Raw genomic sequence first — 57,671 nt, 5'->3', positions numbered from 1 at the left:
TGACACTGCAAAAGTAGATTCAGTCTAAAAGCCAGTCCGTGATAATTGTTACATAGAAGAAAGGTTTATAAAAAAGCCTCAATGTTTTGATTGAGAAGGCTAGTTGCCGTCAAAATTTGGAAGGTCTACCTGAGAAATGTATCTTTACGGAATATACCAATATTCACATAATGTATTCTTGTTCTTCTATTTATGCTTCGTATTAATTAGTGCAAAAAAAGTATGAAATAGGTACGCTTTAGATATAAAACTCATCATTTCGCATGATTCTAATAGTTGATGACAGACCCGAAAATATACTACCATTAAAAAAAATACTTGAATTACATAGTTTTGAAACCGATACGGCTGAGTCGGGAGAGGAAGCTTTGAAAAAAGTCTTGAATCACAATTATTCAGTCATTATTTTGGATGTACAAATGCCTGATATGGATGGTTTTGAAGTGGCCAATGCCATCGCGGGTTTTAGCAAAGCAAAAGATACTTCTATTATATTTTTGTCGGCAGTTAATACCGATAAAAAATTTATCACCAAGGGATATACTTCGGGTGGGGTCGATTATCTAACCAAGCCCGTAGACCCTGATATTTTGTTGTTGAAAGTCAAAAACTTTAATAAGCTTTACGAACAACAGCAAGAACTGCGGGCCATCCAAAAATCACTTCAAAAAGAAGTCGAAGTACGAAAACAAGCGCAAGAGGAATTGGTAAAAAGCATGGAAGAGTTGCGTTTAGTGCTCTCATCGCTTCCTCAAATGGCATTTACGGTGACTACGGATGGAGGTTTGGAGTATGTAAATGAACATTGGTTTTTGTATTCACGAGATCCCAATACTTTTCCAGAATTACACCCTGATGACCGAACTTGTGACGATTGGGCCAAACATTTTGAGAAAGGAATTGCTTTCTCTTGCGAAACACGCCTACGGCTACTTGATACAGGAGAGTACCGTTATCACTTATTGAGGATTCTACCTATCAAACAGCAAGAGACGATTGTGAGATGGGTAGGAACGTTTACGGATATTCATCCCCAAAAAATCGCGGCTGAGTTACTGGAAGAAGAAGTGTTTTTGAGGACTAAAGAGTTGAGAGATAAGAATTTAGAGTTGGAGCGAACCAACCATGAGCTGCAACAGTTTGCATGGGTAGTATCGCATGACTTGAAAGAGCCTTTAAGAAAAATTCAAATTTTCAATGGCATCATCAAAGAGCGTTTCTTGAAAGACAACGCCGAGGCGGCCTCTTATCTGGAGCGTTCGATAAAAGCCTCTGACCGTATGTCGAGGCTTATCAATGATGTATTGGAATATTCTCAATTATCGGCGGAGGCTCTCTTCCAACCTACTAATCTCAACGCTTTGTTAGAGGAGCTTTTGCTGGATTTTGATGACCTTATTCATAAGAAAAAAGCGGTGGTAGAAATCGGGGATTTGCCAATGATTGAAGGAATTCCGGCCCGTTTACGACAGGTTTTTCAAAACCTTATCAGCAATGCCCTCAAATTTGCCAAAGAAGGAGTGCCACCCGTGGTTGAAATTACGGGGGAGCTAGTGGCTCATAAAGACATTGAAAGTAAACTTACTCCTAATGGCGCGTATTGCCGTATAGTGGTCAAAGACAATGGAATCGGCTTTAATGAGAAATTCCTAGATCGAATTTTTGTTATTTTTCAACGTCTCAACGACCATAATAGTTATGAAGGTACGGGGATTGGGCTTGCCATCGCCAAGAAAAATATTGAAAAACACAACGGTATTATTTCGGCTCAGAGCCGAGAAAATGAAGGCGCAAGTTTTATTATCGTTTTGCCAGTAACTCAAAATGAGTTGGTGAATTAGTAAAATAATCTTTACAAACAAACATTTATGCCGCTCCGCACTGTTTCAAATACGGTCATTCGACAGCTTCAGATTGTCTTTTCGGCCTCTATACTTTTATTGTTGGTTAGTCTTTTTGCTTCATTTTATAGTACACAGCAGCTGATTGATAACTCCAAGCTCGTCAATCACACCAATGAGGTGCTGATGGAAGCCGAAAATATCATTTCTTATCTCAAAGATGCCGAAACAGGGCAGCGGGGGTATTTGCTTACACTCAATCCTGCTTTTTTGGCACCCTACAACGGAGCCTATGAAAAAGCAACCGAAAGCTATGAGCGTGCTAAAAAACTGACAGTTGATGATTCGTTTCAACAAAACAACCTAGAAGAAACCCGCCGACTGTACGAGGCCAAATTTGAGCAGATGCAAAAGATCATTGATATGGCGCGTAGAGGAAACGTTTCTAGGGGAGATACTACCCAACGTTTAGCCGAAATGGTCAAGGGTAGAAAAATTATGGATGATTTGAGACGAGTAGTGAATCGTATCAAAGCCCAAGAAACCAAGCGCTTGCAAGAACGTACGGAGCAGCTTCAAGTTTATATCCGATATACGCCGCTGTTGTTGGCGATTGCTGCTATTATCTCTATTTTGATTACGGTCTTTACTTACATTCGTATCAAGCGTGACTTGGATGAGAGAATAGCCCAACAAAAGCTGGCCGAAGAAAAATACATCGAGACTTCGCAGCGAATCAGTCGCATGGAGCAGATTACGGCTCATATCGCTGAGGGAGATTATGCAGCGCGTAGTACGGATGCCGGCAACGACGAGCTGGGCCGTATCTCAAAAGCGCTTAACAAAATGGCCGAATCTTTGGAAACTACTTTCACTGATTTGAACAATAAAGGATGGCTGCAAGCAGGTACTGTAAAGCTGAGTACGGCTATGAGAGGACAGCGAGAACTCAAAAAACTGTCCGCCAATATCATGTCAACCATAGTTTCGTACCTCCAAACACCCACTGGAACGCTCTACATCCATGAAGAAGCAGGGAGTTTTAGATTGGCGGGAAGTCATGCGGCTCTCAATGCTCCTCCGCAAATCACTAGCGGTGAAGGGGTGATAGGGCAAGCTATTGAGAGTAAACAAACGACTATTTTGAGAGATTTGCCGTCAAATTACTTTGAAATTGGTTCGTCTCTTGGCAATACTTCCCCTTGTTCGGTGCTGATTGTACCGCTTATGTATGCGCACGAGTGCATTGGAATTATTGAATTGGGCTTTTTGCGGCACCCTACCGAGCTAGAAATCACTTTTCTGGAAACCAACCAAGAAGCGATGGCTATTGCTATCAATTCGGCTTTAGATTATTTGAAGTTACAAAATCTCTTGGAAGAAACGCAGGCTCAATCGGAGGAATTGCAGGCCCAACACAACGAACTCGAAAATCTCAATACCGAATTAGAAGCGCAAGCTCAAAAACTCCAAGCCTCGGAAGAAGAACTAAGAGTGCAGCAAGAAGAACTCCAACAAACCAACACTGAGCTAGAAGAAAGAAGTATTTTGTTGGAAGAAAAAAATGAAGAAATTCAGAAAAAAGCCGAAGAACTTGAGCTTACAACTCGTTATAAATCAGAGTTCTTGGCCAATATGTCGCATGAACTTCGTACCCCGCTCAATTCTATTTTGTTGTTGAGCCGCTTGCTATCCGAAAACACCGAACACAACCTTTCGGAAGAGCAAATTGAGTATGCCAAAGTCATTCAATCTTCAGGAAATGGATTACTTGGCCTGATTGATGAAATATTGGATTTGTCTAAAATTGAAGCAGGGCAGATGACCCTAGAGGTCTCGGATGTGGCACTAGAAGATATCAGATATGAGCTACAATCACTCTTTGAGCCTATTGCGAAAGATAAAAAACTAGATTTTGAAATTAGTGTAGCGGCCGATGTCCCGTCAACGATTGAAACGGACAAAATGAGATTGGGACAAATTCTCAAAAACCTCATTTCTAATGCGCTTAAATTTACCGAAACGGGTTCGGTCAAAGTCAATATCTATCGGCAAGCTGAAAACAATGCGTTGTGTTTTGGTGTGAAAGATACGGGCATTGGGATTCCTCCCGAAAAGCAACCCCTTATTTTTGAGGCATTTCAGCAGGCCGACGGCTCCACCAAACGAAAATACGGAGGTACCGGCTTGGGGCTTTCGATTAGTAGAGAATTGGCTAAATTGCTGGGGGGCGAAATCTCGCTTTCGAGCCGCGTCAATCAAGGAAGCACCTTTACTTTGTGTGTTCCGCTGACATCTGGCGGTAGTGTGGCTAGCGGGTCTTCTAAGCCTATCACGCTTACCACCGAACCCAAACTGCCGACCCCCGTCAGCAAAGAAACTCCCACCGATAGGTATATCAGTGCGTCTATTCCTGAAAATATCCCCGATGATAGAAATGCTATTCATTCAGATGACAAAAGCATACTTATCATTGAAGATGATACCAATTTTGCCCGTTCGCTTCTCAATTATGCCCGTAGCAAAGGATATAAGGGAATCGTGGCGGTGCGAGGCGATGAAGGTGTCCAATTGGCTACTATTTACAAACCTATAGGCATACTATTGGATATCCAACTCCCCGTGATGAGCGGATGGGAAGTGATGGATGCACTCAAAAACAATCCCCAAACGCGTCATATTCCAGTGCATATGATGTCGTCTTTGCATTTGGAAAAAGAAAGCATCCTGAAAGGCGCGATTGATTTTGTAGACAAGCCTGTGGCTTTTGAGCAAATGCAAGAGGTATTTGAAAAAATAGAATACGTGCTCAATCGAGATTCCAAAAAAGTGTTGATTGTAGAAGATAATCCCAAACATGCCAAGGCATTGGCCTACTTCTTAGAGACTTTCGATATTAGTTCGGAGCTTCGAAGCAATATTTCGGAAGGGGTCGAAGCCCTCAAACGCAAAGAAGTGGAGTGTGTTATTTTGGATATGGGTATCCCTGATAGTACTGCCTACGATACCCTCGAAGAAGTCAAGAAAAACCCTGGCTTGGAGAGAGTCCCTATTATTATTTTTACGGGAAAGAGTTTGTCGATGGCCGAAGAACTCAAAATCAAACGCTATGCCGATTCTATTGTGGTCAAGACCGCACATTCTTATCAGCGTATGCTCGACGAGGTGTCGATTTTCTTACATCTCGTAGGAGAACAGAAATCCTCTACGGCCGCCGCCGCCGAAGAACCGAAAAAGTTAGGGGTTTTGACCGACATCCTGAAAGACAAAACGGTGTTGGTGGCCGACGACGACGTCAGGAATATCTTCTCTTTGTCAAAGGCACTCGAAAACTATAAGATGAACGTAGTCACGGCCTTGGATGGAAAAGAGGCCTTGCAAAAATTGAATGAAAATCCGCGCATAGATGTAGTGCTACTGGATATGATGATGCCCCAAATTGATGGGTATGAAACTGCCAAAAAAATCAGAGAAAACTATAAATGGAAGAATTTGCCGGTGATTGCGGTCACGGCTAAGGCCATGACAGGCGACCGCGAAAAGTGTATTCAGGCAGGGGCGTCGGATTATATCACCAAGCCCGTCGATATTGACCAACTCATATCTCTGCTGCGAGTGTGGTTGTATGAAAAAAGGTAAATTGTTTTTTTTATAACTTATTGAATGTCAATCTGTAAACAATGAAAACAAACTGGTATTTAGCATCCATATTACTTAATTTTAGACCTCATGCGTAAAAAGAGAGTTTTGATCATCGACGACGATTCTCGAAATATCTTTGCTCTAAAAGCGACATTACGAGCACGGGCATTTGAGTGTCTTTCGTGCCTTAGTGCCCAAGAAGCATTGGATATTTTGAAGACCGACGAAATAGTCGATGTCATTTTGATGGATATGATGATGCCCGAAATGGATGGCTATGAGGCGATTCCTCGCATCAAATCACTAGCGCACCGAGCCAATACGCCTATTTTTTCGGTGACGGCTCAAGCAATGGTGGGGGATAAGGAAAAATGTTTAGCAGCGGGGGCTACCGATTATATCTCAAAGCCAATTGATGTAGATAAATTAATGGAAATGTTAGACCGTGTATAAAGAACTGATACAGATTGAGGATGCCGAAGTGGAGCATTTGCTCAACGACCTTTTTGAATGGCATGGGTATGATTTTACGCATTACTCGAGGGCTTCGCTCAAACGCCGCATTACACGACTGTGTTCGTTAGACAAATTTCCGAGTCTTGCCGAATTCAAATATCGAATCAAAGAGGACAAAGCTTATTTGAAGCGGTTTGTGGAGGAGGTGACTGTCAATGTCACAGAGATGTTTCGCGACCCTTCTTTTTATAAAACACTACGCACCGAAGTACTCCAAACCATCAGTGCCAAACCTTTTATTAGGATTTGGCATGCAGGATGCTCCACGGGCGAAGAAGTGTATTCGATGGCGATTTTGTTGAAAGAAATGAATTTGCTGCAAAAGTCTCTTTTATACGCAACTGATTTGAATCCTAGCGTATTGGAGAGAGCGAGAACGGGCCTTTTTCCGCTTCAGTCGATGAAGCAGTATTCCGAAAATTATATTTTGTCGGGAGGGCGAAAAGATTTTTCGAGTTATTATACGGCTCATTATGGACAAGTGAAGTTTGATGAAGCTCTTGGTGAAAGGATGATTTTTTCAACTCATAATTTAGTATCGGATCGTTCGTTCAATGAATTTGATCTGATACTTTGTCGTAATGTTTTGATTTATTTTGATAAAGACTTACAAGATAGAGTATTACAGTTGTTTGATGAAAGTTTGGGAGCATTGGGCTATTTGGCATTGGGTTCAAAAGAGACTCTTAAGTTTTCGGTGGTACAGTCAAAATACAAGCAACTCAATAGCGAAAAAATATGGCGGAAAATCGTCTCATAAAGGACTGCAAAGTAGTAGTAATAGGAGGTTCTTCGGGGAGTTTGGAAGTACTGCTAGAATTGCTGCCTGATTTGCCTTCTCCTATGCCTTTTGTGCTGATAGTGGTAGTTCATCGAAAAAACTCCAACGACTCGTCTTTAGCGGATTTATTTTCTTACAAAACTTCCCTTCCTATTCAGGAGGTAGAGGATAAAGATGTAATAGAGAAAGGGCATATCTATCTTGCCCCGGCAGATTATCATTTACTACTCGAAAAAGACGGATTTTTCTCTTTGGATGATTCCGAAAAAGTGAATTATAGTCGTCCCGCATTGGATGTTACTTTTGAGTCGGTAGCAGATGTGTGCGGACGTTCATCGGTCGCTATTTTGCTCTCAGGAGCCAATGCAGACGGTACCCAAGGTTTGAAAGCCATCAAAAAAGCGGGTGGAGTGACAGTGGCTCAAAAACCTGATACCGCCAAAGTGCCTTTTATGCCTCAGCAGGCTATTAACCAAGGTGTTGCAGACTGGATTTTGGATATTCAGCAAATCGCCGCTTTGATTCAGTCTTTATGAGGGCGAGGGGAGAGGGGCTTTCCCCTAAAATCCCTTCTTTCGTCGATCGTGGGAATATCTTCCCAGCGGGTGGTATAGCAAGGAGAGCGATGGGCTTGGGAAGGCTGCCAGCCATATCCTTGGATGGCGATTCGGATTTTATCTCTGCCTAATTTCCGATTGAGCGCATCTACCGCTTTCAATACTCGTTTTTGATTGAGGTGCTGAGGGTCGGGTTTGTCAAAAAGACTGGTTTGTACATGAGATTCAGGTGTAATACCTGTCACCATGATTCCTACTTTTTTATAACGATATTCTTCTTTAAAAATCAAATCTAGTGCCGTAAGCGCCATTTTTACCAATTCGAAGCTGTTGTGGGTTGCTACGGGAAGGTATATTACTTTTGAATACATCTGAGGAGGGGAAGCATCTTGATAAGCATTGGTAAACAAAAAAAGATAAAGCAGATTGGCACAGCTTTTTTGTTTTCGGAGCTTTTCGCCACAGCGGGCTGCAAAGGTAGAAACTACCTCTTGGATGGTCCCAAAATGAGAGGTTGCTTGCCGAAACGACCGAGAGACACAAATGCCTTTTTTGGGGTGTGGCTCTAGGGTAAGACCATAACAAACCTCCCCGCGCAACTCACGCAACATACGCAATCCCACTACTTTAAGGTGTTTTTGAATCCAGCTTTCGGGTGCTTGAACGAGCTGAAAAGCATTAAAAATCTGGTGCGAATGCAAAAGCCGTTTGTAGCGACGCCCTATACCCCACACATCCTCAATGGGCGTAGCTGCCAGGGCGATTTCGGCAGTGGGGTCGTCTTCAATGATAAAAATGCCTTCTGATGGCAGAAAGGCTTTGGCGTAGCGGTTGGCGATTTTGGCCAGTGTTTTGGTAGGGGCAATGCCAATCGAAATCGGAATACCCGTCCATTGTTGGATGTTTTGTTTGAGGGTTTGGGCCCACTTTTCTAAATCATAAAAAGGAATTTTTCGCAAATCTAGAAAAGCTTCGTCGATAGAATACACTTCCATTGCCGGAGCAAAGGCTTGTAAAGATTGCATCACCCGGTGCGACAAATCGCCGTAAAGGGCATAGTTAGAAGAAAAAACCTTAACTTGGTATTGTCGGAGTAAAGCCTCCACCTGAAACACCGGAATTCCCATCGGAATGCCAAGTACTTTGGCTTCGTTAGAACGAGCAATGATGCAGCCGTCATTGTTGGAAAGTACCACGATAGGCCGCTTTTCGAGTTGAGGTTGGAATACTCGCTCACAAGAGGCATAAAAATTGTTACAATCTATCAGGGCGTACATATTAGGCTTTGTGAATAACGTAGGTCACTACACCCCATACTTTAAAATCATTTTCATGGTTGATTTTGATGGGGTCATAAGCAGGATGCTCTGGGAGCAGATACATTTGGCCTTGGTCGATACGTAGCCGTTTGACCGTAAATTCGCCGTCTAAGACGCCAATAACAATGTGGCCGTTTTGGGGAGAAATAGAGCGGTCAACCAGCAACATATCGCCATCATACACCCTGGCGCCTTCCATCGAATTGCCCCTTACTCGGATGCAAAAAGTAGTATAAGGGCGGTCGATGAGGTGGCTATTGAGATCAAGCGATAGCTCGGTGTAGTCTTCGGCGGGAGAAGGAAAACCCGCCGCTACTGTAGCACCAGAAAAAGGAATAAAAACCGTAGGAAAGTAGAAGTTCATGAGTTTTAACGTTTTAAAAAAATATTGTTTTAGTATATAAATGTTTAAATGGCTGTTTCTTGGTAGTTGACTAAATAATTTGTATTTTAGTTGCAAAAATTAGCCATGTTTTTAATTTTATGCAAGAAAAAGTGAATAATTTTGCTCAAAATCTTTCTTACCTACGCGGAAAGCTAGCCGGAAAGGTATCTCAACAGCGGTTAGCTGATGAATTGGGGATGAAAAAATCTACCCTAGCCGCCTACGAATTAGGCCGAGCCGAGCCTAGTTTTGAGGATTTGATTCGCTTGGCGGCTTTCTTTGGCGTAACCATTGACGGGCTTCTGCGTAAAGACTTAAGTCGTGAGTTTCAGCCTTTTGCTTCAAACGACATCCGTGTGTTGGTGACGACAGTCGATAGCCAAAATCACGAAAACATTGAGTTTGTGCCGGTGAGGGCGATGGGCGGCTATGCCGAAGGCTACGGAGACATAGATTATATCAATCGACTGCCTACTTTTCAATTGCCTTTTTTATCCAGAGAGCGCAAATACCGTGCTTTTCCTTATGAAGGCGATTCTATGCCGCCTTTGAGAGAAGGGGCGGTAGTTTTTGGAGAATACATCGACCGCTGGGACGCCGTCAAAAGTGGCACGATTTGTTTGGTAGTTACCAAAGATGAAGGAGTTGTCTTGAAAAAAGTTTTTAATTATTTGGAAGAAAAAGGAGTGCTTGTACTTAAGTCACTCAATGAGCGCTATGCGCCTTATCCCGTGCGGAGGGATGAAATTCAAGAATTGTGGCGTTTTGCTGGCTATTTTGATTCAGAGTTTCCTTTGGCCTAAAATGTCACTTAAACTACCTGAATGCCTTCCGGTGGAGGGCATTCAGAACAAATATCTATTTATCAGTGTAAGCATTAATAACGGCACTAAGTGCTCTCTAAGAAATTTAACAGATTTATAAACTAGATTGACCACTGCCTGATACGTCAGCTTCATCATCTCCGCAACTTCTTCGTAGGTAAGCTGCACATAAAATCTCAGATAAATTGCTTCTTGTTGTCGTTTGGTAAGTTGGCTCATGAGGTGCGTCAATCGCTCTTTTTGGTCGGCATCGGTTTGTTGTTCGATAAGCCAATTTTCATGACTGATTTCAAACCACTCGTTGGGTTCTTCTTCTATGCTATCAAAACGGTTTTCTTTTCTTAACGCCCTTGTCAATTTGAACTTGAGCGCTTTGAAGAGATAGCCTTTTACCGACGTGACTTCGCTCAAATGCTCTTTGCTCGTCCATAGCTCAAAAAAAAGATCCTGAATACAATCGTCCACAAGCTGCCTATTACGGACCATTTTGTAGCCGTACAGATACAGAGGCTTGTAGTAGTTCTTAAAAAGGTCTTCGAAAGCTTTTGGATCGGCATTCAGAAAACCCTTCCACAATTGAGCTTCATCCATCTAACCAAAAGTTGTGTTTAACCTTATTACAAAAGCAAAGCAAAGTTAGACTATTCAAAGGGCGTGCAATTTTAAATTTTAATTAATAAAAAAAAAATAAGAAAAAAAATGATTATCCCGTGACGATTGATTGCACTGGTATAAGAAAGGAACAAACATTTGATATGAAGCCCGAACAATTGCTTACCGACGAAACCTTTTTAGGCTGGTATTTTAGGACTGATGATGATGCAATAAAAAAATGGGAACGCTTAATGCACGAAGATCCTCATTTGAAAGCGAATGTGGACGAAGCGGTGTCTTTACTGAAACTGATGCACACCGAAGATGAGACAACAGTAGATGAGCAGCAAATAGCGCAAGCAAGTACAAAATTGATGGCAAGAGTACAGGATTGGGAAAACACAAAACCTCTGAAACGCTCGCTAAAAAGTATCATTGTACGATGGACGATGCCCGTAGCCGCTAGTCTTTTGATGGCACTAGGAGTGGTTTGGTATGTGAATAAAGACTCAACTTCTAAGGTGTATGTGGCCTCAGAGAAAATGCTGGAATTAAAACTAGCCGACGGCTCTCTCGTCAAATTAAACAAAGGCTCAGAACTCAAAGTGACGGGTATGGAGCAAGAAGCCACCGGAAGTCGAGAAGTATGGCTCAAAGGGGAAGCCTTTTTTGACGTGAGTCATTTGCCCAATCATCGCGGATTTGTGGTGCATTCGGGAGAGGTGGATGTGGCGGTATTAGGGACACGCTTCAATGTCCGAAGTTTCTCCAATTCGACTTCGGTAGCCCTCGAATCGGGAAAAGTAGAATTGTCGATCAACAAAGTCAATTCCCAAAAACTATTGATGCAGCCAGGGGATTTGGTAGAATACTCAAATTCTTCGGGCAATTTAGTGAAAAGAGAGGTGAATGTTCAGAATTATGCGGCTTGGCAATCGGGCAAAGTGATTTTTGAAAACGCTACACTGTTAGAAATACAAAAAGTACTAGAAGAACGCTTTGGCCTGAAAGTGCAGGTAGAACAAGGAAGCGAACTGGGAGAATTTAATGGGGTATTTCCTGCCGACGACCCTGCCGTTCTTATCAATGCCCTCACCAAAGCATATCCTCATCAGGTAGTGCGCGTAGAGGGAGGGGTGCAGTTTAAAAAATCTGTTAATGATTGATTTACCATTTTTTAGAATACCAAACCACTGTCTATATGAAAAATTTCTGCAATCGAAAATCACGACATCGGGCTTTGAGCTTGCTGTTTTTTGGTCTTGCCTTTCAGGCATCTGCCCAATTACTAGCTTCGCGCGAAGTGACCGGAATTCAGCGTCATTATCAAAAATCAAGCAATGTTAAATCGCTAAAAAGTGCTCTAAAAGACCTTCAATCAAGATATAAAGTATCTTTTTCGTACGATCGCCGAACCATCGAAAACAAAAGCATCGATTATGGCTTACAGCAATTTGGGTCGTTGGAAAAAGAGCTAGAATTTATATCCTCTACCCTTAATCTACGTTATGAAAAACTTGATAAAAACCTGTACTTGCTCACGCCTCTGACAAAATGGGCAGGGTTGGGGCAGGAGCCACTGCCCGTTACTACGCCTAGTGCTATCACTCAAAGTACAGAGATACAAGCCCTTGCCTCGGTAAAAAAACTGGTAAAAGTGATTTCGGGAAAAGTGACTGCAAAAGCCGACGGAAGCCCCTTACCCGGGGTCAATGTGGTGGTAAAAGGTACCCAAACGGGCACGATTTCGGGTAGTGATGGCTCGTTTCGTATTGAAGTCTCTACTTCTGCTTCGATCTTGGTGTTTTCGTTTATTGGTTATCAAACCAAAGAAATTGTACTAGGAGACAAAACCACATTACAAGTGGAATTGGAAGAGAGTGCGATTATACTGGATGAAGCCGTGGTGACGGCCTTGGGTATCAAGCGCGAAAAACGCTCGCTGGGGTATTCAGTTGGCAATGTGGAAGGAACGGCCCTTACCCAAACTCCCCAGAACAATGTGCTCAATACGCTGGCGGGCAAAGTAGCAGGGGTGCAAATTTCGCAAATGGGCGGCGCTGTTGGTTCGTCGGTGAGTATGGTGATTCGGGGTGCCAACTCACTCAATAGCGACAATCAACCCTTGTTTGTGATTGATGGTGTGCCCGTTGCCAACCGCATGACCAACTCTTTTGCGGGAGCCGACATGGGAAATCCAATTTCGGATATCAACCCCAACGACATTGCCAATATCTCTATTTTGAAAGGCCCTAGCGCAGCGGCTTTGTATGGCTCTCGGGCAGGAAGTGGCGTAGTATTGATTACTACTAAGTCAGGTGCAGGAGGTAAAAAAGGAATCGGGGTATCGTTGAATACTTCGGTGGTAATGGACAAACCACTTGAATACGTGCAAGTACAAAACAAATTTGGCTCTGGCAAAACAGGCGCGCACGTACTAGAAGAAGCCGAAAATGAAAGCTGGGGACCCGCGCTAGATGCAGGCGAAAACTGGGTTTTGTGGAATAGTAACGGTCAAAAAGCCCCGCTGGTGTCGTATCCCAATCGCTTCAAAGATTTCTTTCAAACGGGGGTTACAAATACCAACAACGTGTCGGTCAATGGCAATTATGAAAAAGGTAATTTTCGCTTGTCGGCAGGAAACATGACCAACTCGGGCATTATTCCCAATACCGATTTGTCGCGTTTGACGATTGCCCTGAACTCTGCCTACAACATCACCGATAAGTTCCGTACTTCTGTGAGCTTGAATGTGACGCAATCGGGTTCTGACAATCGCCCTTTGATAGATGCCAGCCGTAACGACCCCGTTAGGAGTGTGTACGAAATAGGTTCGCAGGTCAATATCAATGATTTACGCGATTATTGGTTGCCAGGGCAAGAAGGCATAGCCCAGCGCAAGTACAAAGACAAGCAAAATAATCCTTTCTTTTTGGTATATGAAAACCTAACGGGTTTTAAACGCGACCGCACTGTTGCCAAGATTCAATTGGATTATGATTTAACCAACGAGTTGTCGTTGACGGGAAAATATGCCAGAGATTCTTACAGCGAGATGTTTGAATCGAAAAAAGCATACAGTAATTATGAAGCGTTGAAAGGGGGATACACGATTTCGAACGACTATCGAAAAGAGCAAAACTTCGATTTGATGCTCAATTATAAAAAGAATTTCGATAACAGTTGGAGCCTCAATGCCATGGCAGGTGCAAACCGTCTGGAGCAATATTACCAATCGCTTTATAATGCCACTACCGAACTGGTGATTCCGGGGCTATATACCATTGCCAACGGCGCTCCGGGAACGTTTAATCCTTTGAGTTCTTTTTCCCGAAAATTACTGTATGGAGTATATGCCTCGGCCTCTATCGGGTTCAAAGACTTGGTTTACTTAGATTTGACTGCACGTAACGATTGGACCAGTACGCTCAAAAAAGGCAACAATTCATACTTCTATCCGTCAGCTTCGTTGAGTTTATTGGTGTCGGAAGTTGTGAAAATGCCATCTTGGGTTGATTTTGCAAAAGTACGGGCAGGCTTTGCCCAAGTCGGAAACGACGTAGACCCTTACAGCCGTTCGCAGACCTTCAGTACTGCCTTAGACTGGGGTTCCGCCAAACGTATGTACATGGGCGGAATACTCCGAAACCCCGATTTGAAGCCTGAAATTTCGACTTCGCACGAGATTGGAGTGGATTTCAAATTCTTTAAAAATCGCCTTGGGTTGGAAGCTACCTACTACAAACGTGGCAACCGAAACCAAGTATTGTCTATTGTCACTCCTGTGGAGTCAGGGGCAAGCAACAAGCAGATTAATGCAGGTTTGGTGGAAAGTCAGGGCTTTGAGATTGGGATAGTGACGACTCCCGTCAAAACAAAAGATTTCTCGTGGGACATGAACTTTACTTTGACCCGCAACCGTACCTACATTCGTAAGTTAGCGGAAGGCATTAAGTATTTCTCGTTTACATCATACAGTGGGGCAGAGGTACGTACCTACGAAGGTGGCCAAATCGGGGATATTTATATGGCACCCATGCTGAGAGTCAAAGACAAGGCATCGCCTTATTATAACTACCCAATTGTGACGAGTGGGGGGCTTTATCAAACCGACAACGACCCGAACAATCTGGTAAAAATTGGTAATTTTAACCATGCTTTCTTGATGGGGATTCAGCCCACTATCCGCTATAAAAACCTTAGTTTATTTGCCAATATTGACTGGCGTCAAGGTGGACAGTTTTATTCCAATACCATGATGTTTCTTGGAAACAATGGGATGCTGGAAGAAACATTGTCGGGCGTAGCCTATGACCCTAACCGAAGCCTTCCTGAGCAAATCAAAGCCAATCCAGATATGTATCTCGGCAATTGGATTGGGGGTAGAAATGCCGCCTATGGTGGTCATGCTTGGCCAGAAGGAAGTACAGAAGCATCTAAACGCCTACAAGATGCCAGCCTCAACCCGGGCGTATTTGCTACAAAAGATGCGGCGGGCAATACGGTTTACGTCGAAAACTTAGGGGGTGCAGGCAGCAAATGGATTGACCCATTCAGTGCCTATCGCTATGCCAATCGCCCTTTCCCTGACCGTAATCTCTATAGTGCTACTTATGTCAAGTTGAGAGAGGTGTCGGTGACTTACTTTTTGCCCAAAAGCTTTGTCAGTCGTTTCAAAGTTCAAAATGCTTCCTTGTCGATTGTTGGAAACAATTTGTACATGTGGACTCGTCACGGAATCAAGGGGTTAGATCCCGAAAGAGCTTTCCGTCCGACGGGTACAAGCTGGTCGCAGGGGGTTGAATATTACAACGTGATGCCAATGACTGGCTCAATAGGTTTCAAATTGAATGTTGATTTTTAAAATTTGGGTAGATATGAAATTCATAAAAATAAAAAATGGAGTAGCTGCACTTACCTTAGGATGTTTGCTATTTTCTTGTCAAGATTTGACCGAAATCGACAAAAACCCCAATAGTCCCGAAGATGTTTCTTCTAATTATATCATGACCTACGTGCTTTCCAATACGGGCAAAACCATCTTTAGTTTGGGAAGAGACGGGTCGAAAATTGGGGCAGCAATGCAGTACATGCAAGCCGGTACCAACGAAGGGGCCGCTGTCATCAACCAATACGCTTGGACCCAAGAGTCGTGGAATGGCTACTATGAAATCCTGCGAAACAATCAGCTGATTTATGAAAAAGGTGTCAAAGAAAACAACCGTTTTTTTCAGGCCATTGCCCTCACGATGCGGTCGGTGGTATTTGGGCTATTGACAGATTTGTACGGAGATATTCCGTATACCGAATCACTGAAAGCCTCTTCTGGTTTGTTTTTTCCAAAATACGATGAGCAAGCGGCAGTGTATAAAGGCATCATGATCGACTTGAAGCAAGCCGTGACATTGCTAAATAGCCTTGAAAGTAAAGATGCCGTAAACCCAACTTCGGATATTTTATACAAAGGTGACGGTACAAAATGGCGCAAATTGGCAAACTCCCTTCGGTTGCGTTATGCCTTGCGTTTGGCTGACAAACGTTCAGAAATGAGTGCGATAGGAGTGAATATCCAAACGGAATTTACGGAAGCCGCCGCCGATGCTTTTGCAAGCAATAGCGATGATGCTTCTATGGCGTTTGTGGGTGCGAGTGCTGACAATTCCGCGCCGGGTGGCCCGCTCAACTCACCTAACCCTAATTACCTGCTCAAGCCTGGGCAACCCTTTGTCAGTAAATTGATTGCTTTGAATGACCCGCGCCTTCAGCGTTGGGTACAACCCGTACAGCGTAAATGGGATACCAAAGTAACCAAAGAAACGACCGTAACGGTGAAGAATATTTACGGGGAAAGTTATTCGGTAGTGTATGTGCCTGCTACGGCCGCTAATGTAGATACGTCACTGTACGTAGGCTTGCCAGTAGGTTTGCCTATTACGCAGGCCGTGGCCTACAACAAAGGCAACGACGCAACAGCCTACCACAACGAACGTAATCCGTACATTTCTTTCTTGCACGAACGCTACCGCAAAAACACGGATACCTACGTGACGATGAATCTGATGACCTACAGCGAAGTAGAGTTTATCTTGGCCGAAGCCGCTTTGGCGGGCAATTTTGGCGCTACAGATGCCGAAGGTCATTACAAAAAAGCCATTCGAGCTTCGATGGATAAAGCAGGGGTATTTACGGCTGCTTATGATTTTGACAAATACTATGCACAAACGACGGTGAGTTATGCCGCCGCTACCAACAAACTTGAGCGTATTATGGAGCAAAAATGGCTTTCATCTTGGTTTGGTATTGAATCATGGTTTGACTGGAGACGGACGGGCTTCCCTGCTTTGAAGGCGGGCGAAGTGGCACAGTATGGCAAAGTTTTACCCATCCGATATATGTACCCTGTTCCTAATCAAGACCCTTCCTATCTCACCAACTACAACTCGGCCGTTGAGCGTTTGGGAACTACTAATTACATCCCTGCCGGCCAAAGTAAAGATCACCCTTACGCCAAAATGTGGCTCATTCAGGGCACAAGTAAGCCTTGGAATTAAGGAATGCTAACCTTAGAAAGGTTCAAAACCTTTCTAAGGTTGTTTATCGGGCGTCGCGTGAGCTAGGCACGAGTAAGCCTTGGAATTAGGTAGTTTTGATTGTTAACTCGCTTTTATATTGACTTTGCTGACCTTTCCAAGGTTGTAGGCTCTCATACCACCCCGAATGACAGTTCGGGGTGATTTTTAATTTAATGTATTCACCAATGAAACGTATTTTAACAGGAATCCTCTTTTTTATTTTTTCTCAAATCGGCTATGCCCAATCGTGGATAGACCTAACCCAAGCTAGTATCAATCGGAGGCAAGCAGATGCCAACGAATTCAAAGAAATCGTAACGGTTTTGCAAGAAGAAATAGCGAATCGTTCGGGCGTTTTACCGAAAGTTTCTTCCAACTTTGAGGGAAATTCAGGAGCCAATATTTATTTGATGCTGGAAAAAAATATAACCGAACTACCGTCGACGTTGAGAGCTGAAGTACTTCGTTTGCCATTGCCCACGCGAGAAGGTTTTCGCTTGGTGGCAATGGCCGAAAAAAATGCCGTGGTGATTGTGGGTAAAGACGTAAGAGGAGTAATGTATGGCGTAGGGCGTTTGTTACGCAAGGCCGAAATTACCACAGGACGGGTACGCTTTCCTGCCGATTTCCGCATTTCTACCAGTCCAAAATACTTGGTAAGAGGACATCAGTTGGGGTATCGCCCCAAGACCAACTCTTACGATGCCTTTACTGTAGCCCAGTACGACCAATACATTCGTGAACTAGCACTTTTTGGCGCCAATAGCATCGAAATTCTCCCACCAGGCACCGACGACGAACCCACGAGTCGGCACATGAAACTCGCTACCTTAGACATGGTCAAAGAGCAAGCGCGGATTTGCCAACGCTACGGGCTGGACGTCTGGATGTGGTATCCCAACATTGGTAAAGACTTTACAACACCCGAAAAAGTAAAAAATGAGTTACTGGCCCGCGAAACGGTCTTTAAAGCAGTTTCTAAAATAGATGCGATTTTTGTGCCTGGCGGTGACCCTGGCGAGCTCGAACCTGATGAACTTTTTGAGTGGATGGACAAAGTGGCGGTGTTATTAAACAAATACCATCCAAAAGCGAAAATCTGGATTTCTCCGCAATCTTTCAAACCTACCAAAGCGTGGTTTGATTCCTTTTTTCGGCATGTCAACAAAGGATATCCTTGGCTTGGGGGAGTGGTGTATGGCCCTTGGGTAAAAGTGCCCATTGACCAAATTCGTAAAATCGTTAAGCCTTCGATTCCTATTCGCAACTATCCAGATATTACGCACTCCATTGCTTCCCAATATCCCGAACCTGATTGGGATCCTGCTTGGGCGGTAACGCTTGGGCGCGAAGCAGTAAATCCTCGCCCTAAAGACCAGAAGTTTTTCCATAATATCGTCGCTCCGTATTGTATTGGAAGCATAAGCTACTCAGAAGGAACCAACGACGACGTCAACAAATTTATTTGGAGTGACCAAGATTGGGATCCCAAAACGGACGTTAGAGAGACTTTGAAAGATTACAGCCGCTTGTTTTTTGGCGCAGACTTGGCGATGGATGGCGCGTTGGGCTTATCTGAACTAGAAACCAATATCAAGGGGCCGGTATTGGCCGCCAACCAAATCGAACGAACCCTGATGAGGTGGCAAAAAATGGAACAGTCGGCCTCAAAAACGCTTTTAGCTAATCCTCGTTTTCAGATGGGATTGATTCGGGCGTATTTTGATGCTTATGTTCGGGAAAGAAGTATTTACGAAACGCAGTTGGAACACCAAGCCTACGAAATTCTGAAGTCGGGCGAAGGTAGCTCGCAAGCCAAAGCGCAGAAAGCGATGGAAGTGTTGAGTAAAGCTTGGAATGTACCCGTCGCTGTTTCGTTAAGAGAAAGATGTTTGGCTTTGGCTGATTCGCTGCATCGGAGCATTGGGGCGCAGCTCACCGTCGCCAAACACGGAGCGATGCCAGGCCGAGGAAATTTTATTGACAACCTAGATTATCCCCTCAACGACGCGCCGTGGCTGATGCGTGAATTAAAAAAAGTGGAGAAAATGGACCCAGCGCAGGGGCAACAAGCATTAGCACGTTTACTTAGCCGAACTTATCCTGGCAAAGGCGGAATCTATGACCATTTTATGAATCCCACTAGCCGTGCAAGGGTATTGCCTACCAAATACAACTGGAACAACGACCCCGAAAGCCTCCAATCATCGCGAATAGGCTATGGAATGAATTTGCCCAAAGACTATTTTGATAGCTTTCCGCGAATGAGTACACCAGTACCAGCTGTACCCAGAGCGTGGACGAGCCAAATCGAAGTGTTGTACGATAATGTCTTGAAAATCAAGTATGATCAATTAGAAAAAGGGGCTAAATACAAAGTGAAAGTGGTGTACAGTGGAAGGTTTAAGTCGAACCTACGCATGATGACCTCCGACGGCCTCCTTATTCATGATTATATCAAATTAGGCGAACAACCTGAATACGAATTTGAAGTACCTCATCAAGCCATTAAAAACGGTGAGGTGATATTTCAGTGGAATTGTAAAGAGGCTGAGCGAGGCTTGCAAGTAGCCGAAGTATCATTGATTCGGGCAGACTAACTTGCTTTGCGTCAGAGACGCAAAACCTTCTTGCTCCCAAATGACAGTTTGGGGGCAGGTTTGGTGAGTAGGAACAAGAAAGTTATTGCCCATCGTTGATAGTTAGATGAACAGATACAGGCTTATGGTCGCTGGTTTTTTGATTTGAATTAAGACGAGAATTTACAAAGTCATGAACTTCATGTTCTACTAATCCTGCGTTAGGCAGAACCGTGATTTTGAGATGATGGTTGACCAATGCTTGCGTAAACAAAATATGATCAAGTAAAATCTGGGGAGGGCGCTGGGGTTCTACAAAATCTTTGAAATTGACAGTCCAGCGCAAGTCGGCGGCATAATCAAACAAGGCATGGTTCAAGAATTTGTGTGCCGAAAAAATATCACCTTGGATGTTTGAAATCAAATCGAAAAATAAATATTGATTTTCAAAGTATTCTTTTCCGGGACCATCATTAAAGTCTCCTAATATAAAGATAGCGGGTTTGGTATTTTGGGTAAAACGTTTGTTGATATATTGCCGGATATTTACGGCTTCGGTCGCCATTTTGATACGCGCTTCTAACGATTTTTGGATGAACTCTTGTTTTCGGGCGGGGTCTTTCCACATGCTTTGGCCTTGGTTAACAAATTTGCTTTTGAGGTGCGCTCCTATAAACTCTACTTGTTGTCCTTCAATATCTAGAATAAGTACTTGGGGTTGTCTATAATGGTAATGCGATTTTGCCTCAAAATTTCCCCAAAAATTAACAGACCAGTTTTTGCCACCCGTGTAGTCATACCATGTTTGGGTAGGGAGAAGTCGTGCTGAAGCCAAATAAGGAAAATCACTCTTTACCAAAAACCAAATCCATTGGTTTCCCAAAATACCATAATCGTTGTTTTGAGCTTTGATGGCAACGTATTCGTTATTGAAAAGCTGAGTGCAAACGGCATCAATTTTAGCCTCACTATTGGGCCCCTCTACAACGCATAGGATATCAGGGGAGATCGTAAGAATTTCTTCTCGAATACCATCACGACGGCGTATTTGATTGGTGTTGAGGGTTGTTCCACTCAATTTATCTAAGTGCTCAATGTTCCAAGTAGTAAGTTTGATTGTTTTCATTGTATTCGATATTTATAGGATAAAAATAGCGATTCTAAATGTCCTCATAATGAAATATTTATCAAGTGGTAAGGTTAATGCTATACAGGATGTTTTATTTCAGAAAAAAGCGGAGTACGAAAGGGTGAATTACACTATTCAAAACATCGTTTGGGAAGTTTAATAGTATCCTGAATAAAAACCACAGTATTAATAAACTCAATGGGTATTGGGTAAAACAATCACTACATCTCTAAATGCGAAGGTAATAGAAGTGTAAATTTTGAAGATTTGATTTATATTTTATGTAGTGGTCAATATTTTTGTAGATGCAAACCAATTATCTTGGCCTTTAAGAGCTATTATATGATTGGGGAAGTCTATTTTATAAATATTTTGCCTATTTGTAATGTTTTGTTAATAACTATAAGTTGGTTTATGAATCAAATAAAATTAGTACGCGTCGTATTGATTTTGCTATTGTGTGGCGTGGCTATTGGAAGCTTTGCCCATGGAGTAGATGATAGCACCAAAGCATTTTTACTAGGCAATGAAGGCACGGCTTTTATGGCTTTTCTGTACATTGGAGCTAAACACATGCTGACCGGATATGACCATATTTTGTTTTTGGTCGGGGTTATTTTTTTTCTTTACCGCCCCAAAGACATTCTCATTTATGTTAGCTTCTTTACGCTAGGCCACAGCCTGACTCTGTTGCTAGGGGTGTTGGGAGATATTTCTATCAATGCTTATCTGATTGATGCTATCATTGGTTTTTCTATTGTTTATAAAGGGTTTGACAATTTGGGTGGATTCCAAACCTTGTTTGGCTTTCAGCCCAATACTAAAGTAGCTGTGTTGATATTTGGGTTGTTTCATGGCTTTGGGCTAGCTTCTAAGTTGCAGGATTTTAAAATGGAAAAAGAAGGTCTGATTACCAATTTGATTGGCTTCAATATTGGTGTGGAAGTAGGCCAATTTTTAGCTCTTATTTTTGTACTTTTATTGATAAGCATCTGGCGAAACTTTGACAGTTTCAGACGATTTTCTACCATTACCAATACGATTTTGATGACTGCTGGCTTTATTCTGATTGCTTATCAACTTACTGGTTACTTTTTCTATTAAACCTATTCCTATAAACCTATGTCCGACATAAACCAGCCCCATTTAGAAAAAAGACAAATCATCAAAGCCACCTTCATCGCACTAGTAATAGGAGTAGGGGTGTTTGTGATTGCGATTTTACCCGCAGAATACGGCTCTGATCCTTTAGGTACGGGAAAACTACTGGGACTCAATCGCCTCTACAATTATAATTACCATCAAGCAGCTACTGCCGTTGAAATCTCATCGACGCCGATACTGACCATCTCTGATTTAGGGTCAGACCCGTCGGTACCTATGCCCAAAGAAGCCCATAATCCTGCTCCTGAAAAGCAATATGCCGACCGAGAAGATACGGTCAGCATTCGGGTACCGGCAGGGAAAGGGCTTGAATTCAAAATGAATGTTTTAAAATATGGCAAAGTAAAATACGAATGGGTGACCGACCGTGGTGTTTTGTTCAGTGATTTTCACGGCGAAGTCAAAGAAGAAAACCCCGACCCCAACAAAAAAGAGTATTTCCAAAGTTATACAGAAGCCTATTCTAATAATGTCATCGGTACCTTTTTAGCTCCCTACGAGGGGCGTCATGGTTGGTACTTTAAGAATAATAGCAAGACTGATATAGTAGTCAGTATCAAACTGAAAGGGCAATATACGCTCTGATATTGTAGGTTTGGGATAGTATAACCAAGGAGGTTATGTTTTTACCGATTTGGTTAATGGATTGGCTAGCAAAGTTCAAAACTATCCGTTAACTTTCAGAAGTTTTATTAACCCAAACTAATTCATCAATACACTATGAGAAAAATACTGCAAGTACTCTTGTTGGGTATAGGCACAATCGCGCACATCAATGCACAAAAAGCCGATGATAAAGCCTATGTTACTTCACAACTCGACAAAAAATACGCAAGTTATTGCCAAATCGCCAAGCAGATTTGGAACTATGCTGAGCTTGGCTACCTTGAATCTAAAAGTTCGGCCCTTTTGCAAGAAACCCTTCGTAAATCTGGTTTTAAGGTAGAAAGTGGTGTCGCCGACATTCCTACGGCTTTTGTGGCTTCTTACGGCAGCGGTCAGCCGGTGATTGGGATTTTGGCCGAATACGACGCTTTACCAGGGCTATCTCAAGACTCTGTTCCTTACCGTAAACCGCTCATTGAAGGCGGAACGGGACATGGATGTGGCCATAATCTCTTCGGAACGGCCTCGGTTGCGGCAGGCATAGCTCTTAAAGACTGGTTGCTTCAAACCAAAAGAGCAGGCACTGTCCGGGTGTATGGTACGCCTGCCGAAGAAGGTGGCGGTGGCAAAGTATATATGGTAAGGGCTGGGCTGCTAAAAGACGTGGATGCGGTGATTCACTGGCACCCTGGCGACGGCAATAGCGCCGACGCTAGTACTTGTACGGCGGTTATCCAAGGGATGTTTCGTTTTTATGGCAAAACCGCCCACGCTGCTGGTGCTCCCGAACGAGGACGCTCTTCCCTAGATGGCGTAGAAGCGATGAATGTGATGGTGAATATGATGCGAGAGCACGTAGATGAGCGCAGCCGTATTCACTACGTCATTACGAAGGGAGGCTTAGCGGCCAATGTCGTGCCTGACTTTGCCGAAGTAGAATACATGGTGCGTCACCCTGACGTCACCGAAGTTAAACAAATATGGGAGCGCGTTATCAAAGCAGCAGAAGGAGCAGCCTTAGGCACAGGGACTACCATGAAATACGAAGTTATTACGGGTATTTATGGGCTTCTTCCCAACGAAACACTTGCCAAAGTGATGCACAGCAATCTCCAAAAACTGGGTGGAGTTAGTTACAATGCCGAAGAAATGGCTTTTGCTAATAAATTGCGGGTATCGTTTGAAAACGCAAAAATACCACCTCTCTCAAGAGCATCTGAAGTTCAGCCTTATCGGTTGAGTCATTTTCCTGCTTCTACCGATGTGGGAGATATTAGTTATGTAGTTCCTACGGCGGGCTTATCGACCGCGACTTGGGTACCCGGTACCGCAGCCCATACGTGGCAGGCGGTGGCTGCTGATGGCATGAGTATTGGATATAAAGGAATGCTTTTGGCCGCCAAAACCCTCGCATCAATGGGCGTGGATTTGTTTACCCAGCCAGAACTAGTGAGCCGTGCCAAAGCAGAGTTTCAGCAAAAATTGGATGGTGTAAAATATGCGCCTCTTATTGGCGACCGCAAACCTCCGCTCGACTATCGCAAGGGACTTTAAAATAAACAACAATTTCTTTTGAAGATTAGCTATGGAAGTGAGCCTGTAAAAAGGCTTACTTCTAATTTTCTCTCTACCTAATTTCGCCGACTTTTCTTAATTGGAACAAAAACCGTTGCAACAGTCGAAGGTCTTCCGTGACAATTTCGGCATTTGCAACCATACCTGTACGGTAACGTAGTTTTTGATGATAAGTAGTTACCAAACCATTAGGTAGTGTTACTTTGGCGGGGAAAACACCGTCTTGAAGTGGTACTTCTGAGATTTCGGTAATGATTCCTTTAACGTACCCAAATTGCTCAAAAGGATAGCCCGCAAATTTTATCAATACCGATTGCCCCACTTTTATTTTTCCCAGATTTTGCTGTGGAATGGTAAGTAGTCCAATATAATCTGAGCCTGTGGGTATAACCGAAAACAATTCAGTTCGGTTGGGGATAAATTGGTTTTCTTCCAATAAAGTCGGGAAAGAGACCCGCCCGGCGATGGAGGTAGTCAGCACGTAGCGGCTTTTCCACTCTTCTACGGCACTGCGAAGCGTATTTAATCGCTGTAAAAAATTGGCTCGGTATTCGCGCACTTGTTGATCCAGTGTCAGCAAATCACCTTGTTTGTTCCGTTGAGCTGTTTCATTTTGTAGAATTATCGTTTCCGTTTGACGATAAGGAAGGGTTCGAGCCAGCAACTTGCTTTCTTCCCGTTTCAATTCCAGAGGAGCAATGAGCCGTTCTTCGGCTAGTTTCTTTTGGACAGCGTATTCTTCCTGTGCCAGCCGACTGTCTTTTTGCTGAAGAAGCTGTTGCTGTCGTAGGTTGTCGGTCATGGCCTTTAAGTCTTCTATTTCTTTTAAAAGAAGTTCTTTTTTCTGGCTGTAAAAATGTCCTGCCAAGTAGGCTTGTAATCCCGTCATTGACTCCTCAAATACCTGAAATTGGGGCTGTAATTCACCCAAATGACGATAGTCAGTCAGCCGATGCTGAGCCAATGTTTCCAGTCTGCCTGCATTTACCTCTTGCCATGCTCGATTCAGTTCGTTAGACAATCGCAAAACTTCATCGTGGTGGGCCGTACTTTCCAGGTAGCCCATGACTTGATTTGCCTGTACCGTTTGCCCATTTTTTACAAATAAACGAACCAACCGACCTTCACTGCGGGCAACTATACTTTTGGGAGCATTGACCGACGTTAGGCGGAAGGGTGCTGAAACAACGTCAGGGTAACGAATGACCCACGTACCTATAAAGAAAGCGATGACCAACAAAAAGATGACCGTGGTACCCCACCGAACCAGCGAATGTGGAATACGGGTGATAAGTTCTTCTATTTCTTCAGAACGAACCGACGAGTAAGATGAATGGTTTGGCATAGGTTTAAGGTTAAGAATCTAATTCCAATTGATTTTTAACTAACTTCCAATAAGCCCCGTGTTGGGCAATCAATTGACTGTGCGAGCCTACTTCTACAATTCGACCCGCATCGAGCACCACAATTTGATCCGCATTTTTGACGGTACTCAGTCGGTGAGCCACCACCACGACGGTTCGGCCTTTAAAAAAATCATTTAGTGCGTGCATGACGGCTGCTTCGTTGTTGGCATCTAAGGCATTGGTAGCTTCGTCGAAAAACAAAAATTGTGGGTTTTTGTAAATCGCTCGGGCAATCAGCAAGCGTTGCTTTTGGCCTTGACTAAGGCCATTTCCTTCTGCCCCGATTTTGGTGTTGTATCCCAAAGGCAGTGCATCGACGAAGTCAATAATATTGGCTGCTCGCATGGCATTTCGTAAACGACTTTGGTCGAAATGCTCTTCCCCCAAAGCGATATTGGCAGCGATGGTATCCGAAAAAATAAAGCCTTCCTGCATCACTACGCCGCAGTTGCTGCGCCACATCTCATGGCTCATATCGCGAAGCCGCGATTCGCCTACTTGGATTGTACCTTCGGTAGGTTCGTAAAATTTTAAGAGAAGTTTTAAAAGGGTGGTTTTTCCACTGCCACTCATGCCCACAATGGCGGTGGTTTTGTTGGCAGGAATGGTTAAGTTAATACCGTTTAAGACTTTGCGGTCGGCCATGCCGGGGTAGGAGAACGAAAGCTGTTGCAATTCTAGGGCGCGCTGTTCGGGAAGGTAGTTCATTTTGGGGCGTTCAACAGGGTCTTCGTCCTCAAGGGTATGAATTTCATTGAGTCGCTCTAAGCTGATTTTGGCATCTTGCCAACTATGGGCAAAACCTACCAACTGCCCAATGGGGCCGCTCAACTGACCCGTAATAGACTGAATGGCCAGCATTGTTCCGAAGGTAAGTTCTCCGTCGATAACTGCTTTTGCACTCATAAATAAGATAACCAAGCTGATTCCCTGGAGAATCGTAAAAGTACCGGTTTGCTGAAACTGCCCTAGTGACAATGTACGAACCTGTAGGTGAAATATCCGAGCCTGTAATCGTTCCCAATCCCAACGAAAAAAGCGTTCGGCACCCGCCAGTTTAATATCCTGAACGCCCGAAATCATTTGGACAATTTTGTTGTGGTCTTTAGAAGCTAATTCAAACGATTTGAAGTCTATTTTCCGACGTTGGCGCATAAAGAGAAAAACCCAACCCACGTAGAATATATTTCCAACCATAAAAATGGTAAAGATGGTAAGATGGTAGTAGGCCAATACACAACTGAGCAGCAACAAATCAATGAACGAAAACAGAATCGTCAGGGCTTGACCCGTTAGCAGGCTTTCGATGCGTTGGTGATCGCCAATGCGTTGAAGAATATCACCAAGGCGTTTTGTTTCAAAAAACGAGTTGGGCAACCGCATTAGTTTATTCAGAAAATCTGAAAGAATGGATAGGTTCAGTCGGGTACTGATATGTAGCATGATTCGGCCCCGAATGGCCTCAATGATTTGCCGACTGATAAGCAAAAAAGTCATGGCTGCCAATAGCGTATATACAAAAGGTAAATTTCCGGTATTGACCCCTATATCAACCAACGACTGGGTCAGCATAGGATAAATTAGCTGAATGCCGCTGCTTACTAAAAGCCCCAGCAGCACTTGCGCAATGAGCCGATGGTATTGAATCAAGTAGCTTCCCAATTGTCGTAAACCCAATGCCCCCGTTTTCTCGTCTTCCTGCTGGTAAAAAGCAGGGGTAGGTTCGAGCAGTAGCACAATACCATTTGAGTTACCATTAGGGGAATTAGTAGCCCAGTTTTGGCAAAACTCCTCGACCGAATAATCAACTGATCCCTTGGCAGGGTCGGCTACTCTAACAGTTTTGCGTCGCTCTCCCCAAAGCCATGCGGGTTGATTCGATTTCCCGGCCCCAGTGATTTCGTAAACAATTACAAAATGGTTTTGCTGCCAATGTACGATGCAGGGAAGGGGTACTTCCTGCGCCAGTACCTCAAACGGCAGTTGCGTAGCCATGGTGCGAAAGCCAATATTTTCGGCGGCTTCGGCAATACCCAATAGCGACACACCGTCTCGATTGATTTGAGACTTCTCTCGGAGCGTTTGCAGCGAAAACGAGCGACCATAGTGTTTGGCAACCATGCGCAGGCAGGTTGGCCCGCAATCCATTTGATCAAGTTGACGATAGACAGAAAAGCTCATTTTGGGCAAGGAATAGGGCTAGTTTGGCAGATTGGTTGAATTTCTCTCTGTTGGGCAGGTAAGACGAAAAAGCGCCGAAGGATTTCCGTTAAGAGTGATATCTGTCATTGGAAATGGAGTGCCACAAATGGGGGGCTTTTCCTTGGGTAAAAAGGGGCTGTCGGGAAGGTAAGACAATAAGTCTGATTTCCGGATGGATAGTATCGTTTCGGATCTTCTGCCTCCAACAATGGACTGTTGTTGCTTGGCTGAAAGTTCGAATTTTTTAAATTTGGTTAACATATTCTTCGAAGTAAGTTATAAACAGGCCAGAGCTCAATGAGTGGAACTCTGGCCGAAAATTGAACCGTTTAGCGTTTGGGCATTGCGCCGGCCATACTGGCTATTGTTGCCGCTATTTGCATCGAACCACTTATGAGTGCAGCATTAAACCGGTATTGGGCTGCATTTCTTTTGGCTTCAGCCTGTCTTTCGGCTTCAGCCTGTTTTGCTTGGTTTAGTAGCGTCTGAAAGTCTTCTGATTCTGAATCAGAAGCGCCACCTTGTATGGCTTGTTGCTGATTTTTTGAGATGGCGAATTTTTCAAATTGTGCTAACATGATTTGTGAGTGCTTTGGCTACCCGTGCTTTTCCTTGAAGTACCTCGTCCTCGGCTGATTGACGATTCAAAGGTAGTTTGTCAAACAGGGGCGTGCCGGAAATAGGGTGTGAATGCCTGCTGTGAAGCTGTGAAACCTGCCAATTTTGTAGGGGAGCAGGGAAATACAATGAAAGAGCTGGGTAATTCACTATCCAATCTGCCCTCAGCATAAAAAAGCCGAAGAATCTGGATGAATTCATCCAGATTCTTCGGCAACCAAACTCAACCTTACTTACCCAATGTTTTGAGCAATACCTTTCAGGGTTTCACTCAGTTGTTTTAGACTATTCTGCTGCAATGTAGTATAAGTATTAAACGCATTCATAGTTTGTGGCAGCTGTTGTGTTGTCGTTGTTGTTGAACTGCTACTTTGCGTCGTCTCGTTTCCGTTCTGCATTGTATTGAGGACATCAATGGCGACTTTGGTAACATTAATAGCTGTACCATAAGCACTTGTACCTCCTTGTACTTTTTGTTGTTGTGATTTAGAAAGCTCGAATTTTTTGAATTGTGCTAACATGATTTGTGAGTGCTTTGGCTACCCGTGCTTCTTCTTGAAGTACCTCGTCCTCGGCTGATTGATGATTCAAAGGTAGTTTGCCAAACAAGGTCGTGCCGGAAATGGGGTGTGAACTCCTACTGTAAAGCTGTGAAACCTGCCAATTTTGTAGGTGAATAGGCTTTTCTTAACGCAAACAAGATAATCCTATCGTCAGTGGTCAATTAGCGACATAGGTAAGTAAGCAAATTTGGAAATGAGTTAATTCGGTAATTGTCTACTGTAAATAAGATAGTTGAGGCTTAAGAAAAGGTAGATTATAAAAAATAGAATGGACTTCGCACACAAAACCTTTGAGTTTTACACACACAAAATCGGAGTTTACCTACAATTCTCGGTTTGCACTTTTTTATCGGCTTAATCTTGTATCGGATTTACAGGGCGGTGAATAAAACATGACAGCCTGCTGAATTTTGAATACTTTAAAAACAACCGAATTTTCCTCATTTTTAAACGATAAAAAAACAATGAAAAAGCAAATTACGTACGCCATTGTGGCTGCAACAGTCTTGATGTGGAATTGCAAGCCGACTGAAATTGACGCTGTTGACTCCCCAACGGCCCCCGTTAAGCACTCAAGTGCGCGTATTGAAGCCCCTCCTAAACAATGGGATAGAACACTGGGTGGCTTTGGTGTTGATATATTAACTGTCGCTGTAAACAATCCTGCCGGAGGATATATTTTTGGGGGTTACTCCAATTCGCCGGCCTCTGCCGTTTCACCGTTTAACGATAAGTCAGATGCCTATGGAGGGAATGATTACTGGGTGGTTAAAGTAACCGAAGATGGTACTAAATCGTATGCCCGTGCTATGGGCAGTGCAGGTGACGACCTATTAACATCTATCGTGCCACTGTCGGACGGGACGATGTTGTTAGGCGGGTTTTCTAATTCACCATTTATGTCTTCTAACAAAACCCAAGGTTCTAAAGGTGGTCATGATTACTGGATTGTCAAAGTGGACCGTAACGGAAATAGGATATGGGATAAAGTACTGGGAGGAACCAATGAAGACCACCTGACCTCAATGGTGGCAACAGACGACGGGGGCTTTCTGTTAGGGGGCATTTCGGCCTCGCAGGCTAATACCGTTCCCCTGCCATCTGGAAACCCACTGGGTGGAATAGCTTCATTTCAAAATAAGACGGCCAGCGACAAATCAATGAACAGTTGTAACGGGAGCTACGATTACTGGATTGTAAAAGTAGATGCCAATGGAAATAAGCAATGGGATATAACCTTGGGTAACGGAGGTAATGACTATTTGGAATCGGTCGTAAAAGCAACAGATGGAGGCTATCTGCTGGCAGGCTACTCCTCTTCTCAGGGAGCGGCAGGCAACAAAACGGCAGCTGGTAAGGGAGGCTATGACTACTGGGTGGTCAAGATTGATGCCAATGGCAAGAAGCAGTGGGAGAGGGCGTTCGGAGGAACGCAGGACGATAAATTAGCCAAGGCTGCTGCTACGCCCGATGGTGGATTTGTATTGGGAGGTAGCTCATCTTCGCCCGCCGGGGCTGACAAGTCAGAAGGGCTACGCGGTATTGCTGGCCATAATGATTACTGGGTGGTCAAGATTGATGCCAATGGTAATAAACTGTGGGATAAGACAATTGGAGCAGGAGGAGATGAGACCTTTAAGTCACTGGCTGTAACAGCCGATGGAGGTGTCTGGATAGGTGGTGATTCGCCTTCTGCTCCCGGTGAAGAAAAAATTGAAATGCCTAAAGGAGGAACCGATTACTGGATTGCCAAAGTGGAAGCAGATGGAAGCTATCTGTGGCAGGATAAAACGTTGGGTGGGGCCTATACGGATAGTTTTTCTGATATGTTAATAACTACTGACGGAGGAATTATTGCTGCGGGTTCGTCTCAGTCTTATTCCGGTGCGCGCAGTGATAAGAGTGAAAATGCCAAAGGGATTTTAAATTACTGGATTGTCAAGCTGAAATAAGTTAACAACCAACGACAAAAGGGCTTTCTCTAACGCAGAGAAAGCCCTTTTGTCGTTACCGCTTTTTTGATGAAAAAGCTCCTTTAATGTAAATAACAACCAACGCAATGGACTTCACCTACAAAACTCTTGAGTTTTACACACACACAATCAGAGTTTACCTACAATTCTCGGATTGCAATTTTTTATCGGCTTAATCTTGTATCGGATTTACGGGGCGGTGAATAAAACATGACAGCCTTCTGAGTTTTGAATACTTTAAAAACAACCGGATTTCCTCATTTTTTAAACGATAAAAAAACAATGAAAAAGCAAATTACGTACGGAATTATGGCTGCAACTGTCTTGATGTGGAATTGTAAGTCGACTGAAATTGACGCTGTCGATACCCCAACGACCGCCGTTAAGCACTCAAGTGCGCGAATACCCGCCCCTCCTAAAGCATGGGATTTAACACTGGGTGGATCCGGCATTGATATATTGACTGTCGCCCTAAACAACCCTACGACTTCCGGAGGGTATATTTTTGGTGGTTCCTCTAATTCGCCGACTTCTGCCGGCTCTAACGATAGGTTTGAGGCCTATGGAGGGAATGATTACTGGGTGGTTAAAGTAATCGCCGATGGTACTTTTAAACATTATAACCGAGCTATAGGCGGTTCAGGAGAAGACCGGTTAGCGTCCATCGTGCCGCTGTCAGACATGACTATGGTGCTGGGCGGGTCGTCTAATTCGCCGGCTGAGGATATGTCTAAAAGCCAGGGTTCCAAAGGGGGGTATGATTACTGGATTGTCAAAGTGAACCGCTATGGCAACGTGATATGGGATAAAGTACTCGGGGGAACCAATGAAGACCACCTGACCTCAATGGTGGCTACCAACGACGGGGGCTTTCTGGTAGGGGGCATCTCAGCCTCGTTGGCAAATAAAGTTACGCCGGTAATCGGAAACCCGCTGGGAGGAATAGGTTCGTTCCAACCCCAGCCAATCAGCAGCGATAAATCAATGAATAGTTGTAACGGGAGCTACGACTACTGGATTGTAAAGCTGGACGTCAACGGCAAGAAGCAATGGGATATAACCTTGGGCAACGGAGGAAATGATTATTTGGCATCGGTCGTAAAAGCAACAGACGGAGGCTATCTGCTGGCAGGCTACTCCTCATCTGAGGGAGCGGCGGGTAATAAAACGGCAGCCGGTAAAGGAGGTTATGACTACTGGGTGGTTAAGATTGACGCCAATGGTAATAAGCAGTGGGATAGGACGTTCGGAGGAACGCAGGACGATCAGTTAGCCAAGGCGGCCGCAACACCTGATGGCGGGTTTGTACTGGGCGGTAGTTCGTCCTCGCCCGCCGGGGCTGACAAGACAGAAGGGCTGCGCGGTGCTGCCGGTCAAAACGATTACTGGGTTGTCAAGATTGATGCGAATGGCAATAAGCAGTGGGATAAGACGGTTGGGAGCCCGGGCGACGATACCTTTAAGTCGCTGGCCGTAACAGCCGATGGGGGTATCTGGCTGGGTGGCGAAACGCCTTCTGCTCCCGGTGGTGAAAAAATTGAAATGCCTAAAGGAGTTTTAGATTACTGGATTGCAAAACTGGAAGCGGATGGACGTTACCTGGGGCAGGATAAAACCCTGGGCGGTACTGCTACAGATAAGTTAGGCGATATACTGGTAACCGCCGATGGCGGAATCATTGCCGCCGGCTCTTCTCAATCCCAGCCCGGAGGAATCAGTGACAAAAGTGAGCGGCCAAAAGGAATAATGAATTATTGGGTCGTCAAACTCAAATGATCAGACAAGCATCTACAAAAAGGCGGTCTCTGAATTGGAGACCGCCTTTTTGTAGATGCAAGCGAGCTCTCATTTAGCTAATGCACAACGCTCAGTAGATCATGCCGGTTCTGTTTCGGGAGTAAGTATTGCTTTCTTTTCGGGAACGGGCAAAATCAACAGAAAACGAGTACCGTTCTCGCCACTAATTTCCAGTCGTCCACCGGCCTGTTTGGTCAGGGAAGTAATCAGTCGCTTACCAAACGAACGACTCGGTTTTTGCCACTGGCTCACGTCCATGCCCGGGCCATTGTCTTTGATTTCGAGGTATAGCTGATCTTCTTTCCACAGGCTGATGCTAAGGCTTGGCGTATCAATCCCTTTATAGGCATGTTTGAAAGCATTGGTAGTCAATTCGTTCAAAATCAAGCCCAACGGAACGGCCAGTTCTACATCCAAATCAATTGGGGCAACATTTAACTGGAGATTGAAGTTGTCTTGGTGGTTAAACGATTGCATCAATCCGCGTACCAACTCGTCGATATAAGTCTGCATATTCACCCGAGTGACGTTATCGGTTTGGTACAATTGCTGATGAATCAACGACATGGCTTCCACCCGCTGCTGCCCTTCCCGTACAGCCCGTACGGCGTTTTCATCTTCCAGTCGGTTTGATTGCAGATATAAAAGACTGGACACAATAGCCAGGTTGTTTTTGACCCGGTGGTGCAGTTCACGCATGAGTTGTTTCAACTGACCGGATTGTTTATTGATCCGTTCATTAGCATCGGAAAGAGTTTGGTTGGTTTCAGCCAGTTTGCCATTAACCCGTCGGATAGTACGGTATTGTAAAAGCATGATGCCGAGCAGAAAGGTCAGCAGTATAGCACCACCCGTCAGCCAGGCCAATTGCTGTCTTTGGCGGAGATTATCTTCGTCTAGGCGTTCAATATGCAGCTGTTTCTCACGAGTTTGAAAGCGAGTTTCTGTTTCGATCAATTGGCGGCTTTTTTCGGCATTCATAACACTGTCCCGATACACCATACTCAGCTTTTGATATTGAAATGCCTGCTGAAATTGACCGCGCTTTTCGTAAATGGCGGTTAGCGTTTCGTAGATGTTTTGATAATAAGGCGGGGACTTCGATTGGGAATTGGCCCATGTTAAGGCCATTCGGATATACTCCTCGGCTTCGTTGAGCTGATTTAACAGCAAAAGTGTATTCGGCAGGTTGATGTAAATCATGCCTTCCAATTCCACATCCTGTTTTTCTTTTGCCGCTTTTAAACATTGCTGATAAATGTCTGCCGATTGCCGGTATTGCCCTGAGTTTTTTAAGATAATAGCCCGATTAAATAACGATACAGTGTAAGAATCTTCTTCCTTGAGCGATTGGTAGATGCGAAGGGCTAACTCGTTATAGTGAAGTGCTTGGTTATATTTCTTACGAATATCTTCAATAGAAGCCAGGTCATTATAAATGTTGGCAATTTCCAATTCAAGCTTTTGTTGCCGGGCAATGGTCAGTGCCTGTTCGCAATAGTATTGTGCTTTTTCTAAGTCACGGAGACTAATGTACACGCCCTCAATTCGTTGCAGCGCCCTGAGCTGCCGCCGATATTCACCGACCGAACTGAAAATAGATTGTGCTTTTAAATAATCTGATATGGCCTTTGTCGGATTATTTTGATTTCGTTCCATATTTCCCATTGCCATATACGTTCGTCCTATCAGAATCTGGTTATTGGCATCTTGGGCGATTTTCAGCATTCCATTGGTGGCCAGGGCTGCTTCGGGATACTTACTTTGATTTAAAGCATTGACACTATAGTCGTAAAGCCGTTCAAAGCGAGCAGAATCCGATAAGGTTTCAATCTGCTGTTGAAATACGGAAAAAGTAAGGAGTGTGTCGGATTGGCTCATAAGTTTGTGGGCAAACAAACAGAAACAGAGCGTCGTCAATAGAGAGAGTTTCATAATATGAGGCTTATTTATTGTGCCAAGAATCAATAGTGCAAGGTCAACGAGCTTGAAAATGCCGCATAAAATCTTCCTTGTATTGTTGTCCGAAAGGAATGGTCATGGTATCAATAAAAATCTCTCGCTCGTTGAATCCTTTCAATTGATTTACATTAACCGCGTAAGAACGATGAACTCGTACCAACGACGAATAATCGAGGCGTTCGAGTAAACTGCTCAGAGAAAGTCGAAGCGTGTATTTATGACCTTTGGTTTGGATGGTCGTATAGGTATTGTCGGCCTCCAGCAACAGAATGTCATTGAGCGAAATTCCGACAAACTGATAATTATGTTTGATAAACACCTGATCCCCGCTGCGGAGAATAGATTCACGGCTTGATGCTTCCTTCTCCGCCGTACCGGCTTTGGTTTCTTTTCCGGCCGCCGACGGTAAACGATTCATGACATAATTATGAATGGCGAGGTCAACCGAAATCTGCAAATTATCCGGTCGGACGGGCTTTGCAAGGTAAGCAGCTGGGAAAGTTGCCTTGGCCCGTTCAATTGTTTCCTTGTCGGTTTGTGAAGTTAGATAAATGACAGGAACGGGCTTGAACTCCAAAATATGTCGGATGGTTTCTATTCCATCCCAACCCCCTTTTAGGTTAATATCGCACAAAATCAAGTCAATACGATTCTGGCGATAGAGTGATAATGCTTCGGCGCCGTTGTCGGCAACACCTGCTACCTCATACCCCTGCGTTTCCAAAAGGTCGCTGACGTACATCGCCAAGATGGCTTCATCTTCAATAATTAAAATTTGAACCTTACTTTCTGACATGATTTAGGGTGGGTTTTATAAGGATGACAAATGTACAAAAAAGACATATTCATATTGTACATAAAATGGTGGCTATTAATCCCCCCCCTTTACAAATCATGTAATTTAGTTTCTATATCTTATGATTGATAATTATAGGTTCATTTAGTAAGCTCGCGCTTTAGCAAAAAATCATTTTGAAGCTCAGTGCCGAGCGTGAAAATATGCTCCCCAAAAGGTACAAAACCCATTTTTTCATAAAATTGAAGGGCTTTGGTATTGTGTTCCCATACGCCAAGCCAAGCTACTTCAAAGCCTTCTTTTCTTGCCCATTGCAAGGCGTAGTCCATAAGGCGAGTGCCTATGCTTTTTCCTTGATACGCTAAGTCCACATAAAATCGCTCGATTTCGACGGCTTTGAGAGAAGATAGCTCAGGCAAAGAATGCTCTTTGACTAATTTTACAAAACCTACTAATTGCTCTTTCAATTCCACAATCACGTACTGAATATGAGGGTCGAGGAGTTCATGTTGGAGCTGGGCTAGACCAAAACGGGTGGATATGTGTAGATGCATGTTTTCGGCGGTGTTGAAATCGGCATAAGTATCTACAAAAGTTTTTTCGGTCAAATCCCGCAAACCTGAGGCATCTGCCAACTCTCCAAGCCTGAAAATGGGTAAAATGAGTTCGTAGCGTTGTTCTAAAAGCGTAATGCCAAAGTTATTGCTGAGGCGTTCTTCTGTTACCCTAAATCCATATTTTTGGTACAAATGAGCCGCTTGTGTAAGGCCCTCGACCGTCCAGAGATAGCAAGACCGATAGTGACGCTGACGTAGGGTTTTTAGGAACATCTCCATTAGTTTTTTCCCAAATCCTAACCCCCTAAAATCTCGGTGAATTAAAAAATAGCGAAGTTGAGCGGCATCGCCTCGGTTCATCAAAAATATACAGCCGATAAGCTTTCCTTCGTGCTCATACATCCATACGGCGTCTTTGTGAGGTTGGTATTGCTGCGCAAACTCTCGTAGGCTATCTTCTACGTATTTAGTAAATAGTTCACCGCCAAACTCAAACTCTTCGCGATAGATAGTGTCGTGGAGTTGTGCCACGGCGGCGATGTCGGTATGGGCTCGAAAATCGGTACGAAGTACAATAGGAGGAGTAGCGGTTTGATGTTTCATAAGGTTAGATGGTATTGGTAAAAAACAGTATCAACTTGCATTCGTGGGTATTGGGGGGGTAGGCTCTCAGCAGGAAGTTGAGAAAAACCATTCTTTTCATAAAAACGCATTGCCGCTTGTAATCTTGGATTAGTACCCAAAAAAATTGACTTAAAACCAGATTTTTGACAATGTTGAAGCAGTGTATTCAGTAAAACCGAGGCAACACCTACGTTTTTGCCTCTATAATCACGGTGAACAAACATTTTTCGTAAAGCACCCATTTCATCTCCAATATCGATAAGAGCAATAGTGCCTACGAGTTTGTTGTCATCCAGTGCCAGCCAGAAGTTCCCTTTTTGTTGACAATAAAACTCAGGGATAATCAGTAAGTCGGGCTGGTCATGAAGAGTAATCGGCACATTGAATTCGTTTTGCTGTATGTTTAAAATGAGGTCAATGATAGCTTGTTGATAAATAGGCTGATAGGGCGTAATTTGAATCATGTAAGTGGTGTTATGAAGGTTGAGTCAATCTCTTTAAATAAGCTCGGGATAAAGATGAAAGACTAAAATGACATACAAAATAACAAAAGCCTTTTAATAATCAGAAATGCTATTTTTTTAATGATTTATGCTTAATTTGTATAAATAGACCCTCTTCCCCAATTTCTACATGGACTTACGTCAACTTACCTATTTTCTTGGTGTCGCCGAAGAATTGCATTTTTCGCGGGCTGCCGAAAAACTATTCATCGTTCAGCCAGCCTTGAGTCGTCATATCCAACAATTAGAGGAGGAGATAGGGGTGGTTTTGTTTGAACGCGACAAGCGCAATGTACGCCTTACTGCGGCGGGAGCTTATTTTAGGGATGAGATTAGTAAAATAAAACACCAACTTGAGTATGTCACGGAGCAGACCCGCCGAATTCATAGTGGTACAGTTGGAAAGATACGAATGGGGCATCCGGGTTCGGCACTTTATTCTATCTTACCCGAAACATTGGCCATGACTTACGAACGTTTTCCTGATATTAATATTGAACTTACCGAAATCGCCGAATTGGAATTGCTAGAAGCGCTTACCAATTATGCTATTGATGTAGGATTTACTAGAGAGGTTTCGATTGATGCGCGTTTTTCGATTCAGTTGTTGTTTGAAGAGCATTTTGCGTTGGTAATCCCGCACGACCACCCCCTCAACGAAACCAATTTTAGAGATATTGGTCAATGCCAAGAAGAAGCCTTTATTTTACCAAAATTGGATGCTCATCTACATTATGGTCAAATCTTACACGGGATTTTTGGAGAAAAGGGCTTCCAACCCCGAGTGGTATATCATTCCAACTATGGTGCTACGATTTTGAGATTGGTAGAAAAAAAACTAGGGTTGTCGGTTTTGCCTATTTCTTACCGTCATGGAGCATCGGCCTTGGGAGTGCGTTTTTTAAAATTGGATACCAAAACGCAGCTCTATCTCATTTGGCGCTCCGATGATGCCAACCCCGTATTGCCTCATATTAAAGAAATAGCCCAACAAGCCGCCCAACATCTTTCTTTGCATTCTTCTTATTTATCTTGATTTATGAAAAAAGTCTTTTTGTGTTTTTTATCTCTCCTAGTTACAGATGGTAGTATGGCTCAAACATCAGTTTTGCCCAACCCACTGATTATGAATAGCGGCAAACTCGTCAAAAACGCCAAGCAATGGTACAAGGTAAGGCGCAATGAAATCTTCGAATTGTTTTCGCGAGAAATGTACGGACAAGCGCCCGAGCGTCCTTCAAATCTGAGATTTGAGGTTGTGGAAGAAGATAAAAAAGCACTCAACGGTAAGGCCACTCGACGGCAGGTAGTGGTGTATTTTGACGGTACAAACGCAGGCCCACAAATGGAATTATTGATGTATATTCCCAATCAAGTCGGGAAGCCGGTGCCTGCTATCTTAGGGTTGAATTTTTGGGGAAATCACGCCATTCATCCTGACCCTTACATTCGAATTACGAAAAGTTGGATGGAGTCGGGGCGAAACAATCCCTACGTAAATCTTAACTGTGTGGTGGAGCATCGGGCTACGGAGGCTTGTAGAGGGATAAATGCCGCCCAATGGCCTCTGGATACTATTTTGGCGAGAGGCTATGCACTCATTACAGCTTATCGCGAAGACATTGCTTCCGACAATCCCAAGCAAGGATTTTCGACGGGAGTTCATACGCTATATCCTTCATTACAAAGCCGCGACGACAACTTTGGAACTATCGGAGCTTGGGCGTGGGCCTTGAGCCGAGCGATGGATTATATCGAAACCGACCAAGCTATCAATCCTAAGAAAGTAGCGGTATTTGGGTGGTCACGTTTGGGAAAAGCGGCCTTGTGGGCAGGGGCGACTGATGCACGTTTTGCATTGGTGATAAGCCATGAGTCAGGAGCGGGAGGAGCAAAATTCTTTAGAAGGGGAGTGGGCGAAAACATACGGAGGCTATGTACTGTTTTTCCGCATTGGTATGCCCATAATTTCAACAAATACATGGATAAAGATACTCTTTTACCTTTTGACCAGCATTATGTAATGGCTCTCGTAGCTCCACGCCCACTTTATGTGGGCAGCGCGGTAGATGATAAAGGTGCTGACCCTGCTGGCGAATTTGCGTCGGTTGTGGCAGTGGATAAAGTGTATCGTTTTTTGGGAACTGAAGGCTTTCCCGCCCAAACCATGCCACCTTTGCATCAGTCAATACAAGGGAAAATCGGGTATCACATCAGAGCAGGTGGGCACGATGTCAATTTGTATGATTGGCAACAATACCTCAACTTTGCGGATAAAAATCTTCGTTGATTGCCTTTTAAACTTATTCAGTTTTATAGTACGTCACTTTACGCATTATTTTTTATTCTTATGAATCTCTTCAAACGTTTAGTCATTGTTATTACGCTTTGCCTCGGAGGCCGTGAAGTGTGGGCCGTCAAAGTAGATACCGTAGAAACCTACAGCGCGTCGATGAAAAAAAATATCAAGGCGGTTGTCATTACCCCTGATTCTTACAGTAGTGGCAAAGAATTTCCGGTGGTTTATCTTTTGCATGGCTACAGTGGCAATTATAGCGATTGGGTCAAAAAAGCACCTTTTATGCAGCAAGCAGCTGACACTTATCAAAGCATTATTGTTTGTCCTGACGGCAATTTTTCGAGTTGGTACTGGGATAGCCCCGTCGATGCGAGTTGGCGTTATGAGACTTATGTATCACAAGAGCTAGTAAAATGGATAGACGACCATTATAAAACCATCAAAGCTCGCACAGGAAGAGCTATCACGGGGCTGAGCATGGGCGGTCATGGGGCTTTGTATCTTGCGTTTAAGCACCAAGATGTATTTGGAGCGGCGGGCAGTATGAGTGGTGGGGTAGATATTCGTCCGTTTCCCAACAATTGGGATATGGCCAAACGGCTAGGAACTTACGCCCAAGCGCCTGAAAATTGGGAAAAAAATACCGTCATCAATTTATTGCATTTGCTCACACCGGGGTCGTTGGCGATTATTGTGGATTGCGGAACCGAAGACTTTTTCTTTAGGGTCAACAACAATCTCCACGAGAAAATGCTTGAAAGAAACATCGCTCACGATTATATTACTCGTCCTGGCGGACATAACTGGAACTATTGGAACAATGGCGTTAACTATCAATTACTGTTTATGAAGCAATACTTTGATAAGCAACGAAACAAATAAAGGCTCTATTGATCTACAATCGATAAAAAGAATGTACTTATTAACCAAAAAAGGTCAGACAGGGCCTTTTTTGGTTAATAATAATAAATTTTTAGATAGGCTATATCACGTAGAAAATCCAGTTTTTTTACTTCTACTCTGTTGATTTTCAGTCCAGTACGTTCTTGTATATCTTCTATGAGTTCTTCGCGACGCTCGGCAGTAATGAGCGCTATTTTGTCATACATAATTTCTTTGACTTGTTCGCGTCTATAAAGAAAATCCGCTTCAAAAATATAAGTAAACACCAAAATTAAGCTAGTAATAATGGCAGTTGTCCCTACCGAATTGGCGGCAATACCGTGAATAAGCCCCAAGGCAATAACCAAAAAAAGATACGTCATGTCACGTATTGATATGCCCTCAGTGCGATAGCGAAGCATTGCAAATACAGCAAAAAGCCCAAAAGCTGCCCACATTGATATTTCTAGCTGATTGAGAAGGTAAGTAACTGAAAATACAATAAGATTGAAGACAAAAAAAGTAAAAAGAAATTCGGTATTTCGGTAGATAGGAAAATAGATGAGACGCAACAAAATGACCATGCTAAATAAGTCAAGGCCAATTTGAAAAAACAGGTCGGGATGTGCAACATTAGAGGCCATAGCAAAGGGGGGAATGATTGGTCAATATTCGTGTAAATGATTGATTTTAGAGATAGTAGGTTTGAAGGCATTGTTGCGGAGCGCAGGCTGTAGGCTACTCATTCCTAAACAATACTTACTAATTCCCCCAGCGCGGATTTCAACTTGCTTCATGAGTTCCACAAAAGGACTATGAAAGGGAAAATCTTGTTTGAGTTCGGCTACCACCATGTGAGGATAAGCAATAGACTGCTGTTGCCACCGAAACCACACATTAATGTCGAAAGTAAGCCGCTCATCGAGGTGCTTGTTGATAAGCGTAAACCGATGATAATACACCCAAAGTGTGGGCTCAAGGGGTAACCGAAAATGCGGGAGTTGTTGGGCTAGGAATTGACGACTGTCTCGACACAGGTACTCTCCCATGTCGGGAACTTGAATTCGATTTTTAATAGTCCGATGTTTGTTGTTTTTGTGTTTGATCTCAAAAAAGTCGGTATCAGTATCAACATAGCGCCGCGTCCGAATCTTGTATCTACTAAGTTTGCCGCGTAGATGTTGATGATAAAACAAGCGGGCAGGCGTGTCAAAATAAAGGGTATCATATCTAAATATCCTTTTATGTTGAAGCTCCAATATATTATAATGAGGCTTTAGACCCCCAATGATTTCATTTAATTGATGACGAGGAATCAGGTATTTTGTATCTACCCGATTCATCAACGGAACCGCTGCTCCCTCGCATAGCGAAATCCCCGAAAATTGAGCAAGTAAAGGTAGATTCATGTCAAAATAGTCTCCAAAATCAAAAAGGATACAATCAAAGATTGTACCCTTTTTGATGTTAAGACGTATTTTTTAAGAAAAAAGCTTTTCAGGAAAAAGTCTCTTCTTGTATCGTTGCAATTTTGTCTTGAATATTTACAATTAAGTAAAAAAGACAGAATACAAAAGTTAGTTAATGACTTCTTCTTCTTTTTTTCTGACCGTGATTACTAAGTTTTCGCTACCTTCTTCATGGTCGGCAAGGAGTGTATCACCTTCGCGTAAGTCTCCTTTCAGGATTTCTTCTGCCACAGGGTCTTCCAAGTATTTTTGGATAGCTCTATTGAGAGGGCGTGCACCGTATTGCTGATCATAACCTTTTTCGGACAAGAAGTCTTTGGCTTTTTCGGTCAGCTCTACTTTATAACCCAAATTAGTAACACGATTAAACAACTTGGCCAACGAAATATCAATGATACGGTGAATATCTTCGCGCTGAAGCGAGTTAAACACGATCACATCGTCGAGACGGTTCAAGAACTCAGGTGAGAAAGCTTTCCGCAACGCATTTTGGATGGTTGTTTTCATGATTTCATCCTGATTTTCGGATTTGGCTTTGGTTGCAAAACCAATACCACTACCGAAGTCTTTCAAGTCACGAACTCCAATGTTTGAAGTCATGATAATGATGGTATTGCGGAAATCCACACGGCGACCAAGCCCGTCAGTTAAAATACCGTCGTCCAATACTTGGAGTAGGATATTGAATACATCAGGGTGCGCTTTTTCGATTTCATCCAAAAGTACCACGCTGTAAGGTTTGCGACGAATCTTTTCGGTAAGTTGACCACCTTCTTCGTATCCTACATAGCCCGGAGGCGCTCCAATGAGGCGCGATACGCTGAATTTCTCCATGTATTCGCTCATATCGATACGCACAAGGGCATCTTCTTTGTCAAATAAGTAAGTAGCCAATACTTTAGCGAGTTCCGTTTTACCAACACCCGTAGGCCCTAGGAAGATAAACGAACCGATAGGTTTTTTAGGGTCTTTGAGACCTACCCGTGTACGTTGAATCGCTTTGGTAAGCTTTTCGATAGGTAAATTTTGGCCAATCACCCTTGCTTTTAGCTCATCTCCCATACCCAGCAGTTTTTGGCCTTCGTTTTGTGCCACACGATTGACAGGTATTCCCGTCATCATCGCTACTACTTCGGCTACATTTTCTTCCGTTACGGTATAGCGGCGCTTTTTAGTTTCTTCTTCCCACGCGATTTTTGCACGGTCAAGTTGGTCTAAAAGCTTTTTCTCGCGGTCGCGAAGTTGAGCGGCTTCTTCGTATTTTTGACTTTTGACAACGAGGTTTTTCTGTTTTTTAATTTCCTCGATTTGTTGCTCTAACAAAACAATATCTTCTGGAACTGTAATATTGCTGATGTGTACGCGGGCGCCCACTTCGTCCATAACGTCGATGGCTTTGTCGGGCAAGAAGCGATCCGTGATATATCTTTCGGACAATTTCACCGCTTGTGCAATAGCATCTTCGGTATAATTTACGTGGTGGTGATCCTCGTATTTATCTTTGATATTGTTCAAGATTTCGATGGTTTCTTCTACGCTTGGCGCATCTACCATCACTATCTGAAAGCGGCGAGCCAAAGCACCATCTTTTTCGATATACTGACGGTATTCGTCCAAGGTAGTAGCTCCAATGCATTGGATGTCGCCCCGGGCTAAAGCTGGCTTAAACATATTGGAAGCATCAAGCGAGCCAGAAGCTCCACCTGCGCCTACGATAGTATGAAGCTCATCAATGAATAGAATCACTTCGGGTGATTTTTCTAGTTCATTCATTACGGCTTTCATACGTTCTTCAAATTGGCCACGGTACTTAGTACCTGCCACCAACGAAGCCAAATCAAGGGTTACGACACGTTTGCCAAAAAGCACCCGTGATACTTTCTTCTGTACAATTCTTAATGCTAATCCTTCGGCAATTGCTGTTTTACCAACTCCCGGTTCTCCAATAAGGACGGGGTTGTTTTTCTTGCGGCGGCTTAGGACTTGGGCTACACGTTCGATTTCTTTTTCACGGCCTACTATAGGGTCTAATTTGCCCAATTCAGCCATCTTAGTAAGGTCTCGGCCGAAGTTGTCTAATACAGGTGTACGCGACTTTTCGGCACTTTTTGGGTCTTTTCCTTGCTGCGAACCTCCACTGAACATACTCCGCTCATCATCGTCGTCAGTTTCGGGACCAGCGTGTGGTTTGGTGCCTGATGATTGATACTCTAACATTTCCTTAACGATTTCATAGTTTACATTAAACTTGGCTAAAATCTGCGAGGCTAGGTTGTCGGGGTCACGCAGAATGGACAGCAGCAGATGCTCTGTGCCAATAAGTGGGCTTTTAAAAATTTTGGCTTCTAAGTAGGTAATTTTAAGGACTTTCTCTGATTGACGAGTCAGTGGAATGTTAGCCAAATTCTTGACATTGTTGGTCGCCGTACCTTTGGTTACTTGTTCAATCGTAACCCGGAGCTCATCCAACGATACGCCCAATTTTTTTAACAAGGCTAAAGCCACACCTTCTCCTTCTCGAATCATTCCTAAGATCAGATGCTCGGTGCCGATATAATCATGCCCAAGACGGATTGCTTCTTCACGGCTGAGCTGAATGACTTCTTTGACGCGGTTTGAAAATTTTGCTTCCATTTATTGATGATTCTTTCAAGGCTAGAAATTGAGGTGTATGGCTAAAAGATGTATCTACATCCGTAACGAATAATCCTCTTAGTTCGTTCAATTTACGTTTAGTGAGCGCTTTAGGATGGGGGTTGCCTCTGCTCCTTGGCACATCAGTAGGTCAATCACACTTAAATTAGGGACAAATTCACTCCCAAAGTTTTGTTGATAAACAACAGATTGGTAGAAATTGTTGTGCCTGTGCGACTTTTTGGGGTGAATTTGAGAAAGTGCGTCAATATGGCCGTTTTCTACCTCATTATTGTACACATTGCTTAGACGGATTGTCGGATTGAGCCGTAGCAGTTTCAGACAGATTGTCAGCAGTTCCCAATTAAGATCAAACAAAAAAGTTGTTTTTCTTTGGAAAATTCGCTCAAAATCGCTCCCAAAATATTCAAAGTAAGGAGCCTTGCCATATGCTGCGACGATGGCACCCCAATGTCGCTTTACCCATGATTGAGAATAATCTATCTTAACCTCTCTAATGGGCATTTTTCCTCCACTATGTAACACTGGAATCACCAAAGTATCTAAGCCGTTGGCCGTAAGAATGTGGCAGCGATTGCGGTAGGTTTGCTTCACAAAATACTCATGTGCTTCTATCTCCACTTCACCGTATTTCAATAAACATGCAAAGTATTCTAAACTAGGCAAGTACTGTAATTCTATTCTTACTGACAATGTGCTAAAAAACAATAGTGATTACGTAAATAAAGTAATTTGAGTGATAGTATCAAAAAAATCATAAATTTTTTTTCTCAAAACCTTTTTTAAGGGCTAAAAAAGGGGGAAAGTACAAATCACTCGTTAAGAAAAATCGTGTTAATCTCTAGCTTTGAGAACGGTTATTCGTAAAGATGCTGAGTGTCTACGTCGGCAATTTCTATCAAAAACGCTGCCATTTTTTTGGTAAGGTCTTCAAAAAAACGCTGACCTTTTTCGGCAGAGGCGTGTTGTGGGTTGCCCACACCAGTATCGTCGGTGACTTGAGTCCAGCGGCGTTCGGCCCAGGCCCATCCTTCGCGTAGGGCGCTGATTTTGCTAGTACGGGCTTTGCCTTCGCCAGCTTCGTTAAGTGGTAAAACCAACTCAGGATGTAAATGCAGCAAAAGGCTGGTTTCGGTTTCGTCGGCATGGTCGCCGGGTTGTTCAAAGTACTGTTTGCCGTCAAGTGCTTTAAACCAAAAACAAGTACTTATCCACACATCAGGTACTTGGGCTCCTACTTCTCTGATGATTTGTTTGAAATCATTGCCACCGTGGCTATTGAATACCAACAACTTTTTGATGCCACTTCGCGAAACTACTTCGGCAATATCTCTCAAAATCGCCATTTGGGTACTTGGGTAAATATTCAAACAAAAGGGTATATCGGATTGCCCTGTGTTTACTCCAAAAGGAACTGTTGGCAATACCAATACTTTGCGGCCTTGTTCCCAAGCAATGCGTGCTGCTGTGGCAGCGATGGCATCGGCCTCGTAGTTGTCGGTGGCATAAGGGAGGTGATAGTTGTGGGCTTCGGTGGCTCCCCACGGTAAAATTGCTAAGTCGTAAGAGGTATTTTTAACGGCTTTCCAGTTGGTTTCGGCCAAAATATAAGGTCGTGGCATAGGCTTATGATTGAGAATGTGTGTTATAAGCAAAATTCATGGCTTCATTTACTAACTTTGCTTTTGAAATCTAAACGATTTCTAACGAGCAGACTTGTTTTGGTCGTTTACTAAAATCATAAAATAGCGTAATCAATGTGGCTTTTTGGCTGGCTAGGGCGTTTGCCCTTGAGTGTATTGTATAAAATATCGGATGTATTCTACGGGCTGATTTACTACGTAGTGGGCTATCGTAAAAAACTCGTGATTCAGAATCTGACACAATCTTTTCCCGAAAAATCTCCCCAAGAAATTCGTCAAATTGCCCGCGAATTTTATCAGCTTCTGGCAGATTTGTTTGTTGAAACTTTGAAGTTGCCTTACCTAACTCCCCAAGAGCTTCAGCAGCGCGTAAAGATTGATAATTTTGAGTTGCCGCAGGGCTACATCCAGCAAGGGCAATCTTTTTTGTCTTTTAGTGCGCACGTTGCCAATTGGGAGTGGGTACCGGGGGCACTTACTACGCGTGGTATTCCGGTAGATGTGGTCTACAAAACATTGACTGACAAAAAATCGGATGATTTTATGTTTCGAGTAAGGTCGTCTTTTGAGGTATATCCTATTCCGATGCAGCGGCTAATGCGGGAAGTAGTGGCTCGCCGAAAAATAATTCGCACCACTGGGCTTGTGGCCGATCAATCGCCCCACGAACCTGAACATGCCTACTGGTTTCCGTTTTTGAATCATGAAACTGGTTTTTTTCCAGGGACTGAAAAAATCGCCCGTACTACCAAAATGCCCGTGGTATTTGGAGAAATGTATCGAACAGGCAGGGGATATTATACGGTGCTATTTCATAAAGTAGCCGAGCCTCCCTACGATGATTTGCCAGATGGTGAAATCACCCGTCTTTACAAAGATTTACTCGAACAAGCCATCCGACGACACCCCGCAGAGTGGCTATGGTCTCACAATCGTTGGAAACACAAACGACAAAAAGAGGTTGAGGAAAGTTGATGAAAGAAAATGGTTCTAAAAAATTGAGGGAGCTATAAATCGCTACTTTGCCTTGTTCAAATAAGCCAACTATTCAATTGGGTTTGTACTTACTTAGTGCTCATAAGGTTGGTTTAATGCAAAATGGAGCACCCTATTATTTAATAAGAAAGTATCACATCGCTAGTTCGTGAGGTGGGTGTTACTTTGAGAAATTCTATTTTTCCGTTTTTAACTTCCCCTTCCACGGTGGTGTTGTAAGGGGCATGGAGCTTAAATTTGGCGTTCCATTGTTTGGGCCAAGCGGGCAAAAGATAAATCTTTTTACCGTCCACTTGTATTAGCATTTCTTGGAGTCCAATCATGGCCGAGCCGCCCCAGTTGTGGTCGGGTGTCCAGTCAAAACCAGGTCCCCAAAAAGTGGGAAAGCGATGATTTGAGTTTTGAAACTTGAGACGAGTAAGCTCCATGGCGTCGTTGGTCAAGCCCAGCCTTGCCGCAAAAATGCTATACTGTCGCCATCCGACATGACTTTTGAATTTGATTGCGTGCGGGTCGTGTTTGTAGGTATTGACGGCCACTTCCAAGTCAGGTTTACCGATGCCATATAATCCCCACGGAAACACAGGATATAGCTGAGGAGTTTCGGAGTTTTGGACGCGCATCCAAGCTACCGCAGGAGCGAGGGTTTTGTGCCCTTCAAATTCCTGAAAAGGTAACGGAGGAATACGGTTGAGCATGGCAGTCCATTTTTGCCGCTGAGAAGTTTCTAAATAGGAGGCGGGTAGCTCCAGCATCCGGGTAAGAATTACTTTTAAAGCAGCAATGACCGTCGCCGAATTATAGGTCATTTTGAAGGTTTCACAGGCCGAACTAGGATAAAATACATAGTGACCTTTTTCGTCTAAGGCTTTGGTGCCGCGCTGTTTGGCGAGCCATTGGTAATGCTCATCAAAAAAAGTGAGGCAGCTTTCGATAAAAGGAATATAAGAAGTGATATTTCGGCCTTCATAGCGCTCCGTTTCGAGCATCATCAGACAAAACTCAAAGACGGTATCCCATTGGTATTCAAGCCAAGCGTTGTATTCCATGCCAGGGTCGTAGCCTTCGGGGCGCTTGTAGCCGTATTCGAAGGGGTTGGGGAGACCAAAGTTTTCGATTTGTTCGGTAAAACAAGCTCCTGCGTGTTTCCAATATATTTTTGAACGTAGCTCGGCGTTGTTTTGTGAGCGTAAATAAAAATCAAATTGGGGCTTTAGCATATCAAAATCCCCGCTTTTGAGCATAGGAAAATAGACAAGGCGCTGATTTTGGGCAGTCATAGTACCACCACCCCAAAGTCTAAAGTCGGGGGTGTGATTGTATTTTTTATCTACAAAAACAGGGTCGAAAGTAAAAAGCCCTCCGTTGAATTTGGTGGGCCAGTGCCCATAGGCATTACAGCCAAGTTGATAACGAAATAGCTGATAATTGCGCGAAATAGTGCTGTCTGCGCCTTCAATCACTATGTAGCTTCTTTCCCAAAATTGCCGCCACCATGTTTGGGTTTGAGAAAGCGCCGTTTTTTGATTTTGCAAAGCCTCCGTTTGTATTTTCCTGAGTCCAGCCGTCCATTCGTCAAGAGTAGCTGTTTGAGCTACGTGTAGGGCAATTTCGATATTTTGTGAACGAGTAGGTTTGATGCTTTCTAAAGTCCACCCTCGAAAGTCAGTATCTGCATACTTACCAGAGCTTTCACCCATAGACTTCATGTTTGTCGCTTTTATTACTCCTCCAAAGGTGTTGTTTTTGAGCGGGTTGTAAAGCTCGGATTTAACCGCATCCATACCTTCTAAGTGAACAGTATAGTCAAAAGCGTTGTCGAGGTCGTTGCGATTGCGGTGGACAAATAAGACTTCATTTTCCACAAAACGAATATCGTCTTTGTAGGTTTTTACCTCAAATTTTTGGGGTATTTTATACGAATTTTCGCGTAAAGCCGAACCCTGCACGAGGCGATCTTCATAGCGCCACGATTCGTAAGTTGTGGTGATTTTGGTGGGTTTGGGGCTTTGTATATCAATATGAACCACAGGACGAAATACATCTACCCATAGGTTGAGCACTGTATTGTTGCCGCTGATACGTACACCACCTTCTTGCAATCGAAGCTCTTGGCGAAAAGTGTTGTCATTGAAGGGGTTGGACGAAAGTTTGAGTCTGACTCTTCCGAGTTTGAGCATGGCGTTGTTTTCATCAAAAGTGCCGCTACGGGAGAGGTAAAAAAGAACATCACCATTTTCAACCCACACATTGAGACCAATATCGCCCCCACCACAGGGCATAGATTCGGAAGAATTTTGACTAGGTGTCGTCCAGATTACGTTGTAGGTAGGGGGAATTGACCCTCGTAGAGACGTTGCATGCAACGTCTGGTGTGATGTTATAGGTTGCGCAGCCGTTGTGTACCGTAGAGACGTTGCATGCGGTAGAGACGTTGCATGCAACGTCTCTACAACAACAACCACAAATACAAGAAACAATATTTTCCGAAGAATCAACAAAATATGGGGCGATTTAGATTATGAATTTTTTAATGATTGTAGAGACGTTGCATTGCAACGTCTTGTGCGATGTCTGTTTGTGTATCGTGGAGACGTTGCATGCGGTACAGACATTGTATGTGGTAGAGACGTTGCATGCAACGTCTCTACGCCAAAATCCCTTTTACCAATTTGCCATGGACGTCGGTAAGACGGAAACGACGACCTTGGAATTTGTAGGTAAGGCGTTCATGGTCAACCCCTAAGAGGTGCATAAGCGTGGCATGAAAATCATGAACATGAACGGGGTCTTTGATGATATTGTAGCTAAAATCGTCGGTTTCGCCGTAGCTAAATCCTGATTTTACCCCTGCGCCTGCCATCCACATCGTAAAACAACGCGGGTGGTGGTCGCGGCCGTAGTTGTCGGGGGTAAGTTTGCCTTGCGAGTACACCGTACGACCAAATTCCCCACCCCAGATCACGAGCGTATCATCCAACATGCCACGGCGTTTGAGGTCGATGATGAGAGCCGCAGTTGCTTGGTCGATTTGCTTACATTGGTTGGCGATTCCGCGAGGAAGGCTACCATGTTGATCCCACCCTTGGTGGTAAAGTTGCACAAACTTGACGTCTTTTTCCAGAAGTTTTCGAGCCAAAATACAATTGGCAGCGTAGGTGCCCGCATCACGGCTATCGGGACCGTAAAGCTGAAATACTTCTTCAGATTCACCCGACAAATCCATCACTTCGGGTACAGAAGTTTGCATACGATAGGCCATTTCGTATTGTGCAATGCGCGCTTCTACTTCGGGGTCGCTGTAAGGTTCGTTCTGAAACTGATTGAGTTTGGTGAGGTAGTCAAGCATTTCTTTGCGGTCGTTGCCGTCGTAGCCTTCGGGATTATTGAGAAACAAAACGGGGTCTTTGCCCGACCTAAACTGCACTCCTTGGTGTTTAGAGGGTAAGAATCCATTCCCCCATAGGCGAGCGTATAGGGGTTGGTCTTTGGGGGCATTTTTGGAAACCAACACAATAAAAGTAGGCAAGTTTTGATTATCAGACCCTAATCCATAGCTTACCCATGAACCAATCGAAGGGCGACCGGGGAGCTGATTCCCAGTTTGTAAAAAAGTAATGGCAGGGTCGTGGTTGATGGCTTCCGAATGAATCGATTTTACAATACACAGTTCATCAACAACTTGCGCTGTATAAGGCAGCAATTCGCTTACCCATGTTTGATTTTTACCGTGTTGATTGAATTTATAAATCGAAGGCACTACAGGCAGTGCACTTTGGTTGGCGCTCATGCCTGTGAGACGTTGGCCTTTACGCACCGAATCGGGCAGGTTTTGGCCGGCAATATCATAGAGCTTAGGTTTGTAATCAAAAGTCTCAAATTGAGAAGGTCCTCCGCTCATAAAAAGGTAGACCACACGTTTGGCTTTAGGTGCAATATGGGGCAGTGCTTTCAGAACCTCTTCTTCGAGATTGGCCGAACTTTCTTCGGCGATTTTGGGCGATGCCCCAAAAAGGTGCTTGGCACCAAACAACGACCCCACCGCCAAAGCCCCTAATCCTAGGGAGGTTTTGGTGAGAAAATGCCGTCGGTCGAGGCGTTTGTTTAGTTCTTGAAAATCAGGAGTATGCAGTCTGAATTCTTCGTCGTGATGATGTGACATAGCGGCTTATCTCTTGGTGATACTGGCATCTGAATTTAATATAGTACTAGCTACTACGGCATTGGCTGCTACGAGCGGAGCGTCGAGTTTTGTATCGATTTTGTACTGACCTGCTTGTAGCCACCCGTTTACTTTGGTGGGATTTGCTTTGAATTTTTGAAGTTGCGCCTCGCGCAGTTGCGCCAAAAGCCCTACCTCTTTGGGCAAAGGACGACGGCCCGTCAGTTTGCGATATACAGTGCCAATCGCTTGTTTACTATCTGGCATTTTGGTCATCTGTTCGCCTATTACTTTGGCCGCTTCTACAAAAGTAGGGTCATTGAGTGTGACCAACGCTTGCAGGGGTGTATTGGTTTTTTGACGACGTACTACGCAAAAACTCCGCGAAGTGGCATCGAAAGTAGCAAGGGTAGGATTAGGAACGGCTCTTTTTGCCAAAATATACAAACTCCTCCGATATACTTTGTCGCCAGAATCGGGTACATAATTGGCGCTGTTGATTTGCCATAAACCATCAGGTTGGTAGGGCTTTACACTTTCTCCACCAATTTTTGGGTTCAGTAAGCCGCTTGCCGCCAGTGCATTGTCTCGAATCATCTCGGCGGTCATCCTGTGGGCGGGGCCGTGAGAAAGCCAGCGATTTTCGGGGTCTTTTTCGCGGGCTTCACGCGTGGGGCGGGAGTCTTGTTGATAAGTAGCCGACATCACAATGAGCTTATTCAATTGTTTGATATCCCAATTGTTTTCCCGAAACGAAATTGCCAAATAATCCAACAATTCTAAATGACTTGGTAGCTCGCCTTGGTTGCCAAAGTCTTCGGTGGTTTTGACCAAACCCGTACCAAAGAAATTTTGCCAGAGGCGATTGACTGCCACACGAGCCGTGAGGGGATTGTCTTCGTGGGTAAGCCACTGCGCCAAACCATAGCGATTTTTGGGGAGATTTTTGGGGAAAGCTAAAATAGATTCGGGCGTATTAGGAAATACTTCCTCGCCAAAAGCGTCGTAATTGCCCCGGAGCAAAATGTGAGCTTTTTTGCGCTGTGGCATTTCTTGCATCACCATCAGTTCTTTTACTTTCGCGGTGGAGTCGGCCAGATTTGAGCGAAGTTGCTGTAGTTTTTGGCGTGCCATCAGCGTATTAGGCTCTAAGGCTGAAAGGTAATATTCCTTTAAAATGGCCAGCTCAGGAGCGGAAAGTTGAGCGGGGATTTTCTGGGTTATAGCGTTCCAATTCGCTTTTTGAGCTAACACTTTCAACTCATAAGGTGTCAATACACGATCATAAAAAGTAATATCATCTACTTTCCCATCCGTAAAACCCCATCCGCGCCACCATCCACCTACTTGAATGCCCGACTGTTCGCGAGATTTAAACAAAATATCTTTTTGAAGTTGATCCATGGTCGTTTCCATCGTCATTTCGTTGCCGTCAAGATAAAGACGAAGCCCTTTAGCCAACGAAGAACCATCATAGGTGATGGTGAGTTGAATCCATTTATCGCGTGGAATAGATTGGGCAGAAACGCGTGTAATGGCATCGGAAGGAGCCGTATGCGCCATGTTTAGCTCTAGTTTGTTGTTTTTCAAATACAAATGCCACCCTCTAAAATTGTACAATCTTTCGGCTTGGCTTTTGTGAATAATCACCCCTTCTTTGAGGTTTTTTGGAACATTGACCCAAATCCCCACGCTAAAAGGCTGCGATTTGCGATAGCCTCCTACACAGTCTAAATCCAGCCAAATGTCACCATTAAGACCCAAGGCTTTGCCTTGACCTCGGCTTACGAAAGTAGCGGTTTCTTCGCCTGTTTCGCGCAACATTCGGGCCATTTGGCGGGGAGCAAGGCTGTTTTTTAAATCATTTTCAAAACCAAAATGCCCTATTAAACCTACCGTCGGAAGTGGTTGTTTGCCTAAATTTTGATAACCCTTAGCAGCAATCCATTCGTTAAAAGAATTATTAAATGTAGCTTGGGTTTTGGCTACGGTGGCTTCTTGCTGTTTGATTTGGGTATTGATAAAATGCAATACTTTTTCTTGTTGAGCCGTAGGGAGGAGCAAGGTGGGAGAGGGCATGGCATCGTCCCAAGAGATTTGTCCCGCTTCTTTTACGTTGTTGAAAAAGCTAAACAATTCATAATAATTCTTTTGTGAAATAGGGTCGTATTTGTGGTCGTGGCATTTGGCGCAGCCTACCGATAGCCCCATAAAAGCATCCCCAAAAGTATTGGTACGATCTACGACGTATTCGGTCTGAAACTCTTCTTCGATGATACCACCTTCCATGTTTTGCTGGTGATTGCGATTAAAAGCCGTCGCAATGAGCATCTCTTTAGAAGGGTTGGGCATCAAATCGCCGGCGAGTTGCCAATGAATAAATTTGTCATAAGGCATATTTCGATTGAACGCCCCAATGACCCAATCCCGATAAGGCGACATATCGCGCAGACGGTCTACGGTATAGCCGTGCGAATCGGCAAAGCGAGCCAAATCCAACCAATCGACCGCCATTTTTTCGCCATAGTGAGGGGACGCAAGCAAACGGTCCACTTGTTTTTCGTAGGCATTGGGGGAGTTGTCTTTCAGGAAAGCATCAATTTCGGGCAATGTGGGTGGAAGCCCCGTGAGGTCGAGCGTGAGACGGCGAAGTATCGTTTCTTTATCGGCCATCGCAGCGGGTTTTAGTTGCTCTTGCTCCAGTTTTTTCAGAATAAAATTATCAATCGGATTTTTGACCCAATCTTCATTTTTAACATCGGGTACATCAGGCTCTTCGGGGGCTACAAATGCCCAATGCGGTTTGTATTCGGCACCGTCTTCTATCCATTTGATAAGGATTGCTTTTTCTTGAGTTGTCAGTTGGAGGTGCGAATCAGGCGTAGGCATTACGTAGTCGGGGTCGGCCGACAAGATGCGGTGAAATACCTCGCTATCTTCTAAGTCGCCAGGGTCGATGGCTACTTTACTAGGGTTTTCGGGGAGACTTGCAAAGGCAAAGTCGGCAAGGTCGAGCCGCAATCCTGCTTTTTGCTTGGCTTTGTCGGGGCCATGACACGCAAAACATTTGTCAGACAAGATAGGTTTGACGTGGAGATTGTAATCCAATTCAGCGGGCAAGTTTTGATAAGCCGCTGCTACATCTTCGGGGAGTTTGGGAGCGCAAGAAAAAATTCCCCCACTTAGCATTCCAAAAAGTAGCCAATAATAACGAGACATGATATGCGGTGATTTAGGACTACAAAGATAAAGTTTAAATATTTATCTAAATTGTACAAACAAGCCGTAAATTTGTACAAATCCGACCTTGTTCAATATTTTTGAAATTTCTACCCACAAAGTTCTCAAGCCTTACTGCTATTTTGGGAGTAAAAGTAATGTTGTATTCCCTTTGGTTTTAATAATCTTCGCTCTCATGAAATCGCTTTTGAAACGCAAAGTTTTCACGGCTTTGATGATGCTCTGTTATGGGGTGTTATCCGCCCAAACTCTCTCTCTCAAGATTACCAAAAGGTACTTAAACTTGCCCGTATCGCAAGCCCACGAAAGAGGCATGATGCAGTTTAAGATTGATGACAAGCTCGAACGTTCTTTCAAAATACGATTGGCTGCTCAACCCGAATATTGGGTGTTTTGTGACATGGCGGCCTTGCAGGGCAAAACCATTACTATCAGCTATGATGGCAAGTCAGAAGGGTTGAGTAAAATATATCAGGACGATAAAATAGCGGGCCAAGATTCGCTTTATCGCGAAAAAAATCGCCCTCAATTTCATTTTTCAACGCGCCGAGGTTGGATTAATGACCCCAACGGCATGATTTTCTACCAGGGTGAATATCACCTTTTTTACCAACACAATCCGTATGAAAGAGAATGGGAAAATATGTCGTGGGGGCATGCTGTGAGCAAAGATATGGTTCATTGGGAAGAATTACCTACGGCTTTGTCACCCGATGCAATGGGTACGATGTTTTCGGGTTCGACAGTGATTGACTATCAAAATACTGCGGGTTTTAACCGTGGCAATATCCCCGCAATGATTGTTTTTTTTACGGTCGATAATCCCGAAAAAGAAGTGCAGTGCATGGCTTACAGCTTAGACAAAGGCCGCACTTGGACAAAATATGATAAAAATCCGTTGATTGATTCAAAAGCAAAATGGAACAGTAGGGATACGCGCGACCCGAGGGTGTTTTGGTATAAGCCTGGCAATCATTGGGTAATGGTGCTCAACGAACGCGACGGTCATTCGATTTATACTTCCAAAAATCTAAAAGAATGGAGATATGAAAGTCATGTGACGGGCTTTTGGGAGTGTCCTGATTTGTTTGAATTGCCTATCGATGGCAATAAAAACAAAACCAAATGGGTGATGTACGGCGCTTCGGCTACGTATATGATTGGGGATTTTGACGGTAAAACTTTTAGGCCCGAATCAGGGAAGCATTACTACACCACGGGGAGTATTTATGCCGCGCAGACCTTTACCAATATGCCCGAAAGCGACCCGCGTAGGGTTCAGATAGGGTGGGGGAGAATAGCCCAACCCGCTATGCCTTTCAACCACATGATGCTCCTACCTACCGAACTACGCTTGCGTACTACCAAAAATGGCTTGCGCTTGACGAGCCTACCCGTCAAAGAAACAGAACAGTTGTTTACAGCCGTGGGGCAATGGACTTCGCTCAACGCAGCCAATGCCAACGAAAAATTGAAAACACTTCCTTCTTTAGAGCGATTTCGGGTCAAAACAAAAATCAAACTCTCGCACGCCACAAGTGCGGGTGTGTCGCTTTGGGGACAGCGGCTGCTCGATTATGATTTGAATTCCAACCGTGTCAATGGTGTTTTTTATTCGCCAGAAGACATGACATCAATGGAGATTACGGCTGATATTTACGTGGACAGAACTTCCGTTGAGGTTTTTATCGACAACGGCGCTTATTCTTATTCATTTGAAAGAAAGCCCAATAACAGCGAAGACGGTCTGGTATTTTGGGGAAACAATATCGAAATAAAAGACCTCACACTCTATACCGCCAAGTCTATTTGGGAGTAGTATTGGGCTACGCTGCATCTATATTGTACTTCTGTTCGGTTTGGTAGAAAAAAGAAGTGAGTCTCCGACTTCGAAAATACAATGCAAAAGAGTTTGGATTTTTTATTGATGTTTGTGAAAACTTTATTTAGTTTGGCATCGGAAATACCACTACAGGTAAATTGAAGATTATAAAATGCTAAAAGAGACGTCTATTCAAAAGTTGATTTACGAGAATGCTGTTCCCGAACTTGATATTGTACTGAAACCACAGGGTTTTAAATATATTAAATCAAAAAGCTATTTTGTTAAACAAAATGGTATTTTTCAGCATATTATCCATGTTTCACACCCCACTTCTGCTTTAGATTATGATGAGTCAAGAGACTTAACAATTGTAAAGTTTACGATTAGCGGAGCAATTAAAATACCTGATTTTGAAAAATGGTGTTTTGAAAAGTTCAATGAACAAATATGGTATTGCTATGATACTCAAACTATCGCTTCTACAATTGATTTTGAAATTGATGAATTGTATGATAGCTTAGGTGAAGATAGTTTCTATACACCAACTCCTTCGAGAGAGTTTAAAAGAAAGGTAACACTCTATTATGTTGGTAATAGTGAAAACTATGCGACAGTTTCTTTGGGTGAACTCTTAAATAAACAAATTCCATTGTTTTTGACAGAGCTGGAGGAAATGTCTGATTTAATTAAACTATTTGAAGCAAGAGAATATTCGACATCACTCAGCCATATTTTGCTTTTAGTTTTTGGCGGTTACACCGATTTAGCAAAAGAACACTTTGATAAAGCTTATCAGGAACACCTTAATTATATAGAAAATGATTTAAAAGTTAATCCTCGCTCTGTTAGAGATAATATTAAAAATCTTGAGAAATTTATAAAAGTTGCTCAAAAAGTTATTAGTACCAGTTATTTGAACCCTTATGGAAAAACTGTCAAAATTCTTCCAAATCAAAATGGAGTATTTAAGTTTTCTGAAAAAACAATTTTCAAAGAGTCTTTGAGGATAGATGTTTCACAGTTTGAAATAAATTCGTATTATATAAACTCAATTGGCGAAATCTTATTAGACTTGTTCTTTTGCTGATAATCAATATTTTATGATATATTTGCGGTAATTAACATTTTAATAAGTTATTATGAAATCACAAAGAATTAGTATATTTAGTAATATAAAATCTGATAGAGATTTTCGAGCTACAACAGGCCTTAGTAAAGAGGAGTTTAATAGGTTATCTGAAAAGTTTTCTTGTTATTATACTCCAACAGTTCTATCAGGATTTCCTAATGGGTTTGGTAACAATAGTATATTTCAAAACTCAAAAGAAGCTTTGTTTTTTTTATTATATCATTATAAAGTAGCGACTACTTATGATGTTCTTGCTATTAGTTTTGGCATCGGAAGAGCTACCGCT

Annotated in this window: 42 protein-coding genes; 22 read left to right on the top strand and 20 right to left on the bottom strand. The window is 43.5% G+C overall.

The features are described from left to right. Positions 1-263: 263 nt before the first annotated feature. From G563_RS0114180 to G563_RS0114160, 5 genes are all read left to right on the top strand, one after another. Positions 264-1,841, top strand: a complete 1,578-nt coding sequence (locus G563_RS0114180; protein ID WP_028665894.1) for a hybrid sensor histidine kinase/response regulator — start codon at positions 264-266, stop codon at positions 1,839-1,841. Positions 1,842-1,868: 27 nt separating this feature from the next. Further along, positions 1,869-5,480, top strand: a complete 3,612-nt coding sequence (locus G563_RS0114175) for a response regulator (protein WP_028665893.1) — start codon at positions 1,869-1,871, stop codon at positions 5,478-5,480. A 90-nt stretch (positions 5,481-5,570) separates the two neighbouring features. Continuing rightward, positions 5,571-5,936: a response regulator gene (locus G563_RS0114170; RefSeq protein WP_028665892.1), complete on the top strand. Its 366-nt coding sequence runs from the start codon at positions 5,571-5,573 to the stop codon at positions 5,934-5,936. Then, complete coding sequence (locus tag G563_RS0114165) at positions 5,929-6,759, top strand: CheR family methyltransferase (protein ID WP_229598508.1); 831 nt, start codon at positions 5,929-5,931, stop codon at positions 6,757-6,759. The genes G563_RS0114170 and G563_RS0114165 overlap by 8 nt, the downstream gene beginning before the upstream one ends. Then, positions 6,738-7,316, top strand: a complete 579-nt coding sequence (locus G563_RS0114160; protein ID WP_028665890.1) for a chemotaxis protein CheB — start codon at positions 6,738-6,740, stop codon at positions 7,314-7,316. The genes G563_RS0114165 and G563_RS0114160 overlap by 22 nt, the downstream gene beginning before the upstream one ends. On the opposite strand, the gene G563_RS0114155 is transcribed toward G563_RS0114160, so the two are convergent. Beyond that, positions 7,304-8,614, bottom strand: coding sequence for a Y-family DNA polymerase (locus G563_RS0114155; protein ID WP_028665889.1), 1,311 nt, complete (start codon positions 8,612-8,614; stop codon positions 7,304-7,306). The genes G563_RS0114160 and G563_RS0114155 overlap by 13 nt on opposite strands. A gap of 1 nt (position 8,615) precedes the next feature. Beyond that, entirely contained in the window at positions 8,616-9,020 is a 405-nt protein-coding gene (locus G563_RS0114150) for a LexA family protein (RefSeq protein WP_028665888.1), read from the bottom strand. Positions 9,021-9,139: 119 nt separating this feature from the next. On the opposite strand from G563_RS0114150, the gene G563_RS34745 reads away from it, so the two are divergent. Then, positions 9,140-9,844: an XRE family transcriptional regulator gene (locus G563_RS34745; protein WP_051210980.1), complete on the top strand. Its 705-nt coding sequence runs from the start codon at positions 9,140-9,142 to the stop codon at positions 9,842-9,844. A gap of 42 nt (positions 9,845-9,886) precedes the next feature. Here the strand turns inward: G563_RS34745 and G563_RS0114140 are convergent, their stop codons facing one another. Further along, the gene (locus G563_RS0114140; RefSeq protein ID WP_028665887.1) at positions 9,887-10,456 is read right to left on the bottom strand and encodes an RNA polymerase sigma factor; all 570 of its coding nucleotides are present in this window, start codon (positions 10,454-10,456) and stop codon (positions 9,887-9,889) included. A 164-nt stretch (positions 10,457-10,620) separates the two neighbouring features. On the opposite strand from G563_RS0114140, the gene G563_RS37015 reads away from it, so the two are divergent. The 4 genes from G563_RS37015 (at position 10,621) to G563_RS0114120 (ending at position 19,631) form a co-directional block, all read left to right on the top strand. Then, positions 10,621-11,625 (top strand): FecR family protein, encoded by a 1,005-nt coding sequence (locus tag G563_RS37015; protein WP_028665886.1) that lies wholly within the window; start codon positions 10,621-10,623, stop codon positions 11,623-11,625. A gap of 35 nt (positions 11,626-11,660) precedes the next feature. Then, on the top strand, positions 11,661-15,323 hold the full coding sequence (locus G563_RS0114130; RefSeq protein WP_051210979.1) for a SusC/RagA family TonB-linked outer membrane protein: 3,663 nt from the start codon (positions 11,661-11,663) through the stop codon (positions 15,321-15,323). A 13-nt stretch (positions 15,324-15,336) separates the two neighbouring features. Further along, positions 15,337-17,010, top strand: a complete 1,674-nt coding sequence (locus G563_RS0114125; RefSeq protein ID WP_169579760.1) for a SusD/RagB family nutrient-binding outer membrane lipoprotein — start codon at positions 15,337-15,339, stop codon at positions 17,008-17,010. A 206-nt stretch (positions 17,011-17,216) separates the two neighbouring features. Further along, positions 17,217-19,631, top strand: coding sequence for a hypothetical protein (locus tag G563_RS0114120; RefSeq protein WP_028665883.1), 2,415 nt, complete (start codon positions 17,217-17,219; stop codon positions 19,629-19,631). Between the two features lie 82 nt (positions 19,632-19,713). On the opposite strand, the gene G563_RS0114115 is transcribed toward G563_RS0114120, so the two are convergent. Continuing rightward, complete coding sequence (locus tag G563_RS0114115) at positions 19,714-20,736, bottom strand: endonuclease/exonuclease/phosphatase family protein (protein WP_028665882.1); 1,023 nt, start codon at positions 20,734-20,736, stop codon at positions 19,714-19,716. Between the two features lie 417 nt (positions 20,737-21,153). Between G563_RS0114115 and G563_RS0114105 the strand changes: the two genes are divergently transcribed. The 3 genes from G563_RS0114105 (at position 21,154) to G563_RS0114095 (ending at position 24,063) form a co-directional block, all read left to right on the top strand. Further along, positions 21,154-21,843 (top strand): HupE/UreJ family protein, encoded by a 690-nt coding sequence (locus tag G563_RS0114105; protein WP_028665881.1) that lies wholly within the window; start codon positions 21,154-21,156, stop codon positions 21,841-21,843. Positions 21,844-21,861: 18 nt separating this feature from the next. Beyond that, positions 21,862-22,488: a hypothetical protein gene (locus G563_RS0114100; protein WP_028665880.1), complete on the top strand. Its 627-nt coding sequence runs from the start codon at positions 21,862-21,864 to the stop codon at positions 22,486-22,488. 135 nt (positions 22,489-22,623) lie between these two features. Next, the gene (locus tag G563_RS0114095; RefSeq protein WP_028665879.1) at positions 22,624-24,063 is read left to right on the top strand and encodes an amidohydrolase; all 1,440 of its coding nucleotides are present in this window, start codon (positions 22,624-22,626) and stop codon (positions 24,061-24,063) included. A gap of 73 nt (positions 24,064-24,136) precedes the next feature. On the opposite strand, the gene G563_RS0114090 is transcribed toward G563_RS0114095, so the two are convergent. The 4 genes from G563_RS0114090 to G563_RS0114070 all read right to left on the bottom strand — a co-directional run bounded on the left by G563_RS0114090 (position 24,137) and on the right by G563_RS0114070 (position 28,831). After that, a complete protein-coding gene (locus G563_RS0114090) occupies positions 24,137-25,429 on the bottom strand; it encodes a beta-barrel domain-containing protein (protein WP_028665878.1) in 1,293 nt (430 codons plus the stop codon). A 10-nt stretch (positions 25,430-25,439) separates the two neighbouring features. Further along, a complete protein-coding gene (locus G563_RS0114085) occupies positions 25,440-27,671 on the bottom strand; it encodes a peptidase domain-containing ABC transporter (RefSeq protein WP_028665877.1) in 2,232 nt (743 codons plus the stop codon). A 350-nt stretch (positions 27,672-28,021) separates the two neighbouring features. Continuing rightward, a complete protein-coding gene (locus G563_RS0114080) occupies positions 28,022-28,270 on the bottom strand; it encodes a hypothetical protein (protein ID WP_028665876.1) in 249 nt (82 codons plus the stop codon). Positions 28,271-28,543: 273 nt separating this feature from the next. After that, complete coding sequence (locus tag G563_RS0114070; RefSeq protein WP_028665874.1) at positions 28,544-28,831, bottom strand: hypothetical protein; 288 nt, start codon at positions 28,829-28,831, stop codon at positions 28,544-28,546. Between the two features lie 506 nt (positions 28,832-29,337). On the opposite strand from G563_RS0114070, the gene G563_RS0114065 reads away from it, so the two are divergent. Both G563_RS0114065 and G563_RS0114060 read left to right on the top strand, forming a co-directional pair. Beyond that, positions 29,338-30,825 carry a hypothetical protein gene (locus G563_RS0114065; RefSeq protein WP_028665873.1) on the top strand — a complete coding sequence of 496 codons (1,488 nt, stop codon included), beginning with the start codon at positions 29,338-29,340 and terminating at the stop codon, positions 30,823-30,825. Positions 30,826-31,074: 249 nt separating this feature from the next. Beyond that, positions 31,075-32,622, top strand: coding sequence for a hypothetical protein (locus G563_RS0114060; protein ID WP_157585327.1), 1,548 nt, complete (start codon positions 31,075-31,077; stop codon positions 32,620-32,622). 99 nt (positions 32,623-32,721) lie between these two features. Here the strand turns inward: G563_RS0114060 and G563_RS0114055 are convergent, their stop codons facing one another. The 4 genes from G563_RS0114055 to G563_RS0114035 form a co-directional block, all read right to left on the bottom strand. Next, positions 32,722-34,563: a histidine kinase dimerization/phosphoacceptor domain -containing protein gene (locus tag G563_RS0114055; RefSeq protein WP_169579759.1), complete on the bottom strand. Its 1,842-nt coding sequence runs from the start codon at positions 34,561-34,563 to the stop codon at positions 32,722-32,724. A 58-nt stretch (positions 34,564-34,621) separates the two neighbouring features. After that, positions 34,622-35,401: a response regulator gene (locus G563_RS0114050; protein WP_037326886.1), complete on the bottom strand. Its 780-nt coding sequence runs from the start codon at positions 35,399-35,401 to the stop codon at positions 34,622-34,624. Positions 35,402-35,541: 140 nt separating this feature from the next. Then, entirely contained in the window at positions 35,542-36,561 is a 1,020-nt protein-coding gene (locus tag G563_RS37685; protein WP_051210978.1) for a GNAT family N-acetyltransferase, read from the bottom strand. Further along, positions 36,558-37,046: a GNAT family N-acetyltransferase gene (locus G563_RS0114035; RefSeq protein WP_028665869.1), complete on the bottom strand. Its 489-nt coding sequence runs from the start codon at positions 37,044-37,046 to the stop codon at positions 36,558-36,560. The genes G563_RS37685 and G563_RS0114035 overlap by 4 nt, the downstream gene beginning before the upstream one ends. A gap of 169 nt (positions 37,047-37,215) precedes the next feature. Here G563_RS0114035 and G563_RS34730 point away from each other — a divergent pair, with 169 nt between their 5' ends. The 3 genes from G563_RS34730 to G563_RS0114020 are packed head-to-tail and all read left to right on the top strand — an operon-like array spanning position 37,216 to position 40,266. Beyond that, entirely contained in the window at positions 37,216-38,121 is a 906-nt protein-coding gene (locus G563_RS34730) for a LysR family transcriptional regulator (protein ID WP_051210977.1), read from the top strand. Positions 38,122-38,175: 54 nt separating this feature from the next. Further along, positions 38,176-39,375, top strand: coding sequence for a glucuronyl esterase domain-containing protein (locus tag G563_RS0114025; protein WP_211235275.1), 1,200 nt, complete (start codon positions 38,176-38,178; stop codon positions 39,373-39,375). A 60-nt stretch (positions 39,376-39,435) separates the two neighbouring features. Then, positions 39,436-40,266, top strand: coding sequence for an alpha/beta hydrolase (locus G563_RS0114020; RefSeq protein ID WP_028665867.1), 831 nt, complete (start codon positions 39,436-39,438; stop codon positions 40,264-40,266). Positions 40,267-40,340: 74 nt separating this feature from the next. On the opposite strand, the gene G563_RS34725 is transcribed toward G563_RS0114020, so the two are convergent. The 5 genes from G563_RS34725 to G563_RS0113995 all read right to left on the bottom strand — a co-directional run bounded on the left by G563_RS34725 (position 40,341) and on the right by G563_RS0113995 (position 46,012). Beyond that, positions 40,341-40,910, bottom strand: coding sequence for a DUF4956 domain-containing protein (locus G563_RS34725; RefSeq protein WP_051210976.1), 570 nt, complete (start codon positions 40,908-40,910; stop codon positions 40,341-40,343). 21 nt (positions 40,911-40,931) lie between these two features. After that, entirely contained in the window at positions 40,932-41,675 is a 744-nt protein-coding gene (locus tag G563_RS34720; protein WP_037326883.1) for a polyphosphate polymerase domain-containing protein, read from the bottom strand. 168 nt (positions 41,676-41,843) lie between these two features. Further along, positions 41,844-44,369 (bottom strand): ATP-dependent Clp protease ATP-binding subunit, encoded by a 2,526-nt coding sequence (locus G563_RS0114005; RefSeq protein ID WP_028665866.1) that lies wholly within the window; start codon positions 44,367-44,369, stop codon positions 41,844-41,846. An 87-nt stretch (positions 44,370-44,456) separates the two neighbouring features. Next, entirely contained in the window at positions 44,457-45,056 is a 600-nt protein-coding gene (locus G563_RS0114000) for a WbqC family protein (RefSeq protein WP_273210946.1), read from the bottom strand. Between the two features lie 191 nt (positions 45,057-45,247). Further along, positions 45,248-46,012 carry a creatininase family protein gene (locus G563_RS0113995; RefSeq protein ID WP_037326880.1) on the bottom strand — a complete coding sequence of 255 codons (765 nt, stop codon included), beginning with the start codon at positions 46,010-46,012 and terminating at the stop codon, positions 45,248-45,250. Positions 46,013-46,147: 135 nt separating this feature from the next. Between G563_RS0113995 and G563_RS0113990 the strand changes: the two genes are divergently transcribed. After that, a complete protein-coding gene (locus G563_RS0113990) occupies positions 46,148-47,008 on the top strand; it encodes a lysophospholipid acyltransferase family protein (RefSeq protein WP_028665863.1) in 861 nt (286 codons plus the stop codon). Positions 47,009-47,148: 140 nt separating this feature from the next. On the opposite strand, the gene G563_RS0113985 is transcribed toward G563_RS0113990, so the two are convergent. The 3 genes from G563_RS0113985 to G563_RS0113975 form a co-directional block, all read right to left on the bottom strand. Beyond that, the gene (locus G563_RS0113985) at positions 47,149-49,395 is read right to left on the bottom strand and encodes a DUF5703 domain-containing protein (protein WP_157585325.1); all 2,247 of its coding nucleotides are present in this window, start codon (positions 49,393-49,395) and stop codon (positions 47,149-47,151) included. A gap of 281 nt (positions 49,396-49,676) precedes the next feature. Next, positions 49,677-51,191: a DUF1501 domain-containing protein gene (locus G563_RS0113980; protein WP_028665861.1), complete on the bottom strand. Its 1,515-nt coding sequence runs from the start codon at positions 51,189-51,191 to the stop codon at positions 49,677-49,679. A 6-nt stretch (positions 51,192-51,197) separates the two neighbouring features. Beyond that, positions 51,198-54,410, bottom strand: coding sequence for a DUF1553 domain-containing protein (locus tag G563_RS0113975; RefSeq protein ID WP_028665860.1), 3,213 nt, complete (start codon positions 54,408-54,410; stop codon positions 51,198-51,200). A 196-nt stretch (positions 54,411-54,606) separates the two neighbouring features. Between G563_RS0113975 and G563_RS0113970 the strand changes: the two genes are divergently transcribed. From G563_RS0113970 to G563_RS0113960, 3 genes are all read left to right on the top strand, one after another. Then, entirely contained in the window at positions 54,607-56,250 is a 1,644-nt protein-coding gene (locus G563_RS0113970) for a glycoside hydrolase family 32 protein (RefSeq protein ID WP_028665859.1), read from the top strand. Between the two features lie 175 nt (positions 56,251-56,425). Next, the gene (locus G563_RS0113965) at positions 56,426-57,343 is read left to right on the top strand and encodes a hypothetical protein (RefSeq protein ID WP_028665858.1); all 918 of its coding nucleotides are present in this window, start codon (positions 56,426-56,428) and stop codon (positions 57,341-57,343) included. Positions 57,344-57,395: 52 nt separating this feature from the next. Next, the coding region (locus G563_RS0113960; RefSeq protein ID WP_211235274.1) for a helix-turn-helix domain-containing protein at positions 57,396-57,671 on the top strand (276 nt) is incomplete at its 3' end.

This window comes from Runella zeae DSM 19591, assembly GCF_000423565.1.
Lineage (GTDB): Bacteria > Bacteroidota > Bacteroidia > Cytophagales > Spirosomataceae > Runella > Runella zeae.
This window is presented reverse-complemented; position numbering and strand designations above follow the sequence as displayed.

Excerpts from the sequence above, each read along its gene's own strand:
- G563_RS0114105 (WP_028665881.1), top strand. The coding sequence starts at position 21,154 with ATGAATCAAATAAAATTAGTACGCGTCGTATTGATTTTGCTATTGTGT.
- G563_RS0114085 (WP_028665877.1), bottom strand. The coding sequence starts at position 27,671 with ATGAGCTTTTCTGTCTATCGTCAACTTGATCAAATGGATTGCGGGCCA.
- G563_RS34745 (WP_051210980.1), top strand. The coding sequence starts at position 9,140 with ATGCAAGAAAAAGTGAATAATTTTGCTCAAAATCTTTCTTACCTACGC.
- G563_RS0114090 (WP_028665878.1), bottom strand. The coding sequence starts at position 25,429 with ATGCCAAACCATTCATCTTACTCGTCGGTTCGTTCTGAAGAAATAGAA.
- G563_RS0114150 (WP_028665888.1), bottom strand. The coding sequence starts at position 9,020 with ATGAACTTCTACTTTCCTACGGTTTTTATTCCTTTTTCTGGTGCTACA.
- G563_RS0113965 (WP_028665858.1), top strand. The coding sequence starts at position 56,426 with ATGCTAAAAGAGACGTCTATTCAAAAGTTGATTTACGAGAATGCTGTT.
- G563_RS0114005 (WP_028665866.1), bottom strand. The coding sequence starts at position 44,369 with ATGGAAGCAAAATTTTCAAACCGCGTCAAAGAAGTCATTCAGCTCAGC.
- G563_RS0114095 (WP_028665879.1), top strand. The coding sequence starts at position 22,624 with ATGAGAAAAATACTGCAAGTACTCTTGTTGGGTATAGGCACAATCGCG.
- G563_RS0114080 (WP_028665876.1), bottom strand. The coding sequence starts at position 28,270 with ATGTTAGCACAATTTGAAAAATTCGCCATCTCAAAAAATCAGCAACAA.
- G563_RS0114035 (WP_028665869.1), bottom strand. The coding sequence starts at position 37,046 with ATGATTCAAATTACGCCCTATCAGCCTATTTATCAACAAGCTATCATT.
- G563_RS0114025 (WP_211235275.1), top strand. The coding sequence starts at position 38,176 with ATGGCTCAAACATCAGTTTTGCCCAACCCACTGATTATGAATAGCGGC.
- G563_RS0114130 (WP_051210979.1), top strand. The coding sequence starts at position 11,661 with ATGAAAAATTTCTGCAATCGAAAATCACGACATCGGGCTTTGAGCTTG.
- G563_RS37685 (WP_051210978.1), bottom strand. The coding sequence starts at position 36,561 with ATGAAACATCAAACCGCTACTCCTCCTATTGTACTTCGTACCGATTTT.
- G563_RS0114180 (WP_028665894.1), top strand. The coding sequence starts at position 264 with ATGATTCTAATAGTTGATGACAGACCCGAAAATATACTACCATTAAAA.
- G563_RS0113975 (WP_028665860.1), bottom strand. The coding sequence starts at position 54,410 with ATGTCTCGTTATTATTGGCTACTTTTTGGAATGCTAAGTGGGGGAATT.
- G563_RS0114065 (WP_028665873.1), top strand. The coding sequence starts at position 29,338 with ATGAAAAAGCAAATTACGTACGCCATTGTGGCTGCAACAGTCTTGATG.
- G563_RS0114140 (WP_028665887.1), bottom strand. The coding sequence starts at position 10,456 with ATGGATGAAGCTCAATTGTGGAAGGGTTTTCTGAATGCCGATCCAAAA.
- G563_RS0114100 (WP_028665880.1), top strand. The coding sequence starts at position 21,862 with ATGTCCGACATAAACCAGCCCCATTTAGAAAAAAGACAAATCATCAAA.
- G563_RS34730 (WP_051210977.1), top strand. The coding sequence starts at position 37,216 with ATGGACTTACGTCAACTTACCTATTTTCTTGGTGTCGCCGAAGAATTG.
- G563_RS0114160 (WP_028665890.1), top strand. The coding sequence starts at position 6,738 with ATGGCGGAAAATCGTCTCATAAAGGACTGCAAAGTAGTAGTAATAGGA.
- G563_RS0114020 (WP_028665867.1), top strand. The coding sequence starts at position 39,436 with ATGAATCTCTTCAAACGTTTAGTCATTGTTATTACGCTTTGCCTCGGA.
- G563_RS37015 (WP_028665886.1), top strand. The coding sequence starts at position 10,621 with ATGAAGCCCGAACAATTGCTTACCGACGAAACCTTTTTAGGCTGGTAT.
- G563_RS0113980 (WP_028665861.1), bottom strand. The coding sequence starts at position 51,191 with ATGTCACATCATCACGACGAAGAATTCAGACTGCATACTCCTGATTTT.
- G563_RS0114170 (WP_028665892.1), top strand. The coding sequence starts at position 5,571 with ATGCGTAAAAAGAGAGTTTTGATCATCGACGACGATTCTCGAAATATC.
- G563_RS0114070 (WP_028665874.1), bottom strand. The coding sequence starts at position 28,831 with ATGTTAGCACAATTCAAAAAATTCGAGCTTTCTAAATCACAACAACAA.
- G563_RS0114115 (WP_028665882.1), bottom strand. The coding sequence starts at position 20,736 with ATGAAAACAATCAAACTTACTACTTGGAACATTGAGCACTTAGATAAA.
- G563_RS0113995 (WP_037326880.1), bottom strand. The coding sequence starts at position 46,012 with ATGCCACGACCTTATATTTTGGCCGAAACCAACTGGAAAGCCGTTAAA.
- G563_RS0113970 (WP_028665859.1), top strand. The coding sequence starts at position 54,607 with ATGAAATCGCTTTTGAAACGCAAAGTTTTCACGGCTTTGATGATGCTC.
- G563_RS0114125 (WP_169579760.1), top strand. The coding sequence starts at position 15,337 with ATGAAATTCATAAAAATAAAAAATGGAGTAGCTGCACTTACCTTAGGA.
- G563_RS0114120 (WP_028665883.1), top strand. The coding sequence starts at position 17,217 with ATGAAACGTATTTTAACAGGAATCCTCTTTTTTATTTTTTCTCAAATC.
- G563_RS0114050 (WP_037326886.1), bottom strand. The coding sequence starts at position 35,401 with ATGTCAGAAAGTAAGGTTCAAATTTTAATTATTGAAGATGAAGCCATC.
- G563_RS0113990 (WP_028665863.1), top strand. The coding sequence starts at position 46,148 with ATGTGGCTTTTTGGCTGGCTAGGGCGTTTGCCCTTGAGTGTATTGTAT.
- G563_RS0114155 (WP_028665889.1), bottom strand. The coding sequence starts at position 8,614 with ATGTACGCCCTGATAGATTGTAACAATTTTTATGCCTCTTGTGAGCGA.
- G563_RS0114175 (WP_028665893.1), top strand. The coding sequence starts at position 1,869 with ATGCCGCTCCGCACTGTTTCAAATACGGTCATTCGACAGCTTCAGATT.
- G563_RS34720 (WP_037326883.1), bottom strand. The coding sequence starts at position 41,675 with ATGAATCTACCTTTACTTGCTCAATTTTCGGGGATTTCGCTATGCGAG.
- G563_RS34725 (WP_051210976.1), bottom strand. The coding sequence starts at position 40,910 with ATGGCCTCTAATGTTGCACATCCCGACCTGTTTTTTCAAATTGGCCTT.